Genomic DNA, 57,671 nt, shown 5'->3' with positions numbered 1-57,671 from the left:
GCCTTTGCCCAGTCTTACAACAACACGTTAAAAGAGCAACTTGAGCTTGAAGGCGATTTACAACAGGAAGCTGCCCAGACAGAAGACTTCATTGAAGGTGTAAATGCCTTTTTACAGAAAAGAAAACCTGATTATAAAGGGAAATAGATTCGTATTAATGTATTCATGTAAAAAGTATTCATGATTTTAATGCAAATCTATATTTAAAGAGAATTGTATTTTATTCTGTTGCTTTTACATGAATACTTTTTACATAATACATTGTACAAATAAAAATGAATATAGGAATTATTGGAGCAGGAACCATGGGTGTAGGAATTGCTCAGGTAGCTGCAACAGCGGGATGCAAAGTCATTTTATTCGATGCCAATGCTCCGCAGATTGATAAGGCATTATCAGGCTTAGAGAAAACACTTCAGAAATTAGTGGATAAAACTAAAATTTCTCAGGAAAAAGCCACAGAAATCAGAAATAATATCGTTAAAGGTGAAGCTTTACAGGATCTGAAAGATTCCGATCTGGTAATTGAAGCCATCATCGAAAACAAAGACATAAAGACCAAAGTATTTACCGAGCTGGAAACTTATGTTTCCGAAGACTGTATTATCGGTTCCAACACATCATCCATTTCCATCACCTCTCTCGGTGCAGAATTAAAGAAACCTGAGCGTTTCATCGGAATTCACTTTTTCAACCCGGCGCCATTGATGCCTTTGGTTGAGGTGATTCCTTCTTTATTAACAGAAAAATCATTACCGGAAAAAATCTATAACCTCATGAAAGAATGGGGGAAAACTCCTGTGATTGCTAAAGATATTCCCGGATTTATCGTCAACAGAATCGCCCGCCCTTACTATGGCGAAGGATTAAGGATTGTTGAAGAAAACATAGCAACACCGGAACAGGTAGACGAAGCCATGAGAACACTTGGAAACTTTAAAATGGGACCTTTCGAACTGATGGATTTAATCGGTGTTGATGTGAATTTTGCAGTAACAACAACTGTTTACAAAGATTATTTCTACGACCCGAAGTACAAACCTTCTCTGCTTCAGCAAAGAATGGCCGAGGCCAAGCTTCACGGCAGAAAAACAGGAAAAGGGTTCTATGACTATGCAGAAGGTGCAGAAAAACTGGTTGCTCAAAAAGATGATGCATTGTATCAGCAAATATTTTTAAGAATTATTTCAATGCTGATCAATGAAGCGATAGAAGCCAAAAGATTAGGAATTGCCAACGATGAAGATATCGAGCTGGCGATGCAGAAAGGAGTCAATTATCCAAAAGGATTATTGGCATGGGGAAAAGAAATCGGCTATTCAAAAATATCCGAAACCCTGCAAAATCTTTATGAAGAATATCAGGAAGAAAGATACAGACAGAGCCCTTTATTGAGGAAAATGTAACAATATATAAATCTAACAATGTAACAATCCTTGAACATTCTGGGATTACTGAAAAATTTCTATTGGTAAACTGTTACATTGATACACTGTTAAATTAAAAGAAATGACGCCGAGACAAGTTGCAGATTATATGTTTGATCAGGATTGTTTTTCCCAGTGGATGAATATCAGAATGATCGAAGTCAAAGAAAACTATTGCTTAATAGAAATGCCCATCAAAAAAGAGATGATCAATGGGTTGAAAACCGTTCATGGAGGCGTTACGTTTGCTTTTGCAGATTCTGCACTGGCATTTTCATCGAACAGCACAGGAGATGCGGCCGTCGCCCTGAATTGCATCATCAATTTTACCAAAGCCGGAAAAGAAGGTGATGTTTTCAGAGCAGAAAGCATTCTGGTGAATGATACCAGAAAAACAGCTGTTTACGATATAAAGATCACGAATCAAAACAATGAACTGATCGCAAAATTTGTCGGAACCGTTTACAAAATTGGAAAAAAAGTAACTGAGCTGTAGGCTCAATGTAACAATGTATCAGTATAGCAATTTAACAATGATGAAATAAAATATTTTTAAACACAAATGATAAATTTCGAGAATAATCCATTGATTCAGAAAACGGTTCAGTTTTCCTTAGATATTATTGAATATTGTGAATTGTTAGAAGAAAAAAGGAAATTTGTTATTGCTAAACAATTATTACGTTGTGGAACAAGCATTGGAGCCAATGCATTTGAAGCGCAAAACCCTCACAGTAAAAATGATTTTATCAATAAGATAAAAATTTCAGCCAAAGAATTGGAAGAAACCAAAATTAGGAAAAATTATTTATAAAATATTAAGTACAAGTTTAAATAAAAACAAACCTTGATTAATCTGACAATATACCAGTTTACCAATAATTGTTACACTGCTACATTATTAGATTGTTAAATTAAAACATTATGAACAACGTATACATCATAGATTACGTAAGAACCCCAATCTCAAAACTACAGGGCGGACTATCAGAAGTAAGAGCTGATGATCTGGCGGCAGTGGTTATTAAAGAAGTTATTGCAAGAAACCCTGAAGTTCCCGTAGAAGAAATTGAAGACGTTATTTTCGGATGTGCTAACCAGGCCGGAGAAGATAATCGTAACGTAGCCAGAATGGCCCTTTTATTGGCTGGGCTGCCTTATAAAATCGGAGGTGAAACGGTAAACAGGCTCTGTGCTTCGGGAATGTCGGCGGTAGCTAATGCTTTCCGTTCCATTGCTGCAGGTGAAGGTGAAATTTATATTGCAGGTGGGGTAGAGCACATGACGCGTTCACCTTATGTAATGTCTAAGCCAGGGACTGCTTTCGGAAGAGACAGCCAGATGTTTGATACCACTTTCGGATGGCGCTTTGTCAACCCAAAAATGAAAGAACTGTACGGGGTAGACGGAATGGGAGAAACAGCTGAAAACTTGGCGGATATGCACAATATCAGCAGAGAAGATCAGGATAAATTTGCCCTATGGTCTCAGCAGAAAGCGACAAAAGCTCAGGAAAACGGAAGACTGGCAGAAGAAATTGTAAAAGTTGAAATTCAACAGAAAAAAGGAGAGCCTAAAATTTTTGATCAGGATGAATTCATCAAACCGACATCTTCTATGGAAGGGTTAGGAAAACTTCGTCCGGCTTTCAGAAAAGAAGGAACCGTAACTGCAGGAAATGCCTCAGGAATGAATGACGGAGCAGCAGCTCTTATACTGGCAAGCGAAGAAGCCGTAAAAAAATATGGTTTAAAACCAAAAGCTAAGATCTTGGGATCTGCCGTAGCAGGTGTAGAGCCTAGGATTATGGGGATAGGACCTGTAGAAGCCACTCAGAAATTATTAAAAAGATTAAACCTTTCTCTGGACGATATGGACATCATTGAACTGAACGAAGCATTTGCAGCACAGGCTTTAGCCGTGACCAGAAGCTTAGGTTTAAAAGATGATGATTCCAGAGTGAATCCAAACGGAGGAGCCATTGCCATTGGTCATCCGCTTGGAGTTTCTGGGGCGAGAATCATTGGTTCTGCTGCCATGGAACTTCAGAAGCAAGATAAAAAATATGCTTTGTGTACTCTTTGTATCGGTGTCGGACAGGGCTATGCAATGGTCATTGAAAAAGTATAACTTTTTTCAATGTAACAATATAGTAATGTATCAGTGTAACAATTCCTCCTTCTGAGTCTGTCGAAGCATTTCAATTGGTAAACTGTTAGATTGATACATTGTTAAATTAAAATAATTAAACATTATGAACATCTACTCATACCACGGTATCCGTCCCATCATAAAACCCTCTGCCTATATCCATCCGCAGGCGGTGATTATCGGAAATGTGGAAATCGGTGAAGAAGTATATATCGGACCCAATGCCGTGATCCGCGGCGACTGGGGAAAAATTATCATTAAAGACGGAGCCAATGTTCAGGAAAACTGTACACTTCACGTTTTCCCAAATATTGAAACCATTCTTGAGGAATCTGCTCATATCGGACATGGAGCGATTATCCATTCCGGACATATCGGTAAAAACTGTCTTGTAGGCATGAATTCCGTTGTAATGGATAAAGCGGTTATCGGTGATGAATGCATCATTGGGGCTTTGGCTTTTGTTCCGGCTAATTTCAGGTGCGAGCCTAGGAAATTAATCGTAGGAAGTCCCGCCAAGATCATTCGTGATGTTTCCGATGAAATGATCCATTGGAAAACGGAAGGAACCAAGCTTTACCAACAATTGGCAAGAGAAGGAAAAGAAGCTATTCTTCCATGTGAACCGTTCTCAGAATATGTGGATCAAACCGCTACCAAAACTGTTGATTACAGCATTTGGGCGGATTTAAAATAAAACCATCAAAGCTTATAAGGTTTGATGATACAAACGAAAACGAATATGATCAAAAGAATTCTCATTGTCTGTACTATGCTGTTTGCTTTTCAATTCATGGTTTTAGCCCAGAATGAGAAAGTAAAACCCTTGACTATTGGAGAGGTCAGAACATTTAAATCTAATATCTTAAATGAAGACAGAACCTTAAACATTTATCTGCCAAACAGCTTTGATAAAACAAAATCATATCCGGTTATCTATCTTCTGGATGGTTCTATAAATGAAGACTTTATCCACGTTTCTGGACTAGTACAGTTCTTTAATCAAATGTATGCAATGCCTGAAACTATTGTAGTAGGAATCGCCAACATCGACAGAAAAAGGGACTTTACTTTTCATACAGATCTGAAAGATTTACAGCAGGATTATCCTACAACAGGGCATTCAGATAAGTTCATTGATTTTCTGGATAAAGAACTATTCCCTTACATAGGAAGCCAGTATAAAACAACAGAAAAATATGTATTCGGACAGTCACTGGGTGGGCTTCTTGCTACAGAAATCCTTTTCAAAAAGCCGGAAATGTTTAATAATTATTTTATCATCAGTCCGAGTTTGTGGTGGGATGACCAGAGCTTATTGAAACAGGCTCCGCAATTGCTTTCCAAAAGTCCGGATACTAAGAAATTTGTTTACGTTTCTGTAGGAAAAGACGAACATCCGGTGATGGTAAAAGACGCAGGGTCTCTTTATGATGTATTGAAGCAGGCAGGTAAAAAGAACTGGACAGTGGAATATAAAATGATGGAAACAGACAATCATGCAACGATTCTTCACAGAAGTTTGTATGAAGGGCTGGTAAAATTATTCCCGTATAAAGAGCCCAAAAAGTAAATCATCAAAACACTAACCATGAGATATTTATTTTTAGTTATTTTCTTTTCAGTTCTGATGAATGCTCAGAAAAATCAGGATAAAAAAATTAATGTAAAGCTTAAAAATGAATTGGCCACGATTCAAAAAGATGATCAAGTCTATCGTGAACTGATGCAGCCGGATGCTTCACAGGGGCAAAAGGAAAAGGTCATGAAAGAAAAAAATCTTACTAAGGAAGATATTACGGCTAGATTATGGTCATTAATGGATGAGCAGGATAAGATCAATATTGAAAAAGTTGAAAAAATTATTGCAGAATACGGGTATCCCGGGAAATCTCTGGTAGGAGAACCGGAAAATGAAACCGCATGGTATGTTATTCAGCATTCTCCAAAAATCAATCAATATATGCCGGTAATTAAAACGGCAGCTGATCATAAAGAAATTCCGTTCAGATTGTATGCCATGATGCTGGACAGACAATTAATGAATGATCAGAAAGAGCAGATCTATGGAACTCAGGGGTTTTCCGCTTATGACGGAGAGAAAGAGAGTGAGCCCATTATCTGGCCGATTAAAGATGTTGAAAATGTAAATAAACGTAGAAAAGAAGCCGGTTTTGATAATACGGTGGAAAATTATGCCAAACGTCTTTACGGAAAGAATTTTGTTTTTAAAAATTATACTTTGGATGAAGTTTTGAAATTTGGAACAGGTCAGAAAACTGAAGAAAAATCACTCAATATCGAACTCAAAAAAGAGCTTGCACAGATCTATAATGACGACCAAATTTACAGGGAGTTGATGCAGCCCAATATTAAGCCCGAAAGAAAGGCGGAAATCATAAAAGAGAAAAATCTGTCCCAGGAAGATGTTGGCAGCGGACTTATCAAATTGATGAACGATCAGGATCAGAAAAACCTTGCTAAAGTTGAGAAGATCATTGAAAAATACGGGTATCCCGGAAAATCTATGGTGGGCGAGCCTGAGAATAATGCCGTATGGTATGTCATCCAGCATTCCCCTAAAATTGAAAAATATCTCCCTCTGGTCAAAAAAGCATCCGATAAAAAAGAAATTCCGTACAGACTCTATGCTATGATGCTGGACAGAAAGCTGATGTACGAAAACAAAGAACAGATTTATGGAACGCAGATCCGTTCTATTTTTACAACAAAAGACGGAAAAACGGAAACCCTGTCATTTGTATGGCCGATAAAAGATCCGGATCAGGTCAATGAACTGAGAAAGAATTCCGGATTTGGAAAAACTATCGAGGATTACGCTAAAGATATGACAGGTATTGAATATAAAAAATATACATTGAAAGAAGCGCTTGAGCTTCAAAAAAAGAAATAATGGATCTTCTGAAGAAATATTGGATTTTCCTTTTAATTGCTCTTATTGGAGCCAATTATGTGGGGTTCTATCTATTATGGGAATCAGTAGGCATTTCTGATGCATTGGAACATGTAGAATCAGAGGCTGTGATCAGAGAATTAAAGCAGAAAGACTTTCTCTACACTCTGTTTGTAGATGCAGTCATGATTCTGGATTTTTCCCTTATTCTGTTCTTGCTGTTTATGGGAGGAAGTAAAATAGTGCAACTCGTTATTAAAAAATAAAAGTCAGGTAAAAAGTTATAAATAATATGGAAAAACTGAAAAATTACATCTACGGAGAATGGGTAGAAGGTACCGGAAACGGAGTGCCTTTATACAATGCCGTTACAGGCGAGCAGGTCGCTGTTTCAGATACGGAAGGGCTTAATTTTGAGCAGGCTCTTGACTACGGAAGAACAGTAGGCTACAAAAACCTTTCTTCCATGACATTCTATGACAGAGGGGAGATGCTGAAAAAAGTGGCTCTTTACCTTTTGGAAAGAAAGAAAAAATATTACGAATTATCATATAAAACCGGAGCTACCCACGCAGATTCATGGGTAGATATAGAAGGAGGTTTCGGGACTTTCTTTACCTATTCCGGATTAGCAAAAAGAATGCTTCCGAACACTCCGTTCTGGGTAGATGGTGAAACTCAGAAAATTTCAGCTAACGGAACCTTTCTGGGAACCCACATTTTGACACCAAGTGAAGGGATTTCTATACAGATCAATGCTTATAACTTTCCGGTTTGGGGAATGTTGGAGAAATTGTCAACATCATTATTGGCCGGTGTTCCTTCCATTGTAAAGCCATCCCCTTACGGTTCCTATCTGACAAACGCGGTTTTCCAGGATATGATAGAAAGTGGTGTCCTCCCTGAAGGTGCACTTCAGTTGGTTTGCGGTGAGCCGGGAAATATCCTGGATTATGTTCAGGATGGAGACTCTGTACTGTTCACTGGTTCTGCCCATACAGGAAGAAAACTGAAATCTATGCCTTCCATCGCTGGAAATGCAGTACGTTTCAATATGGAAGCAGATTCTCTGAACTGTTCAATTTTAGGTCTGGATGCAAAACCGGGAACTCCGGAATTTGATCTTTTCATCAAGGAAGTACGCAATGAAATGACTACCAAAGCCGGTCAGAAATGTACTGCAATCAGAAGAATCATTGTACCTGAGCACCTCATCGGAGATGTGCAGAATGCTTTATCTAAAGCTTTAGACCAAACCAAGATCGGAAACCCGTTAAGCAGAGAAACCAGAATGGGATCACTGGTAGGAAAACAGCAGTACGATGAGGTGGTGAGAAAAGTAAATATTTTAAAATCGGAAACAGAACTGGTTTACGATGGAAGACATGAACTTGTAGATGCAAATTATGATAACGGAGCATTTATGAGTCCGAAACTGTTCTTAAACGATAAACCTTTCGAGAAAAACATCTCTCACGATGTAGAAGCGTTCGGACCGGTTTCTACGTTAATGCCTTACAAAGATGCGGAAGAAGCAGCTGCTCTTGCTAAAAGAGGAAAAGGAAGCCTAGTAGGATCTATTATTTCCCACGACGAAACCTTTATTGCAGAAACTTCATGGAAAATGGCTTCCCAGCACGGTAGAATTTTTGTTCTGAACAGAGATAATGCCAAAGAAAGTACAGGTCACGGTTCACCGTTGCCTACACTGATGCACGGTGGTCCCGGTAGAGCAGGAGGAGGTGAGGAAATGGGCGGACTGAACGGCCTTCATTTCTTCCTTCAGAAAACAGCGATCCAGGGTTCTCCTGATGTATTGAAGGCGATTACAAAAGTATATCAGCAGGGTGCAGAGAAAAAATTCTCAGATAAGCATCCATTCCAGAAATATTTCGAAGAAGTTGAAGTAGGAGATTCATTGGAAACGGCAGGAAGAACGGTTACTGATGCAGATATCGTTAATTTTTCCAATGTTTCGTGGGATCATTTCTATGCACATACCGATGCCACAAGCTTAACCGGAACTATTTTTGATAAAACAGTGGCCCACGGATATTTCATCCTTTCTGCGGCGGCAGGATTATTCGTTTCAGGGAAAAAAGGACCTGTTATCGCAAACTACGGTTTGGAAAACTGCTCATTCTTTAAACCTGTTTACGCAGGAGATACCATCACGGTTTATTTAACAGCAAAAGAAAAAATAAACAGAGGCGTAAAAGGAAGAAATATTCCTTCCGGCGTTGTAAAATGGTTGGTAGAAGTGGTTAACCAGAGAGATGAGATCGTTTGTGTAGCGACTATCTTAACATTGGTGGCAAAGCAGTCTCCTTTCATTGATTTAAATGTGAAAAATGTTCAGAAGATATTAGGTGGATTAACAGAGACTACACCGATAAACTGGGGCAAAATGTCTCCTCAGCAAATGATCGAACATCTGGAACACGGAATTCTTGTAAGCTTAGGCGAACCGGAAGCCGACAAATGTTTCACACCGGAAGAACAGTTGGAAAAATGGCAGGATTCCCTTTATAACCACAGAAAAATGCCGAAAGATTTCCCTGCACCATTCCTGGCTGAAGATGAGACCTTACTGGAATTAAAGCATAAAAATCTGGATGCCGCGAAACAGTCATTCCTGGACAACTTACAGAGATTTATAGTTTATTACAGAGAAAATCCGCACGCAGAACATATGAACTATGTATTCGGAAAACTAAATAAAGAAATGTGGGAGCTGATACACAAAAAGCATTTTACGCACCACTTTGAACAGTTTGGATTGGTTTAATGTAATTAATATAACAGGTAGCAATTTAACAATAAATTGCTACTTTTTTTACTGCTTGAGGGAATTTCTCAAGACTTAATTAAGATATAATAGTCTGGAAAATTGAATAGTTATATAAAAGTTTATATTAAAATTAGTAACTTTAATAGGCGAAATCCGAAAAGCATATAGAGTAGGAAAAAAGATTAAAAACTAATGACTATGGAAAATTTAAAAAAACTTTCAAGAAATGAATTGAGATCTGTTAAAGGTGCCGGTCCAAATTGGGCTTGTTTGCCTAATTCTTGCCCCCCGGGAAGTTGTTGTCTCCCTGGAAGGTGGCCGGATATTGCAAGAGCATGTTATATATGTGCTGATTCTTAAAATAAAATATAAATTGATAGTCCCTTTTGGTTTTTACTGAAAGGGATTTTTTTATATGGCTTGTCTGGGTTTTAAATCTGGATAAAGATGAAAAATCTTAGCCGAAGAAACTTTTTTGTTAAAAATGATAATTACTTTTACAGTACAATCAAAATCTTACTTATTTAAAACAAAATATGGAACTACAATTTTTCAAAGACTTTGACTTTACGAATTTCTGGAACGAAAGCAGCTATTCCGTAAGAGATTATATAGAGCCTTTTCCGGATGATGAGCTTATTGCTTCCGTAGAAGAAGAGTTAGGCTATAAACTTCCTGCTTCTTATATTGAACTGATGAGACTGCAAAACGGTGGATTAGTTGAGAAATCCTGTTTTCCTGCATCAGAAGAGAATTCCTGGGCGGATGATCATATCGCTATTACTGGAATTATGGGAATCGGAAGAGAGAAAACCTATTCCATCTGTGGAGAACTTGGAAGTCAGTTTATGATTGAAGAATGGGGGTATCCCGCTATAGGTGTTTATATCTGCGACTGTCCGTCGGCAGGCCATGATATGGTTATGCTGGATTATTCCAATTGCGGAAAAGATGGAGAGCCTGAAGTGGTTCACATTGATCAGGAAGATGATTATAAAAAGATATTTCTGGCCAAAGACTTTGAAACTTTCATAAAAGGGTTGAAAAGCGAAGATGAATTTGACGGTGAATAAATAAACAGGTACTTTTAAACTTTAAATCAGATCACAAAAAATAAAAACAATGAACGAAAGCTGGATACAAAAATGGGAAGAGGTGAAAGATATACTTACATGCCCCGTAGATTTGGAAACCTATTTTACTTCGGATGAAATTCTGCAGCAGAAAATGGAGGTAATGGAGATTGGGAATGTTTCCCTGCCGTCCGGAAAAGTAATCGTAAGAGATCCTTTGGTCTTTTTAAATGCAGGTGAGAAACCCTATTTCGTACAGGCTCCAAAAGGAGATTTTCCAGTGAAAATTGCTGTTGTAAAGTCAGAAGAATGGGGTAACCGTTACGCTGCGGTAAAAGTGGAATTCACTAAAGAAAAACCTGTTCTGTACAGAGAAGCGCTGATCGGAATTGAAAATCTTGAAGATTTAACTGAAGGAGACTATTTCGGATTTATGGTAGATGCAGGACTGGCATGTATTACTGATGCAGAAGTGATTCCTCATTTTGATAAATTCCTTACCGCTTTGAATGTAGAAAATATTTACGACGATTATTTTGCAGAACAATTTGCACAGAGTTACAAAGAACATCCGCAAAACCAAAGAAAGCTGGGAGACTGGATCAACTGGAAAATTCCTAATACAGAATATCATATTCCAATGTTTGCAAGCGGTTTCGGGGATGGAGGTTATCCTGTCTATTTCGCGTACGATGAAAAAGGAGAAATTTGCGGATTGTATATCCAGTTTATTGACATAGAACTGGCATTATCTGATGATGAAAACGAAGAGGATGAATAAAACTTTCGCAGATAAAGTCATAGAATTCAATAAAAATCTTCAGTTCTCAGGAAACCTTCCTGAAGGTTTTGAAGCTATGAATCCGTATCTGGACAACCCGGAAACGATGACGGTCATGCAGAAGTTTTATCAAAAATACTACAATGACAGAAACCCCAGGAAATTTATGATCGGGATCAACCCCAGCCGGCATGGAGCAGGGGTGACGGGAGTTCCGTTCACTGATACCAAAAGGCTGGAAGCTGTTTGCGGAATTAAAATGAAATCAGCCCGTACCCACGAAGTTTCTTCCGTTTTTATGTACGATATGATCGCTGAATATGGTGGGGCGGAAGAATTTTATCAGAATGTTTATATCAATTCACCCTTTCCGCTGGCTATTGTAAGAAAAACAAAAACCGGTTGGCTGAATGCAAATTATTATGATGATAAAAAACTGTTTCAAACAGTAAAAGATTTTATGATCGATTCTCTGAAGAAACATATCAGCCTGGGTGTAGATACTTCCGAAGTCTTTGTTCTCGGTAAAAAGAATTCAGAATTTATTGCTGCATTGAATAAAGAGGCTCTGTTATTCGGGAAAATGACTGTTCTTGAGCATCCTAGATATATCCAACAATATAAAACAAAAGAAAAGCAGATATATATTGACAAATATATTTTAGCCTTGAAAAAATAAAAGTTCCCTGATTATTCAGGGAACTTTTTCATTTATGCATTAGAATCTTTCCGAGATACAAACAACTTGAATTTTATTTTTTGATAACCTTCGAAGATCCTGATGAAGTTTTAAGAATATAAACACCATTCGGAAGTTCTGAGATATCTGCCTGATTAGTTCCTTTCTTCATCTCAAAATTTTTAAGCAGTTTACCGTCCTGACTGTAAATTTCAGCCTGTGTATTGTCTTCCGTTTTAATAGAAAGCGGTCCGCTGGTAGGATTAGGATAAATGCTCATACTTCCTTTTTGCGAAGAAACAGTTTCATTTGTTGCTAATACGATATTCGTGTCTTTTACCCAGCTGAAAGCATCGAGTCCTGCATATCTGTAGTTTCCGCCTAACGTAATTCTTAGCTCATCAATAATGATATTTGAGTAATTCTGGCCGTTTAAATTGGTAAGATCAATAAGGGTATATCCGTTTGTAGGGTTCATGGAAGTAGCAAAACCTGTAGTTTTTGTCTGGGTAAATTTGGTTACTCCACTTAGTTTTCCTGTAACGGTCAACGTTCCTTGTACCGTCAAATCCAAATTAAGAGCAGACAGATACATCCAAAATCGGTTTACCTTGAACAGATTCGATGTGGTTTTAATGCTGAAAGACGGTGGTGATGCAGGATCGTTGGAATTGTCAATATACCTGTTGTCAATAGATGTTCCATTCCATCCTGTACCCGGATAGTTAGCCTGAATATCAAAAGTTCCTACATGAGAGATAACATTAAATATGACCCCATTGTCGGTAAAGCTCGGACTTCCGTGAGATTCCGTTTCAAATTGCTCTGTACTGGTCTGTCCAAAAGAAAATAGTGAGATGAACAGGCTACAGATGGTTAAAAAAATAGATCTTTTCATGATTTAGGTTTTAAATAGGTTGATTTTTTAATCACGTGGAGGATAAATTCCCTCTACACAAATAATGTAATTAAGCCCTAAATAAGGCGGCATATTATTCACCGGAAGATTCTGACCGATGTAAGAGATAGATCTTGCATTAAGAGCAGTATCAGGATCAGCCTGTACAAAACTAGGAATTGCGGTAAAATCCCTTCCTATCTGGTTTCCTGTTATTGCAATTGATGTATTAACAGATGGTGCAGGAACTGTTGCATTTGCATTAGCTACCTTTAATTGAAATCCTGCTCCTATACTCGGCAGGTTTTGCTGAAGCAATGTATTTTGCTCTGTTCCGGCAACTATTCCCAAAGGATAAGACTTACTGGAGCCCATATTTCCAGCTCCTAAAGCCATACGCCCAATCAGGTTAGGAAGTGCGAAAGTAGTTACTCCGTCACCTCCATACGTTGTTCCCAATAAAGAAAATAATGCGGAGTTTTGAGCAATACTTAATATTCTCCCGTCACAGAACATCCAGCCTCTAGGGGCAAAATTTCCAGCAAATAGTTTTACAATTCCCATGTACTCTTCCATGATAATAGTTTTTTCAGTTGTTAAGTTTTCCTACTCTCTTTTGGCTTTTCGGATTCCGCCTGCGGTCGTTAGTTTTTAATAAGCCAAAGGAACAATATATAGGAAGGCAGTACTAGAGTAGAAAACACCAAATTTCAGAGTCCGTATTTATACGTAATAGAGATCTGCAGTTACTCATCTATAGAGAACTATGAGACAAAAGAAATAAATATTCTATGGGGACTCTTTAATCTGTAATTTATGTCCCATAATTTGCTCAGGAAGATCGGTATTTAGTATTTTTGTACTAATCCAATTAAAATAAAAAATGAACGAATTCGTAGTATCAGAAATTAAAAGCAATATTGCCGAAATTACCTTCGGAACTCCAAAAAGCAACTCGCTTCCAGGTGCCATTTTGGAAAAATTGGCTCAGACCATTCTGGATGAAGGAGCTAAAGAAGAAGTAAAAGCTATTTTAATAAAAAGTGAAGGTGAAAAAGCGTTCTGCGCAGGAGCAAGTTTCGATGAGCTTTTAGCGATTGAAGAACTGGAAGCATCTTCAAAATTTTTCGGTGGGTTTGCAAAAGTTCTGAATGCGATGAGAAACTGCGGAAAAATAGTCGTGGTAAGAGTTCAGGGAAAAACAACCGGTGGAGGAGTGGGAATTGCTTGTGGGGCAGATTACTGCTTTGCTACCAAAGATGCAGCTTTAGCGCTTACAGAAATTAATCTGGGAATCGGACCTTTCGTGATTGGGCCTTATGTAGAAAGAAAAATCGGGAAATCACAATTCTCTGCAATGGCTATTGATGCAGATTTCAGATCTGCAGAATGGGCAGAACAGCACAATATTTATCATTCTGTATCCGGAAATATTCAAGAAATGGATTCCAAGTTAGAGAAGTTCATGCAGACATTGGCTTCCAGAAGCAGTGATGCATTAGCTTTGATCAAAAAAGTTTCCTGGGAAGGGACAGATCATTTCAATGAATTGATGCCGGCAAGAATCCACATGAGCGCCAGTTTAATTCTTGAAGATTCTGCTAAGAAAAACATCGAATCCATAAAAGAAAGACTGAGAGCAAAATAGATTTTTGTTTATCATAATATTAAACCGCTGATCATCTTAGCGGTTTTTTTGTGATGGTCCGTTCAAAGTTCATGAATGGAAATAACCATTTTTCTATACTTTAAATACTCTACTGCTACTTTTGTACCTATTCGATAACGGGAATAAACGTTCAGCTCTACCTCAAGTCTTATCCTGTCATTTTTAGATCTAAGCTAAGGATTGTATTAATGTGATGAGAAAATGTTTTCATTAAAATGTAAAAAAATAATTGGCAGATTCAAAATAAATTATAACTTTGTAATTCAAAGTTCTTTTTATGGATTCGAAAAATTATCACGAAGACTTGTCCCATATCCGTTCCATGATGGAGCGGTCTTCCAGATTTATTTCATTAAGCGGACTGTCCGGTGTTTTTGCCGGCTTAGCTGCGCTGATCGGTGCAGGATACGTTTATTTTATTTTCCAGCGGGAAGGAATTGATTACTTTGATGGTGACAGGAATTTTTTTGGTCCCGCATTGGTCAGAGAGCTGGTAATTGTAGGAACTGTGATTTTACTGATAGCCATACTCAGCGGATATATTTTCACTGCCAATAAAAGTAAAAAGAAAGGGCTGAAGATCTGGGACAGTACAACCAAACGTTTACTATTAACTTTTGCCGTTCCTTTAGTAACTGGCGGCGTATTTTGCCTAGCCCTTCTTTTCCATCATCTATTTGTATGGATAGCCCCGGCGACATTAATATTTTATGGAATTGCCCTGGTCAGTGCAGAACGATATACCTTAACGGATATTAAATATTTAGGCTATTGCCAGATTGTTTTGGGATTGATCTCTCTTTTCTTCTTAGGATGGGGGCTTGTATTTTGGGCCATCGGTTTTGGAATTTTACACATCGTGTATGGCTTGATCATGCATAAAAAATATAAATAAAGATTAAATTTGCAGCTTTTGTGGAAATAGCTTCTCTAAAACTGCAGTTAGCGACTTATTATGATAAAGATAAATCAACTCAATAAAGAATTCGAAAGCCGTGTGAGATTGGGTATAATGTCCGTTCTTATGGTAAACGACTGGGTTGACTTTTCTGAAATGAAAGGGCTTTTAGATATCACAGACGGCAATTTGGCGAGCCACAGCAATGCTTTGGAAAAAGCTGGATATATCGAAGTGAAAAAAGAATTCGTAGGCAAAAAGCCAAAAACGTCTTATCGTGTCACACAGAACGGGAGGCAGGCTTTCAACGAACATTTGGACGGTCTTGAAAAATTATTGGGAAGATAAAGCTATATTTTTTTGAAAATTAACTTTGAAATACAAAGTACTTTATATATTTAAAATTAAAAAAATGATGACACAGAAACAAAAAACAATCCTTATTTACGCTATACCAGCGGTTTTATTAGGCATTCCACTATTGGGGAATATATTCTCTGAGGAATTTGACTGGTCACCGGGAGATTTTATAATCGGTGCTGTTTTACTTTTTGGAACGGCTTTAATCATTGATTTGATTCAGCGGATCATCAAGAACAAAACTTACAAAATCCTGTTAAGTGGAGCCCTTCTGATAGTGCTGTTGCTTGTCTGGGCAGAATTGGCAGTAGGCATTTTCGGAACTCCTTTCGCCGGAAATTAATTGTAACTGAATCTAAAAGTAATGACTAGAAAGCATTTTCTCAAACGGCTTTTTCAGCTTTCAGCAGTGGGAGCATTTCCTTTTCTGTATTCGTGGCAGGTAGAACCTTTCTGGGTAGAATTTGTCCAAAGAAAGTTACCTGTAAAGAACCTGCCCAAATCCCTGGAAGGAAAAATCCTGATGCAGATATCAGATCTGCATGTCGGAGACCGTTTCGACTGGAATTTCCTGATCGAATCTTTTCAAAAAGCCCAAAAATTTAATCCGGATTTTGTCGTCTACACCGGAGATTTCGTAAACCATGGAACTGCAGAAGAACAGGAAGACCTAAAAAAAGTGATGAAGCAGGCGGTCTACGGAAAGCAGGCAACCTTCGGAATACTGGGAAACCATGACTACGGAAAGAATTGGGATGATATTATTTGCTCAGAAAATATCTGTCAAATTCTCCGGGATTTTGGAATCAATATGCTTAAAAACAGCAGCGAAGAAAGCCACGGACTGAATTTTATAGGATTTGAAGATCTGTGGTCTCCTAATTTCCATCCGGAGGAAGTAATGAATGATTATGATCCCTCAAAAGCCAATCTTATACTCTGTCATAACCCCGATGCCTGCGACAGAGATATATGGAACGGATATCAGGGCTGGATTCTAAGCGGACATACTCATGGAGGACAATGCAGGATTCCAGGTGTTATCACACCGGTACTTCCTGTTGAAAATAAGAAATATGTATCAGGAGAGATAGATCTTCAGGATGGAAGGATGTTGTACATCAACCGGGCCATTGGCCATTCTTTTCAGATAAGATTTATGGTGCGTCCGGAAATTACTGTTTTTACTTTAGCTCAAGCCTAAATACAATATCGATGAAAGATCATGAAATAATAAACATTGGAAAATACATTTTCGGATTATGCTTTCTGCTCGGAAATATTTGCCTTTTCGGTTACTTAATAACAAAACATGTGGACTTTGCTATAGGAGGTTATCTTCTCCTTATTTTCGGAACTGCTTTAAATCTTCTTGTCGCTCTGGGACTATTAGTTTATGGAATTATTTATACATCAAAGTCTGACACTTGTCATCAATCTATCGGTATAATGATGATCAATATCCCCATAGCCATACTCTATGCTGTAATAGGACTTAATATAATCTAATAATAAAATCTTATGAAAAAAGTACGTGTTCAATTTCTGCTTTTTGTCTATGATAAAACCCAGAAACTTTACAGAAAATATTTTAAAAAGAAAAAAAGACAATGGCAGTTCAATGAAGAACAGCTGCTGAAATTTCAGGAAGATTCTCTCGGAAGAAAACTGGGCGAATTCTATAAAAAGCATGGATTCTCTATGATTCCCAAAATGGAAAACCATGACGTACATCACCTGATCACCGGATGCGGAACCCAATTTGAAGACGAGATCGCCATGCAGTACCTTCTCCTTGGAAACGGTAAGCTCAATGCGCATCTCCTTGCAGCGGTTGTATTGGGAACATTTATTCTTCCGGAATACATGAAACTATATATGAAAGCATACAGAAAAGGGCAGAGCATGAGACCATTTTATCACTGGGATTTTGAAAGCCTGCTGTGGCAGGACTTCGACCATCTGAAGGATTATATCCAGCAGAAAGAAACACCCGTATTATATTAATGAACGGCTATGAAAAATAAATTCTCTAAGCCAGCCAGAAATATTTCCTAACCCTCGTTCATCTTAATATCCTGAAATCTTATTCTTTCTCATTGGCTTAAATTTTTAAACCATTCAATTCTTAAATATCAAATCTTTTCATCATGAAAACACATCATCATATATTTCTTACAGCCGCTTTGTTTGTCATTGTCTTTTACGATCAGGACATGGGGCTCAATCTCGGTATTCTGGGTATCGTTTACGCATTGCTGACCCTGTTCAAAACTCCGGAGAGAAACAGGACCAGAACTTTTCTGATACTTTTCGTTACAAGTATTCTGTCAAGTTTCGCTTTTGCATGGTTCAGAGACTTTCCGTCCCTGCTGGCGGTTGTAAGTTCCCTTCTGTTACTAGGCTATCGCTCAAAAAACAGGAAACTGAAAATACTTTTCCTCGTTCCTGTATTTATCATCAACAGCTTTACCTCACTTTTCCGGTTTTTCAGCTTTGACTCGTGGCTACCGAAAAAGAATATTTCCGGTGTATGGCAGAAAACCTTGGCGTTTATCCTTATTCCTCTATTGTTTATCTCTATATTTTTCGGGATATATTCTGTGGGAAGTGATCACTTTGCGGCTGTTTTCAGAGATTATGAACTGGATATAAATATATGGCAGGTACTGGCTCTTTCAGTTTTAGGCTTTTTTATTGCTTTCAATTACTGGAACTATACAGTAGAAAGATTGATATACAAAAAGAATTCCCTGCTGGATGATAACTTTCCGGATAATGATAAGGTGCAGAAATCAACATATTCCTTTCTCGATCTGGATGCAGAGAGAACCAGCGGTGTTATTTCCTTCTTTTGCCTGAATATTTTACTCATATTTTTTATTATCACATATAATTATGAGCAGTTTTATGAAATTTCAAAAACCCCGGTTCAGCTTTCAGAAGAAACCCATGAAAGGGTCAATGCTGTAATTATGTCGATCATTATGGCCGTATTGGTGATCATGTTCTATTTTAAATCTGGCTTTAATTTTGACCCTAAAGCTAAGCTGATGAAGCTTCTGGCCAGGATCTGGATCATTCTGAATGCCATTCTTGTGTTTTCCGCTGCTTTGAAAAACTATGAATATATTATCAGTTATGGATTGACTTACAAAAGATTGGGCGTATTTGCTTTTCTCCTGTTGGCACTCATCGGGCTAATCCTTACTTTCATTAAAATTCAGAAGAAAAAAAGAAATGCATTCCTCTTCAATACAATGATATGGTATTTTTATGGAACAATTTTAGCATGCAGTTATGTGAACTGGGGCGGAATTATTACTTCCCAGAATATGAAACGTAAAGATTTTGCAGTAAACTATCACTTTGAACAAATCAACTTCAGTGAAAGAGGGCTGTTAAAGTATGCGGAAGAAAAAAATGACCTGCAGCTTAAAAAGAAAATACTGGAAAAAGCTAAACAAGAAAAATCCAAACCTTTCCTTTCAAAGATCATTTACTTTGAAACATTAAAAGAGTAATTATTATGAAAAAATCCTTATTGTTAATTCCATTGATTATCATTTCATGTAAAAAAGAACCTGCTGTAACAGAAACCCCGGACAGGGACTCTGCTATAGTTACAGAAATGCCGGATTCTACGGATAAAGAAGATTCTGCTGCCCTTAGAAAGAAAGATTCAATCATTAACAATGCTCCTGTCACCAAAGAAGTACTGCGAAAAGGTGTAATGAGGAGCGAAAAAGAGGGGCAGATCATAAGAACGGCAGATGCATCTCAGCTCCCTTTCACATTGGGAGAAGAATTCACAAAAGACGGTCAGGAACTGGTTTTAAAACTGACCCATTATGACAAACCCAATATTAAAGCAAAAATTTCGACCCATGAAAAAGACTTTAATATCAGATTCAACCAGATCAGACTTCCAAACGGAGATTATGACGGGCCTTTCGGAAGAGAAATCACCTATGAAACCAAAGGCAAAGGTGAAGTATGGCTGATCATAGGCAAAAGTAATATGGCTTCCGGAAACACAAAAGGAGGTTTTAATGTAAGTGTTGAGTAAGATTGACCATTTTGGTATAATTTCTGCAAACTCAATATCAATACTAAAAAAGTTTAAAATTATGAAAAATATATTTTTAATGACAGCAGCAGTTTCAGCAGTAGTAGTAAGCTGTGGAACTGTACAGTCACTGGTTCAGAACACATTCCCTTATACAGCCAATGTTTTGGTTTCTACGGGAGTGCCTGCCGATAAAGAAGTCTCATCTACGGCTACAGCCACCAATGTGCAGACATGGTTTGGAGGAAATAATAATGCGAAGATTAAAGACGTAAGAATTTCTGATGCAAAAATTTCTGTGGTTTCTCCTTCAGGCGGAAACCTAAGCGCACTTAAAACTGTGAAAGTATATGTTTCTTCCAACGGAACAGGTGAAAAGCTTGTAGCATCACGTTCCAATATAACTACAGATTCTTCCAGCCTAAATCTGGATCTTAATGATACAGGATATCTGGATGAGGTGGTAAAAAGTACTGGCCTTACGGTAAGAACAGTATATGAGCTGAAAAACCAGACAAGCTCAGATATGACGCTTAAAATAGCACTTAATTTTAATAGCGTTCCTGCACAGTAGTTTTTTTGTACAAACAGATTAAAATAAAAGGCTTCTGAAAAGATAGCCTTTTATTTTTTTAATAGTTTTGCTGTATTTATTCTTAAAGCAAGAGTTATTCTGGTAGTTTTGTTAGCACTTCCATGATCTTTTCGGTGCCTTTTTGATTGATGAAGATATGCTCATGATAATAAGCGGAGATCATGATAAAATATTTGAGATGCAATTTGTATGAACATTTCAATATCCATTAAGTCAAATTCTTTACATTTTTAATATATCACAATATTTAGCTGATAGTATAATTGAGTGAATTTCTCAACCACTCTTCTTGGTCCTTCAGTGATATTTATGATGTAATCTGCTGTTTAGTTTTTCGTGATCGAATCCATGACAATTGTTACAGGTCCATCATTGATCAGGGAAACTTTCATATCTGCTCCGAAAATTCCGCTTTCTGTCTTCAATCCGGAATTGGCTATTTCTTCTTTGAAATAATCAAAAAGAGGAATTGCTTTATCCGGCTTTGCAGCTTTAATGAAAGAAGGGCGGTTGCCTTTTTTGTAATCTGCAATCAATGTAAACTGGCTGATACACAGGATTTCTCCCGAAATGTCCTTCACGGAAAGATTAAGTTTGTCATTTTCATCACCAAAAATCCTTAGATTTAAGATCTTCTGGACAAGCCAATCTGCATCCGCTTTTTCATCATTTTCGTCAATTCCAACCAAAAGCAATAAACCTTTGCCAATTGCTCCAACGATTTTCCCATCTATCTTTACATGCGCCTCAGAAACCCTTTGTATAACGATCTTCATTCCTAGTAATAAATGTTTAAAGTTTTGGTGGAAGGATCATAGTTGTAAGGATATGTTTTAGGAGGCAGGGAAGTTGCGGCTCCCGACTCCGGCTGGCCTGTTCTCAGTATCCAGCGGGTATTGTCTTTAGGACACAGGATGCTGATATCATCTTTAACTTCAAGGGTGGTATTCGCATCCGGACAAATATGAGGGGCATTCCGATCGTATGCTTTGAAAGTATCTCCTACCCGGACCAAGATCAGCCCTCTTGTTCCGGCCTGCTGTTCGTTCACATAAATCCAGCCACCATCATAGTTAAGATTGTTATAAGCGGGCAGATTCAGATTTAAGGTTACGTTAACAGGATTGTTCGGGAAACAGCTGATGGTATCTTCTCTGCTTCCACATGAGTTTATGGTTAAATTACTGAAAATCAGTAGTATTAAAATAGATAGGATTGAAAAAGTTTTTTTCATTTCAATTTAAATTTTTATATATTTGTAAAGTTAAACGATTATAACATGTAAAACATTGTCCGGCAAATGTCGGATTATTTTTTTATACCAAACCTAAATTTTGAAAATTATGGCAAGCTATGTAACAAAGGAGGGACAAGAGAAAATGAAAGCTGAGCTGGAACAGTTAGAAACTGTAGAAAGACCAAAAATTACCCAGCAAATCGCAGAAGCAAGAGATAAAGGGGATTTATCTGAAAATGCTGAATACGATGCAGCTAAAGAGGCTCAAGGAATGCTTGAAATGAGAATTTCCAAGCTGAAAGATATTATTGCAACTTCCAAGATCATAGATGAAAGTCAATTAGATACTTCAAAGGTTTCAATCCTTACTACAGTAAAGCTGAAAAACAATGCAACGAATCAGGAGCAGGTGTTTACATTGGTACCGGATAATGAAAGCGACCTTAAGACAGGAAGAATTTCTGTGAATACACCTATTGCAAAAGGGTTACTTGGAAAAGTGATAGGCGAAACGGCAGATATTACATTACCGAACGGAAACAAACTGTCTTTTGAAGTATTAGACATCACTCTATAATCTGAACAATACCCAGAATAAAATTCTAATTTCTAACATTTAACTTCTAAAAAATATGAGCAGTATATTCACAAAGATCATCAACGGTGAAATTCCCTCATACAAAATTGCTGAGGATGACAATTTTATAGCCTTCCTTGATGCAATGCCTTTGGTGAAAGGACATACACTGGTAATTCCTAAAAAAGAAGTTGACCTGATCTTTGATCTGGAAAGTGAAGAGTATAAAAATCTTTGGGGATTTGCCCAGCAGGTCGCCAAAAAAATCAAAAATGCAGTTCCCTGCGTAAGAGTGGGAGTAGCTGTAGTGGGACTTGAAGTTCCCCACGCACACATTCATCTTATTCCGTTAAACAAGATGGAAGATATGAACTTCAGAAATGAAAGATTGAAATTAACAGACGAAGAATACATAGAGATCCAACACTCTATTATTAATTCTTAAAAGCATAAAAATCGTAAAAAAGAAATTTTTTACGATTTTCTTTAACATATATTATATAGTATGAATTCAAACCAATGTTCATTCTGCGGCAGAAAAAGAAATGAAGTACAGATGCTTATTTCCGGGCAGAGTGGCTTTATCTGCGAAAACTGTATCGAACAGGCGCATGTTATTGTAAAAGACAGCGTTTCTAAGACAGGATCTTCTCCTGCAGCAAATATAGACGAACTCAAGAAACCGAAAGAGATCAAAGAATTCCTTAACCAATATGTAATTGGACAGGATCAGGCCAAAAAGCAGCTTTCGATCGCGGTATACAACCATTATAAAAGACTGCTTCACGCGCAGGACGAAAACAGAGAAGTAGAACTGGAGAAATCAAATATCATCATGATAGGCGAAACCGGTACAGGAAAAACACTTCTTGCAAAAACCATTGCAAGAGAGCTTAACGTTCCTTTCTGTATTGTAGATGCTACTATTCTTACAGAAGCCGGTTATGTAGGAGAGGATGTCGAAAGTATCCTTTCAAGACTTCTGATGGTTGCTGACTACGACGTGGAAAAAGCAGAAAGAGGAATTGTATTTATTGACGAAATTGATAAAATTGCAAGAAAATCAGACAATCCAAGCATTACGAGAGATGTTTCCGGAGAAGGGGTACAGCAGGGTCTACTGAAACTTCTGGAAGGAAGTATTGTTAACGTTCCGCCTCAGGGAGGAAGAAAACATCCAGACCAGAAATATATCCAGGTCAATACTCAGAACATTCTTTTTATTGCAGGAGGAGCTTTTGACGGAATAAAGGACATCATCGAAAGAAGAATGAACAAACAGGCTATAGGGTTCAGTTCTGAAAAAATAAATAAAACAGATGAAGAGGAATATGTATTAACAAATATTAATGCAGTTGATCTTCGTTCTTTCGGATTAATTCCCGAACTTCTAGGCAGATTTCCAATCATCACTTACCTGGATAAACTGAATAAAGAGACGATGGTAAGAATCATGAAAGAGCCAAAAAACTCTATCATTAATCAATTTGTAGAGCTCTTCAAAATGGATGGCACGAATTTAGTGTTTACAGACGGTGCTGTCGAAAGAATAGTAGAAGAGACTATCGAAAAAGGATTGGGAGCCAGAGGCTTAAGAGGAACAACTGAAAAGGTACTGGAAGACTATATGTTTTCAATAGGGGAAGAGAAAGAAATTATATTAACGGAGGATAATATTTTTGTTAATAAATAAAATATTTTTTTTTCTTTAAAAAAAAATCTTACCTTTGCGGGTGAAGATTGTATTAACACACAAATAATTTATACAATGAGAAAAAGTTTATTTGCTATAGGTCTTTTAGCAATTAGTTACTCTGTTCAGGCGCAGATACTATGTCATGTTGACACTAATGCTAATATGTATGTAAGCGAAGGTACCCTGGTTTATAGCGGTGGAGGTGTGCAGACAAGAGGTAATGGCCTTTTGGATGTACATGGAAACGTTATGGTCGTAGGTGTATCTGGAGATGCTTTTAAAACAATTAATGCTGCCGGTACAGATAAAACCGATGGCGGAAATATTATTTTAAGACTTAATACTCCCACCGCTACTGACGACGTGTCTACTTATGGACAGTTATATGTTGATGGTTTAAGCCAAACTGACATTACTGGAATCGTAAGTAAGGAATTCAGAACCAAAAAGAATGGTACTGGAAATTATTACCAACAAGTTGGTTTACCTTTCTTTGGTAAAACCATGAGTACTTTATCCACTGAATTGGGTAAAACATTTGGCACTGTAAGAAGAAGCCAAAATGAAATTTTAAAATGGAACAACACTGCAGCTATAGCTGATCACTATCCAAACTTATCCCTTACTACCAGTAACGGTTCTGCATACTACATGCTTGGATCTAACAATAACAATTTAGATGTAAGTAGTGCTATGCATACCCTTAACGGTAGACCTTATGCAACATTTGCCTCTGCTGCAACTCTTCAGAATGCAGGGAATGTTAATTTTGGCCCAGGTGGTACTGCTATCAATGGATATAATGAAAGGTACAATACTTACCTGCAGGATCAGTTTGAAACTTCAATAGCCCCTTGGACACTTACATATGGTAAAAATATTTACCAGTTTGGAAATCCTTTCTTAACTAACCTTGATTTATCAAGAATAGGATATTTAGAAAATAGTGGAACCTCAGACGGAAATAACATTTCCAATATTTGGGGAGTACGATATGATCCGGGAACTGTAGTTGTAGGCTCGCAAGGGAATGCTTATAGTACAGGAGCATTGATTCAAACTTATACTAATCCAGGTGGAGTTCCTGTTGGAGATGTTGGTATGATTATCAAACCAATGCAGACTTTTGTTCTGAAACTGAGAGATAATTCTTCCCAAACACTGGATTTTAATACTCTTAGAAGATTTAATTCAACTGTAAGAGCAGCTGCTACTGATTACAGTGTTACTGCTGCTAAAAACGGTGCAAAAAACATCGATGGTACGGTAAAACAGCTTGGAGTAATTGGTTTAGATGCTACAGGAAAAGAAGTTGCAAGAACTTATTATGTAGTTTCACCTAATTCTGTTACAGGTCACCAGACCTCTGTAGCAACTACAGTTCAGGCAACGGCAGGAAGTAACATTATTGGTACATTTGAAGAAGCTTTGACAGGTGGTTATGATACAAACTATACTGCACAATATTGGTTATACATTAATGAAGCCAATGAAAGCAACTTCCAAGGTAAGAATGTTAAACTTGTAAATTATGATACAGGGAAAGTAAAGTCTTACAAATTTGAAATAAGAGAAAACGGAGAGTTGGTTCCAGCCGGAACTCACGTGTTATCTGCAGGTATCGGCTTCTACTATAAAGCATCAAACGGTACTCTACAGCCTGCAAAACAAGACGGTATCGCACCTAATGCTGTTGCATCTTATGATTTATATTATGGTGAGCCAAGCAATGTGGTATTAGCCGCAAAAGAAACAGCTGCACCTTCAAGAACGATGGTGGTATACAATCCAGAAATTACCAACTACATTGTGAGATTTGATCCAAACTGGAAAAAAGCAGATATTGAAGTTTATGATATGAGCGGTAAACTGGTTATCTCTAAAAAAGCAGTTAATACATCTACGGATTTTGTAATTGAACTTAATGGAGCAATTAAAAATTCTTATGTTGTAAAAATTGTTTCTGATAAAGGAGAAACTGTTAACACTAAAATCTTAAAATAAATATTATGAAAACTATTAATAAACTAGTACTAGCTCTTTTCTTTTTTGGAACCCTATTGGTCAAGGCAGAAGATGAAATACCACCCCCACCAGGAGGAGGAGGTACCGGAGGTGTAGGACCTGGGGGAGCAGCATCCCCTATCGATATGTATGTTTATCTGCTGTCTATTGTTGCAGTTACATTTATTATATATTATACAAAAAAATTGAAGAGCCAAAAAGCCTAAAATTTTATTAAAATACCATTAAACTCTCTGATTAGTCAGAGAGTTTTTTTATTTTTACTTTATGAAAAAGATTTATATATTATCTGCAGTATTATCTGCATTTTCTCTGCAGGCCCAGTTTACTGTTACAGTTCAGACTCCTTCAGAATTTAAAGATCAAGATGCCATTCTATATACGCTAAACGGCTCAAAAGATATAATCGTTACCAAAGAACAGAACAAGAATAATATATGGACCTTCAAATATCCCAACCATTATATGGGAATGATGAAGGTGTATTTTCCGGCTTCAAATAATGCAGTAAATTTTATTTCGGAAAATAAAAATGTAAGTATTAAAATGGATGTTCAGAATAATAAGCTCAAAGATGTTATTTATCTTGATGAAGCTAATGATCTGATGAGTAAGCAACAGGAAAGTTCGCAGAAAAAAGAACTTATCCTTCCCGCATTGGCACAGATCAAAGAATATTATAAGGATAATACTGAGTTCGGAAAAGCATTAAAAAGTGAGATAGAAAAACTTGGTGGAATGAGTAACAGTATTGATCCAACGCAGCATCCATTTATTTCTTATTATAATACCAACTATAATAAATTTCTGTCTAACTCTACAGATCCGGCCAAAAAAATCAATCAGGACGATATTGTTAACTTCCTGGATAAATCCAATGATATGCTTGAATCCTCTTCGCTTTTAAGGCCTGTTTTGGTTTCATATCTTAATTCAGGAGGCAATACGAATGTTACTGGATCCGTAGATACGCTTTTAGAGCGTTTAAAAGTGGAAACTCCAAGGGGACAGACTGTTTTGTCGGAGCTGATTGATATTTTTGATGCATATGATATGGCAGAGTTCAAAACCAAATATCTTACGCTGGCAAAAAACCTTAAATGCACCATCACAGACAGGTTGGCAACAACTTTAAAATCCAATGCTAATGTTGAGATGGGGGCAGCATTTCCCAATATTAAATTCCAATCACCGGCCAATACATCTGCAAAATCACTGTATGATGTAAAGGCTGATAAGAAAATAATTGTTTTTTGGTCATCTACATGCTCTCATTGCGAAAGCGAGTTACCCCAGCTTCTTGCAAAATACAATGATTTAAAAGCAAAAAATATACAGATTATTGGGCTGTCTTTAGATACGGATAAAAATTCCTATACCCAGAAAATTGCTGCATTTCCTTGGATTAATGATTCTGAATTAAGAGGATGGAACAGCAGTTATGTGGATACCTATAATGTGCATGCAACTCCTACCTATTTTATTTTAGATGCTAACAATAAGATAATCAATAAACCAGACCATGTAGGTAATGTTTTGGAATATTTTAAGCTAAAATAATTTTGGTGGTAAACAAATATTTTCTATATTTGCACCACCAAAACGGCGAGGTAGCTCAGTTGGTTAGAGCGCAGGATTCATAACCCTGAGGTCACGGGTTCAATTCCCGTCTTCGCTACAATAAAAGGGAAAGTAATACACATTACTTTCCCTTTTTTATTTTGAATGAATTCACCATTATACTTTTTAAGATGAATTAAAATCTTTGTACTATAAGTTTTTAGTGATTTATTCTCCCAAATCAGTTCATATTAAGTTTTCCATTATTTAAATTTTATGTAGCTGTTAAGAGCTTAATCTGGAATAGACATAATTTATATAATGTCCTAAAAAAAGAAAACCGCAGCTATAAGCTGTGGTTTTCTTTATACTTAATAAGGTATTTAACTTTGATACCCCAATAGTTTTCTGATTTGATAGAAAAATCTTTCAATAAGCCTCAAATCTTGGGTTACAATCTCTGCATTACCTCTGAGTTCTTTATCAAATGTAAGGTTTCTATTATAACTTGTTTTTAATCCTTTAGGAAGAGTGATATCTACATAATAGTTTCCTTTATCATCAGGAATAAGCGAAATATTCTGTACCTTTCCTTCTACAATACCATATTCCTGGAAACGATAATTATCAAGTTTAATCAATACTTTTTGGCCTGTGATAACCTTGCCTGAGTTAACAGTAGGGACGGACATTCTTCCTACCAGCTTTTCTTTATTTGTAGGAAGTATGGAAAGGATGGGTTCTGCCACTTTTACGAATTGATTTTCCCCGAAAAACTGTTGAAAGCTGGCCATACCATCTGTGGAAGAGATAACAAGATAATTTTGTTCCCATTGCTTTAAAGATTTACGAAGCTGTTCAAAAAGCTGTAAAGTTTGTGAAGAGTATGTAATTTTGTCTTTTTCCGTATTAATGGCTGTACCACTTTTTGTTTTATTCAGATTGGAAATTCCCTCATCCATTTGCGAGATGGAAATATTAAGATTTTCAAGATTCTGCTGGGCCTGAAGATATTTAATTTTTTCATTTTCAAGTTCTACGGAAGCGATCACTCCCTGATTGAAAAGTTCCTGAGATCTCTGATAGCTTTTCTTTGATAATTCATATTTAGCTAATTCCAGGCTTTTCTGTTGTTTTAAAGTTGCAATTCTTCCTCTGTATTCTGAGATACTTTGGTTGGCTGCAATGTTTTCCGGTGCATAAGGCTGAAGCCTGGTGAAAAGTTCCTCGTCCTGAAAGGCCTTTGCAAAACTATTGTAATCACCCTGCAATTCGCCGAGTTTGAACCTGGATGTCTGCGCAATCGGAAAAGAGTTGAGCTCACTGGGAGCAATAGAATCCACAAGCTTTTTCAGTTCCAGAACATCTTTATAATTTGCTGTGGACTGCATCACCATTAATACATCATTTTTCTTAACTTCCTGATGATCCTTGATGAAGATCTTTTCAATTTTTGAGCTGGTTCTGGCTTCTATTTTTTCAGGCGGATTTTGTGATGTAACAATAACGGGGGCAGAAACAAATTCAGGATACTTGATGATATAGCTCATCACAAGGATAAGCAGGAGGATAATTAATATGATGCTGTTTCCCCAGCGTATCATCCAATGAGGGGGCTGGGTGAGAATGTCCTGAACACTTTCCGAACGAAGTTCAATATTGTCTAAGATGTCTTCTTTCATATTTCTAAGATAGAATTTTCCCTGTGATTTCAGAGAGAGTATTTTTAATTTCCTAATTCCAGCTGATTCTTCACCAGCCTGTAGTATTCGCCTTTTAAGGAGACCAACTCAGCATGATTGCCTTCCTCTACCACTTTACCTTTATCCAAAACTATAATTTTGTCGGCATGTTTTACTGTTGATAACCTATGGGCAATTACAATTGCTGTCTTACCTTTAAAGAACTGTTCCAGATTCTCCATGATCACTTTTTCATTATTGGCATCCAAAGCAGAGGTAGCTTCATCGAAAAAGATAAACTCCGGGGATTTATAAACGGCTCTGGCAATGAAAAGTCTTTGCTTCTGGCCACCGCTCACTCCTACACCTTCATTTCCAATCTTTGTATTATAGCTTAACGGAAGGCTTTCAATAAAATCTTTAATATTGGCAATTTCCACGGCACGTCTCAGTTTCTGTTTGTCAACATAATCTTCTCCCACCGCAATATTATTAGCGATAGTATCATTGAACACATATCCTTCCTGCATTACCACCCCGCAATGATCTCGCCAGAATCTTGGAGAGATATTTCTTAACTGAGTGTTTCCAAGTTTGATTTCGCCCGAATTAGGTTCGTAAAATTTCATCAAAAGCTTCAGAAGAGTGGTCTTTCCGCTTCCGCTGGCGCCTACAATAGCTGTGGTTTTTTGGTAGGGAATGGTAAGGCTGAGATCTTCAAATACAGGAACATCAGATCCAATGTACCTGAATGATATATTGCTGACATCAATGTCTTTCTGTGGAATCTCACCTGCATACTGTTCATTTTTGTCTTCTTCATCTTCTTTATCATGAATCTCACCTAATCTTTCCAAGGAGATCTTGGCATCCTGAGTCTGCTTGATAAAATCAATAAGCTGCAGCAAAGGACTGTTCAGCTGTCCAATAATATACTGTACCGAAAGCATCATCCCCAGGGTAAGATTACCACTCAGAACCAATTTGGCAGAAAGGAAACTTACCAGAATATCTTTCATCTGGTTGATAAAATTTCCTCCTACAGACTGCCATTGTTCCAGGGATAGAGATTTTATTCTGATTTTAAATAATTTTACCTGTAAGAATTCCCAGTCCCAACGCTTTTGCTTTTCTGCATTATGCATTTTAATTTCCTGCATACCGTTGATCAGCTCAATTACCTTACTCTGCTCCTGTGAAACCTGAGAGAATCTTTTGTAATCCAGCTCTTTTCTCTTATTAAGGAAGAAACTGATCCATCCAATATATAAAGCTGCTCCTACAAGATAAACAATAAAAAGTCTGTAATCATAGAACAACAGGACAATACTGAAGATAATCAGATTGACAAGTGAAAAGAGAGTATTCAACGAGGAGCTTGTCAAAAGTTGTTCTATTCTATGGTGATCGTTGATCCTCTGCATGATATCTCCCGTCATTCTCGTATCGAAAAAGCTTATCGGAAGCCTCATCAGCTTGATGAAGAAATCTGAAATAATCGAAATATTAATCCTTGCAGAAAGATGGAGGAGGATCCAGCTTCGGATTACCTCAATACCCATTCTTCCTAAGAACAACATAATCTGAGCAAGAAGAACAACATAAATGAAGTTAAGATCCTGGTTCTGTATCCCGACATCTACAATACTTTGGGTGAGAAACGGGAAAATAAGTGAAAGTAAACTTCCGGCTAAAAGACCTACAGCAAGCTGTATAACAAGCGACTTGTATTTAAGCAGATATTTCGAAAGGAAAGAAAAACTGGCTTTACTTTCCGCAGTGTCAAACTCTGTTTGAAAAAATGCGGGTGTTGTTTCAAGAATAAGGGCAATTCCTTCTTCTGTATTTTCGTTGGCATTTTCCCCGATCCATAATTTAATAAATTCTTCACGGGTATAGGTAATCAGTCCGTAACTCGGATCTGAAATATATACTTTATTATTTTTATCAATTTTATAGACAACAACGAAGTGGTTCTTATTCCAGTGGACAATACATGGGAACGGAACTTCTTCTGCCAAGGTATTAAAATCGATCTGGACTCCAAGGGAACGGAATCCTAAGTTTTCTGATGCATCGCTAAGCCCTAAAAGGCTGCTTCCTTCACGGGTGGTTTCAGAAAGTGTGCGGATCTGCTGCAAAGAGATACTTCTGCCGTAATATTTACTTACTATTCTAAGGCAGGTTGGTCCGCAGTCTTTAGCATCCGGCTGTTTATAAAAGGGAAATTTCTTCAAAATTTATACTCATTATAAAATGTCGCCACGTATGACGACATTTTTACTTTATTCATTGTTGTACTAATTAATCACTTGGCTAATAATAGCACCACTTATTGCATGCATCGATACAGATGAACATTTCCTGATCAGCTGCTGAGCACTGCCCCTGCGTTTTAAAAACACAGTAGCTGGCAGAGGATTGAATACGGGCACATTCCTCTGTGATACCTCCTCTAAGTATTCTCAAGTTTTCTCTTGAAAGTTTCTTTAGATTTTTCATAGTGTTATTAAGTTTTGTTTTTCTTACTCTTTAAAGCTTTTCAGAATCCGCTTTTATTTTTTCCTAAGATAGTGAATTTTTCAATTCCGGAGGATTTCTTATTGAAAGTCCTCGTCCTCCATTAATTCATCAACGAAAAACCAAATATCTTCACGGTCATATTTATCCGGAAACTGGTGCCCGTTAAGAATGAAAATAGGAGTAAAGTTCAGCCCGTTGCTGTTATTATCTTTAGTCATTTCAATAAATGGTGTCAGATCCTCCGTTGCAGAAGATCCGGACAAAGAAACGATTTTGTTTTCGTCCTTTGTTTCGAACCATTCTTCAACAGCTTTTAAAAATTCTTTCTGAGGTTTATTATGGTAAATATGTTTAAAAGATGAAAGTAATTTGGTGTATTTTTCATCAGCTCTTTCCGGAGAATAGTTGAAGCGAATCTGTACAGAAATGTCATCCGGGTATTTTTCAAGAAGTCCTTCCATGATCTTATGGCCATCTTTACAGAAGCCACAGTAGGGATTGGATACAATGGAAAGACGAAGTTTAGAGTCTTTATTTCCTAATACGAAAGTCTCAGTATCCTGGAATTCTATTTTTTCATTTTCTAAAAGCTGGCTTTTGAAAAGTTCATAGTTTCTTTTAAATCTAAGATTTTTAGCATTTGATTTCTGAAGACTTTCTTTTTGGGAAAGAATGTTGCTGAAATATAAAACAGCAGAGAAAACAAGAATCCACAGAACAACTGTTAATAAAAGGGCTCCTACACTCAATGGTATACTCTGGAAAAACAGAATGCTAAGGACTAATTGCCCGACAAGAATTGAAATAATAAGAAGGCAGACCCTGCAGAAAGCCTTTTCCACAAAAGCCTGGATGTATAATGAATAGGCAATGGCCAGTACAGAAACAAGTGTAAACCCTTTCACAATGTAAGCTGTTGCAGGTAAGAAAAGTCCCAATACAGCAAGTCCTGTAAAATAAATCAGGGAAAAATCAGAGAATTTTAAACCGAAAATACTTGTTTTATCCTGCTTAATGATCTTGTCACATGAGTTTGTAGCCTCTTTGGCAGAAGTATCTCCACAAATACTTCCGATTACTGTAGAAGTATTTCCAAATTTCTGGTTGAAAATCTCCAGCGAAATATAGACACCTGCGAGAGAAAGAACATTAAAAATAGCCTCGAATATTGTTTGGGTAAAAAAAGAGTAGCCCAGAATGATAGCAAAAACAGCATACAAAAGAGGTTTAAAATCAAACGCCGCCTTACTTTCTGCATTTTCAGTTTTTTCAAAAAGCAGGACGAAATCTGTTGATTTCTTATGAAGTTCTTCTTTATTAAGCGTTTTGGCTTTTTCAGAATAAACCGAATAACTAGCCCCTGATTTCTTTACCAAAGAAAAGGAGTTATCTACGATCGCGATAAACTCTTCCGGCAGCTCGTCCCAATATTCCTTATCAAGCTCATAAGCATCATTTTTTACGCCCATAAAGTTAAGTGTATCGCTAAAAGCCAATGCAGAAGGATAGTTTGGATGGGAATTAAACTGGAAAGAAAACTCCTGTTTATCAAGTTTTAGATAGTTAATTAGCTTGTCGAAAATCATAGTAATATTTTTAACTAAAATACGTAGATGTTTTAAAAAAACAAGTTTTTTTTCTTTTGTTAGTGATATACCATTGTTAAATACTTGATTTTGTGTAATTATTGTTATATTTTTTCTTTTATTTAAGGATAATTGAAAGAGATTTCGTAATTCAATCTAAGAATATTACAGCCACAGAGTCTTTCTTGGTATTTTGGTAAGCTTCTGAAAATTGGGAATAGTTTCTTCCCACACTAATCTATGATCTTCATTTTCGCATATTCAGATTTTACTTCTTTATTAGAGCATGATGAAATCCATAAGAGATTTACGAAGCTGCTTGATGTTTTATGATTTAAAGTCATCTTGTAATTTTGGCTTTGCAAAATACCAAAACTCAAAACAGGCAGAAAAAAAATCATTGATTAAAGTAAAATATTTTAACCTGAAGAAAGAAGAGGAAGAATAAATATTTTGATTAATTTTTAAACGGATTGCTATGAAATGGTAATTTTTATGGTATAAATTTTAAAGTAATAAAAATTACGGGATTCTTACGGTGAAGAATATTTTTTAGGGCTAGAATTACATGCCTTTTTTATTTGTTTTTGATCTGCTATTTGAAAATAACTCTAATTTTTTGATATTGAAAATTCGGGAATAATCCAATATTTTATTCTCAAACAATTGTTTAAATTAATGGATTTTTATTAGGCTAATTATTCTTTTTATATCAATTGCCTGCCTAAATGTAAGTTTTGTTAAAGTTCTAATTTTCAATGTTAAACTCAAAAAAACTTAAAAAATCATAAAGTTTTCTTAAAGTTTTAAAAAACAATATAAATGTTTTTGTATTTATAAAATATGTTGTACTTTTACATCGCCTTGAATGAGGGAACAAGTCAAGGTAATAAATTTTTTTTCATCATTTGTGTTTTTAGAATCGTATCGCCTGATACGATTCTTTTTTTTGTTTACTACTTTTCGTAGTTCAAAAGGAGATCGATAAAGTAAGAATAAGTAACCGCACCTTCCTGCTGGTTGCTTTTCAAGAACAGGTTATTCGTAAACCCAAAGAAATCATCCAACCAGCCCTGATGCCTGAAAATAAAACTTCTTTCATACCTCCGGTCTCTTTTCATGGCTGGGGAATATTGATTAAGGACTGATTTTACAAATTCAGGATCTTCTTCAACAATAAATCTTAAAAGACTTTTTAACGTAAAATATTCAGTGCTGTATCTCAGATCAGTATTTTCAGAATTTATCCCAATCAGATATCCTATAAAATTGGCTTCCTGCTCTCTGGCAAAACCAAGCTGGTGAGAACTTTCATGCGCAGATGTGAACGGGATAGATGTGTGGGGAAGCTCTGCATTATACTGGGCCTCTGCCGTAAAAGGATTGTAATAACCCAGTATGCCGGTGAAATTCATTACGCTTTTAAAAAGACTGGGCTTAAAAGCATTAATCTTTGGAACACTTTTATCTGAAATATATTTCGGTAGCTGTGTCTGCTGATGTAAAATTTCTGTTTGAATGGAGGTGAGATCTGTAATAATGAATACTCCGTTTTTATCTTCCTGCACAGATTGGCGGGTAGCTTTGCATTTTTCCAGATAGTATAAGGCCAATGTCTTTGCTTTGCTGATTTCAGGCTCTTTCTGACTGGAAAGTTTCTTGATAACAGGAGTCTGAAAATACAGCATTCCCCAAAAGATCTGGTAGATGAAATAAAAGATATTAATCATGGCCAGAAGCTTCAAAATAGACCTGTTTCTGCTTTTCTTTTTAAAACACAAAATAAAACAGTACAAAAAGAAAACTCCCCCAATAATATAGATAAGATCCCCGAGAGAAAAGGGAATCCAGCTAAAAAGTATTTGATGTGCCTTTTTCTGAAATTCAAAAAAACGTTCAAAGAAATAGATCATTGTTCCGGACTTTGAGAAGCCATAGAACAAAAGAAATTGGGCAAGTAAAACACCTGCCCAAAATCTCTTTTTATATATTATTTTTGTTGTATTAGTGACCACTGCCTTTAGAGATTTTATCCAGATCAATACCCTGGGATTTTAAGATCCCCGTTACCCGGATTGCATAGAATGCAAGATAAGCAAAACATGCAACACCTACGATATAGCTGAACTGGATATCGGTTTTATCTGCAATATATCCCTGAATAAAGCTTACAATACCGCCACCCATGATCATCATGATCAGGTAGCCGGAACCTTGGTTGGTGTGCTTTCCAAGGCCATTGATCGCAAGAGCAAAAATACAAGGCCATAGGGTAGAGCAGAATAATCCTACACTGGTAAAAGCATATACGGACACCATTCCTGTTGTAAACATCCCTATCAGTAAGGCGGCTATACCTGCTACAGAGAAGATCAAAAGCATTCTTGCCGGATTTCCTTTGCTTATAATGTCACAGATGATCATTACAATGATAACAGCACCATACACGTAAAATGGAGAAAGGTCATGCTTTGCAATTGCATTCACTAATAAGAATACACCAAATGCAAGATAAGGGGCAAGGAATCTTAGGATCTTTTTGAAGCCGGCGCTCAGGTCAAATGCCTCTACAGCACCTGTCCAACGTCCAATCATTAATGAAGCCCAGTATAATGAAATATAGGGTGCTACATCTTTGGTTTCGAAACCTAAACTTTTTTCCATATAGGCAGGAAGATTACTTGCTGTAGAAACTTCTACTCCTACATATACAAAGATTGCGATCATACCCATCACCAGCTGAGGGTATTGGAAGGCTGATGTTTTGTGATCTCCCGGAATAACATCGTCAGTATCCTCTATAATGGTAGGAGTGATTGCCGGAAGAGAGGAGAATTTAAGCATGATTGCCACCAGCACGAATGCAACTCCCAGCAGAAGATAAGGAATTTTTACACTTTCAATACTTGCTTCCGTGTTGGCCGCAGAAGCTGCACCAAAAATAGCAAATGATACAATAAGCGGTCCGATGGTTGTTCCCAGGTTATTAATTCCTCCTGCCATTGTCAGTCTCTGTGATCCTGTTTCGGTGGGGCCCACTTCAATAGCGAGAGGATTGGCAACAATCTGCTGTAATGAGAAACCTAATCCCACAATGAACAGACCGGAGATCATTAACGGAAACGATGCCAGATTAGCGGCCGGATAAAATAGTAAAGTTCCTGAGGCAGAAATAAGAAGCCCCAAGATCAGGCCATTTTTGTAACCTATTTTATTAATAAGATCCTGTTTCAAACCTTTTGAAACAGCCATATAAATTAAAGAACCCACGGTGTAAGCCACATAAAAGCAGATCTGTACGAGCATACTTTCAGTTTGGGTCAATTTAAAGGCTTTTTGGAAAACTGGTATGAGAATGTCATTACTTGCTGCAACAAATCCCCAGAAAAAAAACACAGTAACCAAGGGAATAAACTGTCCCCAATTGGTTTGTTTAGAATAATTTGACATGTTTGTTAAAAATTTCGCAAACAAATATAACTATTTCTTTTAAATAGAATGTTCCAGCAATGTTTTTTTTATCTCATTATAAGCTTCTGCTTTCAGATCTCTCGGAGAATCTGATGGTTCCATGATTCCGTTGAAATATATTTTTACCTTTCCCGGATAGCCTTTTGCGCTGTCGAAAGGGAAAATTTCCTTCAATCCTACAAAAGTATACACTGCAATGGGGGAGTGATGTTTGGAAGATAAAGTGAATGCTCCATCTTTAAATTCATCAAGAATAATAGAAGTATCGTCCGGAACACCGCCTTCCGGGAATATGGCAATGCTGTTTCCTTCTTCCATCTTTTCTGCACATCTTCTGTATACATCTGCACGGCTTCTTGGGCTGCCTCTGTCAACCATCACGCATATCCTTTTATATATGGTACCGAAGATCGGGATCTTTACCAGTTCTTTTTTGCCCACAAAACAGATTGGATGATGAGGCATCAGGATGCAGGTAAGCATAATGTCCATAATGGATGTATGGTTCGAAATAAAAACGTACTGTTTACTTTTGTCTTTTTTCTGATCAGAAAGATTGGTAAGATCATATCTCAAACCCATGCCGTAGAACATTCCGAAACACCAGATACGGATGAATTTGTAAGCATATTTGTAATGCTTTTTATTAAAGGATAGAATATAGACAGGGATTCCCAATGTGACTGTTAAAACAAACGCCAGTAGCAGCAGCCAGAATCTCCATAGATAATTTAAAATTTTTGTCACTGCTTAACCGTTAAAAATTACTTTCTTTTTCACCGAATAATTAAGAATAGAAACCAGGAGGATCGCTGCAATCTTACTGATCATTTCAGGACTTAAGGTATAAAAAATTAAATTGATATTATCCTTAAATATAAAGCTGTAAAAGATCTGGAAAAAGCCTAAGCTCAATAAAGTTGAAATGAAGGAGACGCCCATAAAGTATGCAAACTCTTTTCTTTTAGAATGCTTTCCCCTTTCAAAGACAAACCAGATACTTAGGAAATAGTTGCTGATGATCCCACAGCTTGTAGAGAAAATATTACTTAAAGGATAATGAATGCCATGAAAATTGGTTTCTCTGGCGAAAACATGCGGAAGGTAAGTGCTGAATGCTTTGAAGCTTCCAATCTCTACAATGGCACTGAGCCCCCCAGCAATAATGAAGAACAAAACCTGTTTCTGGCGTATTAGTAAGTCTCTCATTCAATAGATATGAGGTGCAAATTTATAACTATATGTCAATAATGTAAGAATAAAAGATTATTTTAAAATAAAATAATTATTTAATTAATTGAATTTCAATGACATGTGTGGTTTTCTAGACAATGTTGTACTAGATAATTGTAAAAACTAAATTTCCGGCTTTCATTAGTTGTAATTATTAATAATGAATGGGAAAATTATTTTTTAATGTAAAAACAATAACAACATTGATAGCTAAAGGAATTTGAAAGTTTGAGCCGGATAATATTGTGATAAGCATATGTTAAACAATGAAAAAAGTTGTTAAATTATTTTTTTGAACCAAAATAATTTCTAAATTTAGTATTCAGAATGATGCAATTATAACCTGATAATAAATTCATTTTCAACTCCTTGTGTTGATGGTTTTTTCTATCTTGTAATGTGTGCTATAACACATACTACCATAATTTTTACGACCCAAATTATAATAATATTTGTATGAAAAGTCAAAACAAATACAGAAAATTCCAGCTTCAGCAAAAAAATATTGAAGCTCTTGAGAGAGAAAATTCCCGCTTCAAAAGAGTGTATTCAGAATATGAAAATATGGCAGACGAATTGTGGAACCTTGAAAACTCTACCAATGAACCCGTGCCTGATGATTTCATTAATGCCATCATGCTTCAGAGTTCCTATCTGGAAGATGAAATTGAAGATTGGCTCATCAAGTTCAATAACCAAAAAGCTGATATAAAACATTAGAAGCTTCCAGTCTGTTTTTAAACGCTATTTGAAGATAAATTCATAATTTAGCATCCTTAAACTAAAATGTAAAATATGGTTGCTATTGTTGATAGTGGGTCTACCAAGTCAGATTGGGTCATACTGGATGATTTCAAAAAAGTGTTTTTAAAAACAGAAACCATCGGCTTTAATCCCAATTTTATCAATAGAGAACTTATTGTTCCTGAAATAGAAAAGAACAGCAGCCTTATATTAGTAAAAAATTCCATAACGAAAATTTTCTTCTATGGCTCAGGTTGCGGTGTGAAAAAAAACTGCGAAACTATTGAAGAAGAGCTTAAAAAGATATTCACCAAAGCCGAAATCGTTGTAAAAGAAGATCTTATGGCTGCAGCTTATGCCGCATACAGCGGAAAGCCGGCTGTGGTATGTATTTTAGGTACAGGGTCAAATTCCTGCTATTTCGATGGTCAAAATCTTAAAATAGAACTCCCTTCACTGGGTTTTCTTATGGGAGACGAAGGAAGCGGAAGTGCTATCGGAAAACAGCTTGTACGCAGATACTTTATGAAAAAACTGCCTGCAGATCTTCATACAGAATTCGAGCAGAATTACGGACTGAAGATAGAAGATGCTCTGAAAAATATGTATCACAGCCCGAGACCTAATGCCTGGCTGGCAGATTTCAACAAATTTGTAATCGATAGAAAGGATCATCCTTACTTTAAAAATATGGTGTACGAAGAAATGAAAAATTTCTTTGAATACCAGGTAATTCCATACCAGGAATCAAAAGAAGCCGAGATCAATTTCATCGGCTCTATTGCTTATTATTACGAAACTATTCTCCGCTCTGTTGCGGCAGAACTTCATTTAAATGTGGGGCACGTTGTCCAGAAACCTATCGAAAGTTTAGTAGACTACCATATTAAGTATATACTTTAATAAAAAACAAAATTCTATGTCAAGTAAAAACAACCGCGACGAAAAGAACTTTAATCAGGCCGCGTTAGATTATCATAAAGCCGAACCTAAAGGAAAGATCGAAGTTATTCCTTCGAAGCCTCACTCTTCTCAGAGAGATTTATCATTGGCATATTCACCGGGAGTGGCAGTTCCTTGTATGGAGATCCATGACAAACCGGAAACTGTGTACGACTACACAGGTAAAGGAAACCTGGTAGCTGTAATTTCCAACGGAACGGCTGTATTAGGACTTGGAGATATTGGAGCAGAAGCTTCAAAACCGGTAATGGAAGGAAAAGGACTTTTGTTCAAGATCTTTGCAGATATCAACGTTTTTGATATTGAAATTGATGAAAAGGATCCGGAAAAATTCATTCAGATTGTCAAAGGAATTGCTCCTACATTCGGAGGAATCAACCTTGAAGATATTAAAGCTCCTGAAGCATTCTATATCGAGCAAAAATTGAAAGAAGAGCTGGATATTCCTTTAATGCACGATGATCAGCATGGTACAGCAATTATTTCAGCTGCTGCATTGATCAATTCTCTTCAGATCGCTAACAAAAATATCGGAGAAGTGAGAATGGTGGTAAACGGAGCCGGAGCGGCAGCCATTGCATGTACCAACTTATATATTTCTCTAGGTCTTAAAAGAGAAAATGTTTTAATGTGCGACAGCAAAGGGGTTATCAATCATAAAAGAGAGAACCTTACGCCTGAAAAAATTGACTTTGTTGCTCACACAGATATCGAAACCCTTGAAGATGCTGTAAAAGGTTCAGATGTTTTCATCGGTCTTTCAAAAGGAAATGTAATGACTCCTGAAATGCTTTCCAGCATGAATGAGAATCCTATCGTTTTTGCGTTGGCAAACCCGGATCCGGAAATTGCTTACGATCTTGCGCTTGAAACCCGTAAAGATGTGATCATGGCGACAGGTAGAAGTGATTATCCTAACCAGGTGAACAATGTATTGGGATTCCCGTATATTTTCCGTGGTGCTTTGGACGTTCAGGCGAAAGGAATTAATGAGGAAATGAAGCTGGCAGCCGTACACGCTATCGCAGATCTTGCAAAAGAACCTGTACCTGAAGCTGTAATATTAGCCTATAATGTTCAGAATCTGCAGTTTGGAAGAGAATACTTTATTCCAAAACCATTTGATAACAGATTAATTACCAAAGTATCCAGTGCGGTAGCAAAAGCAGCTATTGAAAGCGGAATTGCCCGAAAAACCATCGAAGACTTCGAAGAATACGAAAACCAGCTGCTGGACAGAATGGGAAGAGACGAGAAGCTGGTAAGAATGATGCAGAGCCGTGCAAAATCCAATCCGAAAAGAATCACTTTAGGAAATGCTGAAGAATATAATGTATTGAAAGCTGCGCAGATTCTTTATGAAGAAGGAATTGCTTTCCCGAGTCTGTTAGGAGATAAAAAATACATCAAAGAGCAAATGGAACGTTTCGGAATCACACTGGATATCCCGATTATAGATCCAAGCGATGATGATCAGAAAGAAAACAGGAAAAAATACAGAGAAACCCTTTGGAAACTTCGTCAGAGAAAAGGAATGAACGAGTACAAAGCAAAGAGATATGTACGTCAGAGAGATTATTTTGGTCCGTTAATGCTGAGACACGGAGATACAGACGGTCTTATCATAGGCTTCTCTAAAAACTATACTTCAGTGCTTCGCCCTGTTTTAGAAGTTATAGAAAAAGATAAAGGAGTGGATAAAATAGCGGCAATGATGATGATCCTTTCAGAAAAGAAACCTATTTTCTTCGCTGATACCTCCATCAATCAGAATCCTACTGCAGAGGATCTGGTAAATATTGCTAAAATGGCAGAAATCACAGTTAAATCTTTTGCGATAGAGCCTAGAATTGCAATGCTTGGTTTCGAAAACTTTGCAGCAATTTCTGATACTTCCAAAAAAGTAGCGAAAGCAGTAAGCATTCTTCATGAGAAATACCCTAAAATGGTTGTTGATGGTGAGATCCAGCCGGATTTTGCAATGAACGCGGATCATTTAAGCGATTATCCCTTCTCAAAATTAGAAACAACACCTGCCAATACCTTTGTTTTCCCGAATCTTGAAAGTGCTAATCTTTCTTACAAGATCATAAGAGGAATGAAAGTAGCCCAGGTGATCGGGCCAATCTTGATGGGACTGAAGCAACCGGTACATGTTTTACAGATGCGTTCCAGTGTGGATGAGATTGTAAACTTAGCTACTGTGGCGGTTCTTGATGCGCAGAGAAGAGAGAAGAAATAAACAGTCATCTGTTATATAATAGAAAAGGCCGTTTTTACAACTGTAAAAACGGCCTTTTCTATACTTGTTCTTTGAGCTTCTTTCCGGTGGTAGTTTTTTTAATGATAAATTGGTTTGGTTATCTTACTTCAGACTGAGGCTGAGATTAACTTGCTTCAGAATTTTTCAATTTATTATTCTCCTCTATGAGATCTCTGTTTTCCTGCTCTAATTTTTCGATATATTTTTTTTGGGTCTCCAGAATGAAAGTGGGAATATTAGCGTAGTCCATATGATCTGAAGAAGAATTTCCGGATTGAAAGGATGGTTTCACTTCATGATCTCTGAGATCTCCAGATGAAACTCCAAGTGCCTTGGCTAGCTTTTCCCATTCATCAATATAAATTTTCACTTCTCCTCTTTCTTTGCGTGAATAATTTGAAGCATCTGTGCCTAATATTTTTCCCATCTGCGCCTGAGAGAAACCCAGTTGTTTTCTCAGTTTTTTTAATCTTTCGTGTGTCTTCATTCTTAATGTTTTATACAAATTTGCAGATTTTATGAATTATTTACAAGGAATTTGCATGAAAAATGCATATTATTTCTTTATTGAGTGATTTGTTTGTTTGTATATTGTACCTGTCAATAGTGACAAAAAATAAACTAAATTTTAACTTATGAAAAAATTAGAAAACCTAAGAGGAAAAAAATTGGGTAACATGAAAAGCATTCTTGCCGGGCAAAAAGGATTAGAATCAGGTATTGGTCTTACAGGTCCATGTGGTGGAACTGGTACAGACAGTGATCCACACGTATTGGAAACGCTTACACTGATCAAAGGTGGAGGTGGTACTAATGACGGATGTGACTAGTCACCTGATTTTTAAGGAAAAATTTAAAGACTCTTTATACTATAAAGAGTCTTCCTTTATCTATTAATCTAAAAAAAATATGATTCTGATTTTATCAACCCCAAATGATGATGATACTAATATCGTAATGGAGCATCTGACGATGCTTGGGGAAAAATTTATAAGAATAAATGATCTGGATTTATTCAATGGAAATACAAAAATGTACTATGAACTGTCACCGGAACCCAAACTCTTTGTAGAAAATATTTTTTTTGGAAGGATAAATTTGTCAGATATACAATGTGTGTGGTACAGGAAATTTGGTTTTTTTGATAAATTTAAAAAAAAATTCAGAGGCGAAACGAATGTGGAGATGCTGGAGTATCTGAAATTGGAATATACCACAACATTAGATCTTTTTTTTGATTTTCTGAAAGACAAAAAATGGCTTAATAATTATTTAAAAGTTAAAAATTTAAGTAAAATAAGCACCCTTATCGCTTCTCAAAAAATAGGATTAAAAATTCCCCAAACCCATATCACTAACCATACGGATTCACTAAACCCGAATGAATCCTATATCACCAAATCCATAAAAGACGGGACCGTAATTGACGTAGGAGAAAAGACTTTCTTTTTTCTGACCAAAGAAGTTAATCCTAAGACCATGGCTCGCTATGATCATTTCTTCCCAAGCTTATTTCAGGAGAAAATTAACAAAGAATATGAGCTCCGGATTTTTCATTTAAATGGAAAAAACTATCCAATGGCCATTTTTTCCCAAAGAGACAGACAGACGGGAGTTGATTACAGGCATTACAATTACAGTAAGCCGAACAGGATGATTCCTTATACTTTGCCGGAAGAAATTGATGAAAAAATATGCCGCCTGATGAAAGATCTTGGCCTGGATACAGGATCACTGGATATCATAAAAGGAACAGACGGAGAATATTATTTTTTGGAAGTAAACCCCTCAGGCCAGTTCAGAATGACCGCGCTGCCATGTAATTATAACCTTCATTATGAAGTGGCATGTACTTTAAAAAAAATGAATACATGAAAAAAACATTAATACAAGAAATTGGATACGAGAAAAAGAAAGAGTTGCTTCCTGTAATTTTTTCTCATACAGAACCTATGGATATCAAAAAAATAAAAAGAGACCGTCCGTACAGAATGGTTGACACTACTATTCATCAGTCAGAAATTTATTGTTTAAGAATATATAAAGATGGAATTAACATATCTACAGAATAATAAAGAAAAATATATCCATGTATTTTCATGTTGTGTCCCTGTTAAAGGCCATGAAAGAGGTGCTATCTATGACCTTCAGAGAGAGGAAATTGAACTGGTTCCCAATACAATGATCGATTTTTTAGATTATATAAAGAATAAAAAATTAAGCGTTGTCCTGGAAGAGTTTGAATCCGATAAGATAGCTAAACAATATCTGATTTTTTTGGAAAAGAACGAATTTGTCTTTTATTCAAACACTGTTTTCTTTCCGGAACTTGAGGAAAAAAGCATTAATGAAGATACTTCAACGATACAGTTTATGACCATTATGCTGTCCGATTTCATCAGTGAACACCTGGATACGATCATCAGAAACATCACTGCGCTGGGAGTGAAAAGACTGCATTTTCATATCAATGATCAGAATTGCATGGAAAAAATACATCATATTCTGGATATTCTGGAACTTTCAAGAGTAACGAATGTTTCGTTTTCAATTCCCCATCAGAAAATTAATAAAAAACTATACAGCAACAATCGGTTAAAGACCTTATATTTATTCAATGCTCCTAAAGAAAAAATAGAAAGCAATAATGAAGTGACTACAATTTCTATAAAAATAGATGATGCCGGAATGTTTCTGCCTAAATTTAGTATCAACACGGTAGCTATAAATTCTTCAGCATACAATATTGCAAGAAATTATAACCTGTCATTATACAAAACAGTATTTGTTGATGAACTTGGGAGAATTAAATTTAATATAAACGATCTGCTGAACCACGGAAATATTACAGATTCACTTGAAGAAATAAAAAACAAAACGGTCCAGGAGCTTTCCGGAATCTGGAATATTAAAAAAGAGGAGATTGCCCCGTGCAATATTTGTGAATTCAGATTGTGCTGTACAGCAGTTTATATTCCTTTTAAAACAGATCACGGGTATGCTGTAAACTGTAATTATAATCCTTTTCAGGCAGAATTAAACTAGATAGAAAATGAATAAAAAAACATTGTTAGGATTGATTTTTTTAAGCTTTATGATGCTGAGCTGTAAGAACTATTATTTTCTGAAACATACGCCGGCAGTTAATAATGAAGAAAGGAATCCTGTCTATGATCTGAAATTCGCCAAAGAAAATATGCAGTTTACGGCTTTTGCCGATTATCAGGTGAATATTATTAATAAAAAGTATGTTTTCTTTACAACAAAAGATGTTAACCAGACTCTTAAAGCGAATTTCAGTAAACCTTACACTGAGCAGTTCATGTTTATGTATACTAAAATGAGCATCTATAACAATTTGCTTGGTTTCTACTACGAAGGGGCATCATTGGAAGAGGTGAAGCAGGCCTATGGTAGAAATCCGGATGCTGATATGGGAAATGGAGTTTTATATGCCTATGATTTGGGAAAATTTCATGTTGTGGATATTTACAGAAAAACTGGCAATGGTGTGATAAGGTTTATTAATCTCAACAATCCCGATGAAAAAGATCCCCCAAATAAAAAATTCCACCTTGAAGTTCGAAATCTCTTTTTTGGATTGAACAGTCAGTTATGGGAGAAAAACGCGGACAGCTTTTAAGAATCTGTAAAAGAAATCTATATGGTTGAAAGCATAGCCAACATTCTGAAATATCTTCAGAGGAAAAATATTCACCTGGACAGAAAAGAATTTTCATTCCAGATCAATTCCCATCCTGCATTTCCGAGTCTGCTTTCCATAGTGAGCACACTTAACATTAACTATGTCTGTAACTTCGCAGTAGAAATAGATAACTCCGAAATAGATGAACTTCCGGATGATTTCATGACCTTCATAACAGTTGAGGGCAACAAACAGGAACTTGCTTTTGTTGAGAAAACGAATAAAGATTTTTTGATCAATGGCAAATATAAAGTGAGTGAAAAAGAGTTTCTTTCAAGCTGGAATAATATTGTTGTTTTGATTGATGAACACCAGTCAGTACTTAAAAAAAAGGCAGGTGGGAGATATAAATTTTTGCTAGCCGGGATTTTTGTGCTGGCTGTACTGATTTATACTTATTTTCAAATCAGTTTACATTCATTTATTTTCCTATTTTTATCCTTGTGCGGTTTTTTACTGGCGGTTGTGTCATTAAGAAAAGTATTTGGCATCGAAAGTCCGGTGGTAGATAAAGTCTGCTCCGGAACGTATACAGACTGCTCACTTTCGGAAGATAACACAACAGGTTTTGTATCACACTTCGGAAACTTTAGTCTGGTTTATTTTTTATCGAACATCGTAAGTCTTCTGTTCCTTTGTAATAGTGGGAGCGAAGATGTTTTTTTTACCATCCAGAAAACATTGCTCATCATTATTCTTCCTGTCATAGGATATTCTCTTTTTTATCAGCTGTTCAAAATCAGAAAAGTATGCCCTTTATGCATTGGAATCATCATTATTTTGCTTTTACAAACCTCTATTTTACTGATGTGATATGAATTTGGACCCTTTTATTCCTCTCGTTTTATATGGTAGTTTCTACCTGGTTATTTTAATTTTATGGTGGCAGATCAGGAATTATTTAAAGCAAAAGGAAAAACTTAAAACCCAGCTTATAAGAAAAAATAGAACGGCCCGGAACCACGAGGTCTTTATTAATACCTTAAACGCACAAGGGAAAATAGAATTGCCAGAGCCGGTAATAACCCTGGGAAACAGGGAAAGTGATTTGGAACTGACCATTTTCACCAGCCTTTACTGTGAAATGTGTCAGGACATCTGTGAAACGGTGAACAAAATTATTTTTGCTTATGAAGAAGAAATAAAAATAAATATCTTTTTCAAAAAACAGCCCGTGGAAGATAAAAACCGTTTTTTGTATATATTGCACAGGGTTTTTCTGCTCCACGGAACAAAAGAGTTTTTAAAAGCGCTGAATTTTTGGTTTGAAAATAAAAACCTTGAACCGTGGGCAATTACTGGAGAATATAATATGGACGAACACCATACGGCATTCACATCCTCTAATGAATGGTTTATCCAAAACAATATTATAGCTACCCCTTCAGTTTTTATAAAAGGGCATATCTTTCCCCATGAATTTGAGAAAGAAGATTTATATTACCACATAGAAGGGATTATTGAAAATAAAGAATAAAATGATGCGCTGTAAAATATTGATAACAACTGTACTTTTCCTTGTCATTCAAAATATATATTCTCAGGATATGAGAATAAATTATGACATGATTTATAAAGAAGATTCCCTGAGTACAGAAGTTGCTACCAAGAAAATGGTTCTGCTTGTTCAAAACGGAGAATCAAAGTTTTATCCCGAAAAACAATATGAGGTGGATTCTCTCAGAGCTTCTGGGTTTAAGGGATTTGCCGTAGGAGATCATGACTTTTATGTCATAAAAAACAAACAGAATACCGGCTCAAAATACTACTTTCTGCTTCGGGACGTTTACAGAATCACTGAGCCTGTAAAACTGAACTGGAAAATAGAAAAAGAAACTGCTGAACAATATGGCTACACTTGCCAGAAAGCCACTGTAGACTACAAAGGTAGAAAATGGGAGGCATGGTTCACTCAGGAGATACCCATTCAGGAAGGTCCATATATTTTTAAAGGCCTGCCAGGTTTGATCGTATATATGAAAGATGCTACAGGTTCCTATGAATTTTCTTTTACAGCCCTTAAAAAAAGTTTTTATAAAATGGAACTGGAGAATATCACTCCAAAGCCTCTTGACATTTCTGTAGCTAACCTCAAAAAGATTTTTATAGACTACTATAATGATCCGTACAGAGAAATGAAATCAGGAAATGTAAAAGCAAAATTTAAGGATGAGAAAGGGAATGATGTTCAGCCGGATTTTAGAGAAATGACTAAAAAGCTGCAATCTTCACTTAAAAAAAATAATAATCCTATAGAATTATCAGATAAGATTACATATCCTTAACGATTCAAAGGCATTCGTATATGAAATAAAAATATTAATTAGTTTAAATTGCTATATTTGGGAGTTTTAAAAATTAATAATGATATTTTCCTTACAAGGCAGTGTTCAAGAACTTACGCCCACTTACGCAGTGATCAACGTACAAGGAGTTGGTTACTATGTAGGTATCAGTTTGATGACCTCCCAGGCTCTGGCCCTGAATAAGCCGGCATTCTTATTTATTCAGCAGATCATACGGGAAGATGCTCATCTTCTCTTTGGATTTAACACTCGTTCAGAAAAAGAAATGTTCAATCTGTTAATAAGTGTTAACGGAGTAGGTGCTGTTTCTGCCCTTATACTTCTTTCTACTTTAAGCCTTGAAGAGATCGCTTCAGCCATTCTCTCCAAGAACAGCGTGCTGATTCAAAAAGCAAAAGGAATAGGTACTAAAACTGCAGAAAGAATTATCGTAGATTTAAAGGATAAAGTCCAAAAATTCAGCATTGCAGACGAAAATATTTCTTCTTTTGTGGATAATAAAGTTAAGGAAGAATCGTTATCTGCATTAGAAGTTTTAGGGATTCCGAAACGAATGAGCGAGAAGATCGCGGACAGGATGATGAAGCAGAATCCGGAGATCTCGGTAGAAGAACTGATAAAACATATTTTAAAAAACATTTAACATTTGGTGGCGAATAATAAGCATCTGAAAATATTTTTGTTCCTGTCGTTCCTGTGTATGTCAGTAAGTGCCTTGGCACAACAGGTACGTGATACTGCGATCATAAAGAAAGATTATCAACTGGCCGATCCTACAAGGTATGAGGCCTTTTATGACATAAAAACAGGTATGTATTATGTATATCCTAAAATTGGAAATACATTTACAGGCCCTCCTACAGCGATGTCTCCCGAAGAGTATAAAGAATTTATGCTCGCAACTCAGTCAAAAGCATACTACAAGGAAAAATCCGATAAGTACAGCCTCCTTTACAGAAGAGATAGAACTGATGCCCGTAAGAAAGGGCTCATTCCATCTTTGATGATCAACAACAGGCTGTTTGAAACTATTTTTGGGAGTAATAAGATAGAGATCATTCCTTCAGGATACGCCTCTTTGGACTTTGCTGGGCTATACCAAAAAATAGATAATCCACTGATCCTGCCACAGAACAGGACCAGTTTTACCTTTGATATAGACCAGAGGATACAGCTGGGCTTATTGGGTAAAGTAGGCGAAAATCTCCAGTTGAAAGCCAATTATGATACCCAGAGTGGTTTTGCATTCGAAAACAGGATGAATCTTGTATGGCAGGCAAAAGGAAACTGGAAAGATCTTCAGACCAAAGGTCTTGGTGAAGTAGATAAACCCAGTGCAGGAGGAGAAGATAAAATCATTAAGAGAGTAGAATTCGGTAATGTTAATATGCCGCTTTCTACCAGTCTTATCCGTGGTTCACAGTCATTATTCGGGGTAAAAACAGAATTCCAGTTAGGAAAAACCTATGGAACAGTAGTTCTTTCCCAACAACAGGGGGAAGCCCGGAATATTGTAGTACAGGGTGGTGGCGTTATGAATAACTTTAAAGTTAATGCTATTGACTACGAAGAGAATCAACACTTCTTTCTGGGACATTATTTCCTGGATCGTTATGATAATGCACTGGCCAATTATCCGCAGATCAATTCCACAGTAAACATTACCAGATTGGAAGTCTGGGTACTTGACCAGGGGAACAGTAACCTGGCATATCAGAAAAGTATTATCGGGATCAGAGATTTGGGAGAAGGTGTTTCAGGACTGCCGGACAACTCTCAGAATGGATTATACCCATCTATTAATGCGGCAATAGGACCAAGAGAAGCCGGTAAAAATTATGCGACCACCTTTCAAGGACAGATGTTCCCGGGAAGTGCACAGCCTTATGATAATGGAGAACAATTTATTTTTAATACAAAAGCAAGAAGGCTGAATGCCAATGAATATACATTGCAGCCTCAATTAGGATATATTTCACTGAACCAGAAGCTGAATGATAATCAGCTTTTGGCCGTTTCCTATTCCTTTACAGATGGTACTAATAAAGTCTATAAAGTAGGGGAATTCTCAGAAGAAAGTCCGGTATTGGTAACCAAAGTTCTTAGGGTAAATAACAAAGTGAATACAGAATCTCCGATGTGGGACCTGATGATGAAAAACATCTACTCTTTAGATGCAGGACAGGTAGCACAGGATGGTTTTATTCTTAATGTTTTCTACAGAGATCAAAAAACGGGTGGTAAAGTAAACTATCTTCCGGGTACATCTGTTCAGGATAAAAATTTATTGCAATTATTTAATTGGGATCGTTTGAATATGAACGGAGATATTCAAGCCAGCAATGGTGTGCTAGGAGATGGTATTTTTGACTACGTAAATGGGATTACGATTAGGTCAGAGACAGGAAAAATAATTTTCACTAAAGTTCAGCCATTTGGAGACTATATGCAAAGTTTAGTTGGGAATGACCCTCAATATGTACTTCATGATCTTTATGATAAGCAAAAAATAACCCCTTCAAATGTACCACAGAGATATACCATAGAAGGACGATACAAAGGAACACAGGGGCAGGGGATTTCTCTTGGCGCTGTAAACGTTCCGCAGGGATCCGTAAAAGTTTCTGCAAATGGTGTTCAGCTGACAGAAGGGGTGGACTACACTGTGGATTATATGCTCGGAACAGTAACGATCATCAATGAAAATGTTAAACAGTCCGGACAGGCTATCAATATCTCATTAGAAAACCAGCTTACCTTTAATACCCAAAGAAAAAGGTTCTTGGGATTAAACCTTGAAAGAAGATTCAATGAGAACTTTATAATAGGGGGAACAGTTGTCAATTATTCCGAATCTCCGCTTACCCAAAAAGTAAACTACGGACAGGAGGCTGTTAATAATACCATGGCCGGGATCAATATGATGTACAACAATCAGGTTCCTTTCCTTACAAGGCTTACAGATAAGATCCCATTTGTAAATACAGAAGCTCCGTCAAACCTGAACTTTAAAATGGAAGGGGCTTACCTTCTTCCTGGATTAAATAAAGGAACGAATGACCAATCTTATGTAGACGATTTCGAACAGACAACTTCTAAAATATCCTTAAAAGAACCGGCGGCCTGGAGCTTAGCTTCAAGACCAGAGAAAAACCTGGCGGCACCATTTAACGGAGCCCCTAGTGATGATGCCGTTACAAGCGGTTACGGAAGAGGACTTTTATCATGGTATAATATTGACCCGAGATTCTGGGGAGTAGGAGGAAGAGCACCGGCAGGAATTACAGCACAGTCTGTTTCCAACCATGCATCCAGAAGAGTTCAGTATTCCGAAATTTATAACAACAGAGATTTTGTTGCGGGTGAACAGACGTTCACCAATACTTTAGATATTTCTTACTATCCTCAGGAAAAAGGTCCGTACAATGTCAATCCAGGCTCCGAAACAGCGGCTTCCAGATGGGCAGGGATCATGAGACCCATTAGTGTTTCCAATTTCGTTAATTCAAATATAGAATATGTTGAATTCTGGATGATGGACCCTTATGCGGATGGAACTGTCTTAGGCGATAGGGCGAGACTTTTACTTCAGTTAGGAAACGTTTCCGAAGATATCCTGAAAGACGGTAAAATGCAGTATGAAAATGGTCTGCCAACTCCGGGAGCACCTTCTACTACCACAACTTCCAATTGGGGAGTACAGCCGAAGCAGCCACCAATTCTTTATGCATTTTCAAGCGAAGGTGATGATAGAAGAGCTCAGGATTTAGGATATGATGGGTTAAACTCAGACCAGGAATCTATGAGGTTTGGAAATACATTTGTTAACCCGGTTACCAACTTAGTTGACCCTGCTGTGGATGATTTCGTATTCTTCATGTCGGATAAATTTACAGGCAATCAGGCAGCATCTCTTGTTCAGAGATATAAATATTTCAGGAATCCTGAAGGAAACTCCCAGGCTAATTCATTGGAAGTGGCTTCACAGACTCCGGATGCAGAAGATATCAACAAAGATTATAACCTTGACCAGACGGAAAGCTATAATGAATATGTTGTAAAACTGGATAAACCAAGTCTTGCCTTAGGACAGAACAATATCGTAGATGTAAAAACGGTGAAGGCTACCTTCCAGAACGGACAGTCTTCTGATGTGAAATGGTACCTGTTCAGAATTCCTGTTTCGAAATATGCGGAAACTGAAGCAGAAGGAGAGCGAAGCGCATCAGTACTGAACAATGTAAGATTTGCGAGATTAATGCTTGCCGGTTTCGAACAGACTTCCACTTTAAGATTCGGAACAATGGATCTTGTAAGATCGGACTGGAGAAGATATCCGAATCAAATTGCCAGTCCTACAGTATCTTCACAACAGGAAGGTGTAGGTATAGCACAAAATAATAACTTCGAAGTTGGAAGTGTAAATATTGAAGAGAATGCCCTGAACCAACCTCCTTATGTATTGCCTCCGGGAATTGACAGACAGGTGTTGAGCGGGAATGCAGGAGCACAGAGACAGAATGAAGCTTCACTTTACATGAAGATAGACGGTCTTGCCGGAGAAGCAAGAGGAGTTTTCAAAAACACCACTCTGGATATGAGAAGATATAAAAAGCTAAAACTTTTTGTACATGCTCAGGACCCGACAGACAGATATCAGGGTATTGATTCTGAATCCAAATTCTTTATCCGTTTCGGAAGCGATGCTACTGATAACTATTATGAATATGAATCTCAAATGTTGCTTACACCTAGGACAGCAACTACCCCTTTTGAAATCTGGCCTGTTGAAAACAATGTTGATTTGGAGATCCAGAATTTTGTAGATGCCAAAATCCGAAGAGATAAGAATTCATCCAATATTGTAGACAGAATCATGGACCCTAACTTTGGAGATGAATCAAAAAGAATTTATATCAAGGGACGCCCGAGTTTAGGAAATATAACCACCATTATGATTGGGGTAAGAAATACAAGTCGTTCAAACTCTATTACCAGAATTCTTTGGGTAAATGAGATTCGTCTTTCCGAAATTGAAAATGATGGAGGATATGCAGGTAACGCAAGTCTGAACTTTAACCTTGGAGATTTTGCTACTGTAAATACGAGTGCATCTTATACATCTGTAGGTTTCGGTAATATAGATTCAAAGCCGGCAGAAAGAAATCAGTCTACACAGTCTGCATTCAGTATTAATACTGCTGTAAACGTAGATAAATTCCTTCCTGAAAAAAGCGGGATGAAAATTCCTTTAAACTATTCCTACTCACAGACTATCGAGGATCCGAAGTATAACCCTCTTGATACCGATGTGGAATTCAGCAAGGCTGCCAACAAGGAGCAGCTTAAAAAAGTAGCAAGAACTTACACACAGCAAAGAAGTATTGGTGTTGTCAATATGCATAAGGAAAGGATGAATCCAAACAAGAAGCCTAAATTCTACGATATTGAAAACATTTCCGTAACTGCAGTTTATAATGACGATTATTACAGAGATATTTATACTTCAAGAAACTACAGACAGTATCTGAGAGGTTACGTTGATTACAACTATACCTTCAAACCGTGGGTAATTAAGCCTTTCAACAAAATGATCAGCGATACGGCAAAATCCACAAAATATCTGAGATGGATCAAAGAATTCAATTTCAATCCAATTCCTACAAGATTATCTTTCAGAACGGAAGTAGACAGAAATTATAATGAACTTGAATTTAGAAATGTAGAGGCGATCTTAAGCGGGAATACAGGTGACAGTTTTGCCGCGATTAAAAACAGAAACTTCTTCTTCGGGTGGCAGTACGGTTTAGGATTCAACTTTACAAAATCATTAAAACTAGAGATCAATTCTGCAACAAGAACCCTTAATGATAATGTAGATGTGAATGGAATGAGTGATAAATCCATCTTTGGAAATGTATTCAGAGCAGGTAGGCCGGTATTGTACAATCACAGAGTACAGGTTAATTACAAACTGCCGTTCCAGTATCTCCCGTATTTGGATTTTATTGATGCAGAACTTGGGTATGGGCTTACCTACAACTGGAATGCAAGATCTACCGCTCTCCTTTCAAGCCCGGAAGGAAGTTTAGGTTCCGTAGGTCAGAATACAAATGTGATCCAGGCTACGGCTACTGCAGATATTCCTAAGTTCTTTGGGCAGTTTAAGTATTTTAAGAATATCTCTGCAAAACTGCAGAAGCGTAAACAAGAAATTGACTCATTGAATAATGTGTATACACAGCAATGGGACAAGAAAAGATACAGATATAAGAGCTATAAATTCAAAAATAAACTGACAATACTGCAGAGCGCAGCTTTTGCACTTACATCGTTCAAACAGTTAGATATTAATTACTCTGAAAATAACGGAACGGTACTTCCAGGTTTACTTTCTGCACCAAACATGTATGGATATGGCCAAACATTGGGAGGTCCTACGATTGGATTCCTTTTCGGATCACAGGCTGATATCAGAAGAACTGTGCTGGAAAACGGGTGGATAAGTGATTCACCTTATATGACCGATCCTTATGTGAAGATGTCAACAAAAGAATTAAGGGCCAATTTACAGATCGTTCCGATTAACGAGTTCAGGATTGATCTTAGTGCACTGCATAACTACAACAGAAACTTCTCTCAGTCTGGATTTAATAACCGGAATAACCTTGGAACAGCAAACCATGATTATGCATTTGCCAATGATCAGGTAACCTATTCCAACTCTGTGGTACTTCTGAAAACATCATTCAAAGAAACCCAGGCCGTTTACCAGGCGATCAGGGAAAATGCGATGATACTTTCCCAGCAGATGGGGTTAGGAGAAGTACTGAATAGTGATGGCTTTGCAGATCATTATAGCATTGCCAATGCCTATGTATTGATTCCTGCATTCAGGGCGGCAGTCGAAGGAAAATCCGTTAAGCAGATGGGAAATGCTAAAAAAGCCGGGCTTCCGATTCCAAACTGGAAGATCACCTATTCTGGTTTAAGAAACATTCCGATCATTAATGGTCAGTTCTCTAAATTTGACATCCTGCACGGATATACAGCAACGTATACAGCAACTGGTATCCAGTCAAGTATTGATTACTTTAACAGGCTTTCCGGTGGAAATGCATTCGATGTCAATAATGATTACATCAATCCGTTTACATTCTCGCAGGTTGGCTATGTGGAATCTTTCTCTCCGCTTATCGGTATAGATGTTACTATGAGAAACAATATGCAGTTTGGACTTCAGTATAACAGAAACCGGATGATGCTATTAGGATTGGTAAACCATACCCTTACCGAAGATTCCAATACGGAATATGTAGTAAGACTTGGGTATATCGTTAAAAATTTCAGACTTGGTATGGCCAATACAAGAGGATCCAGAGGAAAAGGAAGTGACCTGAACATCAGAGGAGATATTTCACTGAGAGACAGCAAAACTTCCATCATGAATATCCTATTGAATGATTCACAGATCACCGGAGGACAGAAACTCATGAATATAAAACTTTCAGCAGATTATAACGTTTCTGAAAATCTGAACCTGAGAGTATTCTATGAGCAGATGACTTCCAAATACAAAATATCAACGGCATTCCCGCTGTCTACCATTAGAGCTGGTCTGTCTGCAACATTTACATTTGGAGACTCAGGTGGCGGGTTCTAAGAAAAAAATCAACACATAATTACTAAAATAAAAATCCCTTTCTGTAAAAGAAGGGGATTTTAGTTTTAATTCACGTTTTTTGGAATAGCTTGGTTTTTATGGTATATTTACAATCAAATAGTTTTGTATGAAAAAAATAATATTGTTTTTTGGTTTTTTTGTATTTGGAGAAATGTTTTCACAAGATATTGCATTTAACAAACTCTACGGTAATGGTGATCCTAATAATTATTACCTAAGTCATTATCCGGTGGCAGGTTCTGACGGTTTAGCTATATATTGGCATGGTGGGATAAGACTTAGTACATCTTTAGCGGTAGGGTTACAGATATTAAATAATGGAAATGTGGGTATAGGAACGGTAGATCCTCAAGCTAAGTTTGACGTGAATTTTGGTGGGGAACCAAAAACTATTAAGTTTTTAGAAACTACAAATAATGTAAATACAATGAATTCTATGCTTCGTTTTACTTGGTATAATGATACTGCTGATGTAGGCATTGTTAGAAGTGGTAGCTATCCTATAGAAGCACTGGCAATAAGATTTAACCAAAATGAAGTAGCCAGATTTACTCCGAATGGTAATGCTCTTCTGCAAGGAAAATTTGAAGCAAAAGAAGTAAAAGTAACCCTAACGCCAACAGCTGATTTTGTTTTTGATGAAGATTATAAGCTGCCAGAATTAGATGAGGTAGAAAAGCATATTAAAGAAAAAAAACACCTTCCTGAAATTGCATCAGCAGCACAGATGGAAAAAGAAGGAGTGAATATTGGTGAGTTTCAGATTAAACTTCTTCAGAAAATCGAAGAGCTTACCCTCTATACCATTGAACAAAATAAACAGCTTAAAAAACTTCAGGATAATAACGATAAGCTCATGAAAGAAATGGACGAGCTAAAAGGAATAAAAAAATAATAATTATACCATACTCAATCGCTGCTTCGGTAGCGATTTTTTATTTTGACTCCAAAATTTGATCAAGATATTCATTACCCCTTTGAAGCTTTTATTATTTTGAATACATTTGTACAAAATAAAAATTAAAATGAATACACCATCAGAATTAAAGTACACTAAAGATCACGAATGGATCAAGATTGAAGGCAATGTTGCTACAATTGGTATTACAGACTTCGCACAGGGAGAGTTGGGCGATATTGTATACGTAGATGTAGATACTGTAGATGATGATCTTGAAGGAACAGCTGTTTTCGGAAGTGTAGAAGCAGTAAAAACTGTTTCAGATTTATTCCTGCCTATTGCCGGAAAAGTTATTGAATTTAATTCAGAGTTGGAAGATCAGCCTGAGCTGTTAAATACAGACCCTTATGGAAACGGATGGATCATTAAATTAGAAATTGCTGATGGTGCAGATCATTCAGAACTGCTTACTGCAGAAGAATACCAGGCAATCATTGGATAAGGTTTCAAAAATATTTAGTAAGATTTTGCCCATTTATTGGGCATTTCTTACTTATATGCTCCTCAAACCGGGTGAAGAGAATAACGAATACTGGTTTATGTTCAACGGTATCGATAAAGCTTTACATGTGAGCATATTTGCAATGCTGGGCTTCTGCTTCATTGCTGCATTTCCCAAAATTAAATTCTCCTATTTCTTTCAGATCATCCTTATATATGCCTTCCTTACTGAAATCCTTCAGGAAGAAATGGGTTTGGGCAGATCCATGGAATCTCTGGATATTGTTGCAGATACTGTAGGATGCCTGATTGGATACTCTATATATAAGATATTAATCAAACGTTTTTTCTAAATTATTCTTTAATACCCTTCTCGAACGACCATTGTTGATAACTATGCTATAGGCATAATGTATTAACAATCAAAACAGTATATTGATATTTATCCCCACTGTAAACGGATTATGAATTTTATGTTAAATAGGTTTGTTTTTAGGGATAATAAGTTGTTATCTTTGCCCCACTGAAAACGAGAGTATAACAGTAGCGCAGAAGAGCTTTTGGATAAGCATAACTATTTAAAATGAGCTTACCGGATATAGAAGAAAATGCTTAACAATATTTTAGAAATAAAAGTTGCGGGGTTTGATTTTTTTTGTATCTTTGCAGTCCGGTTAAACGGAGCGCAGGAGTAAGTAAAGATTGAGT

At 36.8% G+C, this 57,671-nt stretch carries 59 protein-coding genes and 1 tRNA gene (1 of these 60 running past the window's edge); 47 read left to right on the top strand and 13 right to left on the bottom strand.

The window, feature by feature from the left end; translation table 11 throughout:
- The 14 genes from J2T03_RS10450 to J2T03_RS10390 all read left to right on the top strand — a co-directional run.
- Positions 1-147: the 3' end of an enoyl-CoA hydratase/isomerase family protein gene (locus J2T03_RS10450; protein ID WP_306840329.1), read on the top strand. Its footprint begins 654 nt before the window's first position; 147 of the gene's 801 nt are visible here — the last part of the coding sequence; the start codon falls outside the window, past its left edge; it ends in the stop codon at positions 145-147.
- A 128-nt stretch (positions 148-275) separates the two neighbouring features.
- A complete protein-coding gene (locus J2T03_RS10445; RefSeq protein WP_307211143.1) occupies positions 276-1,406 on the top strand; it encodes a 3-hydroxyacyl-CoA dehydrogenase NAD-binding domain-containing protein in 1,131 nt (376 codons plus the stop codon).
- 103 nt (positions 1,407-1,509) lie between these two features.
- Positions 1,510-1,923, top strand: coding sequence for a PaaI family thioesterase (locus J2T03_RS10440; protein ID WP_307211142.1), 414 nt, complete (start codon positions 1,510-1,512; stop codon positions 1,921-1,923).
- A gap of 90 nt (positions 1,924-2,013) precedes the next feature.
- On the top strand, positions 2,014-2,241 hold the full coding sequence (locus tag J2T03_RS10435) for a four helix bundle protein (protein ID WP_307211140.1): 228 nt from the start codon (positions 2,014-2,016) through the stop codon (positions 2,239-2,241).
- 110 nt (positions 2,242-2,351) lie between these two features.
- A complete protein-coding gene (pcaF, locus tag J2T03_RS10430) occupies positions 2,352-3,557 on the top strand; it encodes a 3-oxoadipyl-CoA thiolase (RefSeq protein ID WP_307211138.1) in 1,206 nt (401 codons plus the stop codon).
- Positions 3,558-3,681: 124 nt separating this feature from the next.
- Entirely contained in the window at positions 3,682-4,275 is a 594-nt protein-coding gene (locus J2T03_RS10425) for an acyltransferase (RefSeq protein ID WP_307211136.1), read from the top strand.
- A gap of 45 nt (positions 4,276-4,320) precedes the next feature.
- Positions 4,321-5,151 (top strand): alpha/beta hydrolase, encoded by an 831-nt coding sequence (locus J2T03_RS10420; protein WP_307211135.1) that lies wholly within the window; start codon positions 4,321-4,323, stop codon positions 5,149-5,151.
- A gap of 18 nt (positions 5,152-5,169) precedes the next feature.
- Entirely contained in the window at positions 5,170-6,492 is a 1,323-nt protein-coding gene (locus J2T03_RS10415) for a DUF6624 domain-containing protein (protein WP_307211133.1), read from the top strand.
- Positions 6,492-6,758, top strand: a complete 267-nt coding sequence (locus J2T03_RS10410; protein ID WP_307211131.1) for a hypothetical protein — start codon at positions 6,492-6,494, stop codon at positions 6,756-6,758. The genes J2T03_RS10415 and J2T03_RS10410 overlap by 1 nt, the downstream gene beginning before the upstream one ends.
- Before the next feature lie 26 nt (positions 6,759-6,784).
- Positions 6,785-9,280, top strand: a complete 2,496-nt coding sequence (gene paaZ / locus J2T03_RS10405; protein ID WP_307211129.1) for a phenylacetic acid degradation bifunctional protein PaaZ — start codon at positions 6,785-6,787, stop codon at positions 9,278-9,280.
- Between the two features lie 195 nt (positions 9,281-9,475).
- On the top strand, positions 9,476-9,643 hold the full coding sequence (locus J2T03_RS20560; protein ID WP_444861419.1) for a bacteriocin-like protein: 168 nt from the start codon (positions 9,476-9,478) through the stop codon (positions 9,641-9,643).
- A gap of 176 nt (positions 9,644-9,819) precedes the next feature.
- Positions 9,820-10,356 (top strand): SMI1/KNR4 family protein, encoded by a 537-nt coding sequence (locus tag J2T03_RS10400; protein WP_306840319.1) that lies wholly within the window; start codon positions 9,820-9,822, stop codon positions 10,354-10,356.
- Between the two features lie 49 nt (positions 10,357-10,405).
- The gene (locus tag J2T03_RS10395) at positions 10,406-11,137 is read left to right on the top strand and encodes a DUF4241 domain-containing protein (RefSeq protein ID WP_307211128.1); all 732 of its coding nucleotides are present in this window, start codon (positions 10,406-10,408) and stop codon (positions 11,135-11,137) included.
- Complete coding sequence (locus J2T03_RS10390) at positions 11,130-11,816, top strand: SMUG2 DNA glycosylase family protein (protein WP_307211127.1); 687 nt, start codon at positions 11,130-11,132, stop codon at positions 11,814-11,816. The genes J2T03_RS10395 and J2T03_RS10390 overlap by 8 nt, the downstream gene beginning before the upstream one ends.
- A gap of 73 nt (positions 11,817-11,889) precedes the next feature.
- Here the strand turns inward: J2T03_RS10390 and J2T03_RS10385 are convergent, their stop codons facing one another.
- Positions 11,890-12,714: a T9SS type A sorting domain-containing protein gene (locus J2T03_RS10385; protein WP_307211126.1), complete on the bottom strand. Its 825-nt coding sequence runs from the start codon at positions 12,712-12,714 to the stop codon at positions 11,890-11,892.
- Positions 12,715-12,741: 27 nt separating this feature from the next.
- Entirely contained in the window at positions 12,742-13,290 is a 549-nt protein-coding gene (locus tag J2T03_RS10380; RefSeq protein ID WP_306840315.1) for a phage tail protein, read from the bottom strand.
- 307 nt (positions 13,291-13,597) lie between these two features.
- On the opposite strand from J2T03_RS10380, the gene J2T03_RS10375 reads away from it, so the two are divergent.
- The 10 genes from J2T03_RS10375 (at position 13,598) to J2T03_RS10330 (ending at position 20,284) form a co-directional block, all read left to right on the top strand.
- Positions 13,598-14,362 carry an enoyl-CoA hydratase/isomerase family protein gene (locus J2T03_RS10375; protein ID WP_307211124.1) on the top strand — a complete coding sequence of 255 codons (765 nt, stop codon included), beginning with the start codon at positions 13,598-13,600 and terminating at the stop codon, positions 14,360-14,362.
- A gap of 298 nt (positions 14,363-14,660) precedes the next feature.
- Positions 14,661-15,278 carry a hypothetical protein gene (locus J2T03_RS10370; RefSeq protein WP_306840313.1) on the top strand — a complete coding sequence of 206 codons (618 nt, stop codon included), beginning with the start codon at positions 14,661-14,663 and terminating at the stop codon, positions 15,276-15,278.
- A gap of 60 nt (positions 15,279-15,338) precedes the next feature.
- Positions 15,339-15,629 (top strand): winged helix-turn-helix domain-containing protein, encoded by a 291-nt coding sequence (locus tag J2T03_RS10365; RefSeq protein ID WP_116011929.1) that lies wholly within the window; start codon positions 15,339-15,341, stop codon positions 15,627-15,629.
- A gap of 64 nt (positions 15,630-15,693) precedes the next feature.
- A complete protein-coding gene (locus J2T03_RS10360; protein ID WP_307211123.1) occupies positions 15,694-15,984 on the top strand; it encodes a hypothetical protein in 291 nt (96 codons plus the stop codon).
- 21 nt (positions 15,985-16,005) lie between these two features.
- Positions 16,006-16,845: a metallophosphoesterase gene (locus J2T03_RS10355; protein WP_307211121.1), complete on the top strand. Its 840-nt coding sequence runs from the start codon at positions 16,006-16,008 to the stop codon at positions 16,843-16,845.
- A gap of 110 nt (positions 16,846-16,955) precedes the next feature.
- Positions 16,956-17,150 carry a hypothetical protein gene (locus J2T03_RS10350; protein ID WP_307211120.1) on the top strand — a complete coding sequence of 65 codons (195 nt, stop codon included), beginning with the start codon at positions 16,956-16,958 and terminating at the stop codon, positions 17,148-17,150.
- A gap of 12 nt (positions 17,151-17,162) precedes the next feature.
- The gene (locus tag J2T03_RS10345; protein WP_306840309.1) at positions 17,163-17,648 is read left to right on the top strand and encodes a Coq4 family protein; all 486 of its coding nucleotides are present in this window, start codon (positions 17,163-17,165) and stop codon (positions 17,646-17,648) included.
- A 143-nt stretch (positions 17,649-17,791) separates the two neighbouring features.
- Positions 17,792-19,165, top strand: coding sequence for a DUF4153 domain-containing protein (locus J2T03_RS10340; protein ID WP_307211118.1), 1,374 nt, complete (start codon positions 17,792-17,794; stop codon positions 19,163-19,165).
- A 5-nt stretch (positions 19,166-19,170) separates the two neighbouring features.
- Positions 19,171-19,710 (top strand): hypothetical protein, encoded by a 540-nt coding sequence (locus tag J2T03_RS10335; protein ID WP_306840307.1) that lies wholly within the window; start codon positions 19,171-19,173, stop codon positions 19,708-19,710.
- Between the two features lie 61 nt (positions 19,711-19,771).
- Positions 19,772-20,284, top strand: a complete 513-nt coding sequence (locus J2T03_RS10330; RefSeq protein WP_306840306.1) for a hypothetical protein — start codon at positions 19,772-19,774, stop codon at positions 20,282-20,284.
- Positions 20,285-20,631: 347 nt separating this feature from the next.
- Here J2T03_RS10330 and dtd read toward each other — a convergent pair whose 3' ends face one another.
- Positions 20,632-21,081: a D-aminoacyl-tRNA deacylase gene (gene dtd, locus J2T03_RS10325; protein ID WP_307211116.1), complete on the bottom strand. Its 450-nt coding sequence runs from the start codon at positions 21,079-21,081 to the stop codon at positions 20,632-20,634.
- Between the two features lie 2 nt (positions 21,082-21,083).
- On the bottom strand, positions 21,084-21,539 hold the full coding sequence (locus tag J2T03_RS10320; RefSeq protein WP_306840304.1) for a hypothetical protein: 456 nt from the start codon (positions 21,537-21,539) through the stop codon (positions 21,084-21,086).
- A 109-nt stretch (positions 21,540-21,648) separates the two neighbouring features.
- On the opposite strand from J2T03_RS10320, the gene greA reads away from it, so the two are divergent.
- The 7 genes from greA (at position 21,649) to J2T03_RS10285 (ending at position 27,518) form a co-directional block, all read left to right on the top strand.
- Positions 21,649-22,119, top strand: coding sequence for a transcription elongation factor GreA (gene greA / locus J2T03_RS10315; RefSeq protein ID WP_116011920.1), 471 nt, complete (start codon positions 21,649-21,651; stop codon positions 22,117-22,119).
- 55 nt (positions 22,120-22,174) lie between these two features.
- Positions 22,175-22,564 carry an HIT family protein gene (locus J2T03_RS10310; RefSeq protein ID WP_307211114.1) on the top strand — a complete coding sequence of 130 codons (390 nt, stop codon included), beginning with the start codon at positions 22,175-22,177 and terminating at the stop codon, positions 22,562-22,564.
- A gap of 60 nt (positions 22,565-22,624) precedes the next feature.
- A complete protein-coding gene (gene clpX / locus J2T03_RS10305; RefSeq protein WP_306840302.1) occupies positions 22,625-23,812 on the top strand; it encodes an ATP-dependent Clp protease ATP-binding subunit ClpX in 1,188 nt (395 codons plus the stop codon).
- Positions 23,813-23,887: 75 nt separating this feature from the next.
- Positions 23,888-25,819, top strand: a complete 1,932-nt coding sequence (locus J2T03_RS10300; RefSeq protein WP_306840301.1) for a T9SS type A sorting domain-containing protein — start codon at positions 23,888-23,890, stop codon at positions 25,817-25,819.
- 5 nt (positions 25,820-25,824) lie between these two features.
- A complete protein-coding gene (locus J2T03_RS10295) occupies positions 25,825-26,046 on the top strand; it encodes a signal peptidase (RefSeq protein ID WP_306840300.1) in 222 nt (73 codons plus the stop codon).
- 61 nt (positions 26,047-26,107) lie between these two features.
- A complete protein-coding gene (locus J2T03_RS10290; protein ID WP_306840299.1) occupies positions 26,108-27,400 on the top strand; it encodes a peroxiredoxin family protein in 1,293 nt (430 codons plus the stop codon).
- A 44-nt stretch (positions 27,401-27,444) separates the two neighbouring features.
- Positions 27,445-27,518 (top strand) — tRNA-Met (locus tag J2T03_RS10285).
- Positions 27,519-27,783: 265 nt separating this feature from the next.
- Here the strand turns inward: J2T03_RS10285 and J2T03_RS10280 are convergent.
- From J2T03_RS10280 to J2T03_RS10245, 8 genes are all read right to left on the bottom strand, one after another.
- Positions 27,784-29,082, bottom strand: coding sequence for an HlyD family secretion protein (locus J2T03_RS10280; protein ID WP_307211113.1), 1,299 nt, complete (start codon positions 29,080-29,082; stop codon positions 27,784-27,786).
- Positions 29,083-29,126: 44 nt separating this feature from the next.
- On the bottom strand, positions 29,127-31,319 hold the full coding sequence (locus J2T03_RS10275) for a peptidase domain-containing ABC transporter (protein ID WP_307211112.1): 2,193 nt from the start codon (positions 31,317-31,319) through the stop codon (positions 29,127-29,129).
- Between the two features lie 79 nt (positions 31,320-31,398).
- Complete coding sequence (locus tag J2T03_RS10270) at positions 31,399-31,584, bottom strand: bacteriocin-like protein (RefSeq protein ID WP_306840296.1); 186 nt, start codon at positions 31,582-31,584, stop codon at positions 31,399-31,401.
- Between the two features lie 98 nt (positions 31,585-31,682).
- Positions 31,683-33,191 (bottom strand): vitamin K epoxide reductase family protein, encoded by a 1,509-nt coding sequence (locus J2T03_RS10265; protein WP_307211110.1) that lies wholly within the window; start codon positions 33,189-33,191, stop codon positions 31,683-31,685.
- 956 nt (positions 33,192-34,147) lie between these two features.
- Complete coding sequence (locus J2T03_RS10260; RefSeq protein ID WP_307212329.1) at positions 34,148-35,104, bottom strand: DUF3810 domain-containing protein; 957 nt, start codon at positions 35,102-35,104, stop codon at positions 34,148-34,150.
- A gap of 91 nt (positions 35,105-35,195) precedes the next feature.
- The gene (locus tag J2T03_RS10255; protein ID WP_306840293.1) at positions 35,196-36,641 is read right to left on the bottom strand and encodes an MFS transporter; all 1,446 of its coding nucleotides are present in this window, start codon (positions 36,639-36,641) and stop codon (positions 35,196-35,198) included.
- Between the two features lie 39 nt (positions 36,642-36,680).
- Positions 36,681-37,409, bottom strand: a complete 729-nt coding sequence (locus J2T03_RS10250) for a lysophospholipid acyltransferase family protein (protein WP_306840292.1) — start codon at positions 37,407-37,409, stop codon at positions 36,681-36,683.
- Positions 37,410-37,412: 3 nt separating this feature from the next.
- A complete protein-coding gene (locus tag J2T03_RS10245) occupies positions 37,413-37,871 on the bottom strand; it encodes a GtrA family protein (RefSeq protein ID WP_306840291.1) in 459 nt (152 codons plus the stop codon).
- A gap of 480 nt (positions 37,872-38,351) precedes the next feature.
- Between J2T03_RS10245 and J2T03_RS10240 the strand changes: the two genes are divergently transcribed.
- The 3 genes from J2T03_RS10240 (at position 38,352) to J2T03_RS10230 (ending at position 41,844) form a co-directional block, all read left to right on the top strand.
- On the top strand, positions 38,352-38,615 hold the full coding sequence (locus tag J2T03_RS10240) for a hypothetical protein (RefSeq protein ID WP_306840290.1): 264 nt from the start codon (positions 38,352-38,354) through the stop codon (positions 38,613-38,615).
- Positions 38,616-38,690: 75 nt separating this feature from the next.
- Positions 38,691-39,542, top strand: coding sequence for a BadF/BadG/BcrA/BcrD ATPase family protein (locus tag J2T03_RS10235; RefSeq protein WP_306840289.1), 852 nt, complete (start codon positions 38,691-38,693; stop codon positions 39,540-39,542).
- Between the two features lie 16 nt (positions 39,543-39,558).
- Positions 39,559-41,844, top strand: coding sequence for an NADP-dependent malic enzyme (locus J2T03_RS10230; RefSeq protein WP_306840288.1), 2,286 nt, complete (start codon positions 39,559-39,561; stop codon positions 41,842-41,844).
- 145 nt (positions 41,845-41,989) lie between these two features.
- Here J2T03_RS10230 and J2T03_RS10225 read toward each other — a convergent pair whose 3' ends face one another.
- Positions 41,990-42,352, bottom strand: coding sequence for a helix-turn-helix domain-containing protein (locus tag J2T03_RS10225; RefSeq protein WP_306840287.1), 363 nt, complete (start codon positions 42,350-42,352; stop codon positions 41,990-41,992).
- A gap of 148 nt (positions 42,353-42,500) precedes the next feature.
- Here J2T03_RS10225 and J2T03_RS10220 point away from each other — a divergent pair, with 148 nt between their 5' ends.
- From J2T03_RS10220 to J2T03_RS10160, 13 genes are all read left to right on the top strand, one after another.
- Positions 42,501-42,695, top strand: a complete 195-nt coding sequence (locus J2T03_RS10220) for a hypothetical protein (protein WP_306840286.1) — start codon at positions 42,501-42,503, stop codon at positions 42,693-42,695.
- A 79-nt stretch (positions 42,696-42,774) separates the two neighbouring features.
- Entirely contained in the window at positions 42,775-43,740 is a 966-nt protein-coding gene (gene gwsG / locus J2T03_RS10215) for a grasp-with-spasm system ATP-grasp peptide maturase (protein ID WP_307211108.1), read from the top strand.
- Positions 43,737-43,937 carry a hypothetical protein gene (locus tag J2T03_RS10210; protein ID WP_306840284.1) on the top strand — a complete coding sequence of 67 codons (201 nt, stop codon included), beginning with the start codon at positions 43,737-43,739 and terminating at the stop codon, positions 43,935-43,937. Before gwsG ends, J2T03_RS10210 begins: the two co-directional genes overlap by 4 nt.
- Positions 43,912-44,910: a hypothetical protein gene (locus tag J2T03_RS10205; protein ID WP_307211107.1), complete on the top strand. Its 999-nt coding sequence runs from the start codon at positions 43,912-43,914 to the stop codon at positions 44,908-44,910. The genes J2T03_RS10210 and J2T03_RS10205 overlap by 26 nt, the downstream gene beginning before the upstream one ends.
- A gap of 7 nt (positions 44,911-44,917) precedes the next feature.
- The gene (locus tag J2T03_RS10200) at positions 44,918-45,508 is read left to right on the top strand and encodes a hypothetical protein (protein WP_307211105.1); all 591 of its coding nucleotides are present in this window, start codon (positions 44,918-44,920) and stop codon (positions 45,506-45,508) included.
- Positions 45,509-45,529: 21 nt separating this feature from the next.
- On the top strand, positions 45,530-46,384 hold the full coding sequence (locus tag J2T03_RS10195; RefSeq protein WP_307211104.1) for a vitamin K epoxide reductase family protein: 855 nt from the start codon (positions 45,530-45,532) through the stop codon (positions 46,382-46,384).
- A gap of 1 nt (position 46,385) precedes the next feature.
- Positions 46,386-47,048 (top strand): hypothetical protein, encoded by a 663-nt coding sequence (locus J2T03_RS10190; RefSeq protein WP_307211102.1) that lies wholly within the window; start codon positions 46,386-46,388, stop codon positions 47,046-47,048.
- 1 nt (position 47,049) lies between these two features.
- The gene (locus J2T03_RS10185) at positions 47,050-47,856 is read left to right on the top strand and encodes a GLPGLI family protein (RefSeq protein WP_307211100.1); all 807 of its coding nucleotides are present in this window, start codon (positions 47,050-47,052) and stop codon (positions 47,854-47,856) included.
- A gap of 79 nt (positions 47,857-47,935) precedes the next feature.
- On the top strand, positions 47,936-48,520 hold the full coding sequence (ruvA, locus tag J2T03_RS10180) for a Holliday junction branch migration protein RuvA (protein WP_306840278.1): 585 nt from the start codon (positions 47,936-47,938) through the stop codon (positions 48,518-48,520).
- Positions 48,521-48,577: 57 nt separating this feature from the next.
- Positions 48,578-55,540, top strand: coding sequence for a T9SS outer membrane translocon Sov/SprA (gene sov, locus J2T03_RS10175; RefSeq protein ID WP_307212326.1), 6,963 nt, complete (start codon positions 48,578-48,580; stop codon positions 55,538-55,540).
- Positions 55,541-55,667: 127 nt separating this feature from the next.
- Entirely contained in the window at positions 55,668-56,456 is a 789-nt protein-coding gene (locus J2T03_RS10170) for a hypothetical protein (RefSeq protein ID WP_307211098.1), read from the top strand.
- A 130-nt stretch (positions 56,457-56,586) separates the two neighbouring features.
- A complete protein-coding gene (gene gcvH, locus J2T03_RS10165) occupies positions 56,587-56,964 on the top strand; it encodes a glycine cleavage system protein GcvH (RefSeq protein ID WP_306840277.1) in 378 nt (125 codons plus the stop codon).
- Positions 56,906-57,316, top strand: coding sequence for a VanZ family protein (locus J2T03_RS10160; RefSeq protein WP_373426910.1), 411 nt, complete (start codon positions 56,906-56,908; stop codon positions 57,314-57,316). The genes gcvH and J2T03_RS10160 overlap by 59 nt, the downstream gene beginning before the upstream one ends.
- Positions 57,317-57,671: the final 355 nt, after the last annotated feature.

This window comes from Chryseobacterium lathyri (assembly GCF_030812195.1).
GTDB classification, from domain to species: domain Bacteria; phylum Bacteroidota; class Bacteroidia; order Flavobacteriales; family Weeksellaceae; genus Chryseobacterium; species Chryseobacterium lathyri_A.
The sequence above is the reverse complement of the archived record's forward strand: the minus strand, read 5'-3'. Positions and strand labels throughout refer to the sequence as shown.

Bases quoted from the DNA above. Each gene is read 5' to 3' on its own strand.
- J2T03_RS10365 (WP_116011929.1), top strand. From the start codon at position 15,339: ATGATAAAGATAAATCAACTCAATAAAGAATTCGAAAGCCGTGTGAGA.
- J2T03_RS10230 (WP_306840288.1), top strand. From the start codon at position 39,559: ATGTCAAGTAAAAACAACCGCGACGAAAAGAACTTTAATCAGGCCGCG.
- J2T03_RS10340 (WP_307211118.1), top strand. From the start codon at position 17,792: ATGAAAACACATCATCATATATTTCTTACAGCCGCTTTGTTTGTCATT.
- J2T03_RS10375 (WP_307211124.1), top strand. From the start codon at position 13,598: ATGAACGAATTCGTAGTATCAGAAATTAAAAGCAATATTGCCGAAATT.
- J2T03_RS10360 (WP_307211123.1), top strand. From the start codon at position 15,694: ATGATGACACAGAAACAAAAAACAATCCTTATTTACGCTATACCAGCG.
- J2T03_RS10335 (WP_306840307.1), top strand. From the start codon at position 19,171: ATGAAAAAATCCTTATTGTTAATTCCATTGATTATCATTTCATGTAAA.
- gwsG (WP_307211108.1), top strand. From the start codon at position 42,775: ATGATTCTGATTTTATCAACCCCAAATGATGATGATACTAATATCGTA.
- dtd (WP_307211116.1), bottom strand. From the start codon at position 21,081: ATGAAGATCGTTATACAAAGGGTTTCTGAGGCGCATGTAAAGATAGAT.
- J2T03_RS10440 (WP_307211142.1), top strand. From the start codon at position 1,510: ATGACGCCGAGACAAGTTGCAGATTATATGTTTGATCAGGATTGTTTT.
- J2T03_RS10245 (WP_306840291.1), bottom strand. From the start codon at position 37,871: ATGAGAGACTTACTAATACGCCAGAAACAGGTTTTGTTCTTCATTATT.
- J2T03_RS10300 (WP_306840301.1), top strand. From the start codon at position 23,888: ATGAGAAAAAGTTTATTTGCTATAGGTCTTTTAGCAATTAGTTACTCT.
- J2T03_RS20560 (WP_444861419.1), top strand. From the start codon at position 9,476: ATGACTATGGAAAATTTAAAAAAACTTTCAAGAAATGAATTGAGATCT.
- J2T03_RS10240 (WP_306840290.1), top strand. From the start codon at position 38,352: ATGAAAAGTCAAAACAAATACAGAAAATTCCAGCTTCAGCAAAAAAAT.
- greA (WP_116011920.1), top strand. From the start codon at position 21,649: ATGGCAAGCTATGTAACAAAGGAGGGACAAGAGAAAATGAAAGCTGAG.
- J2T03_RS10445 (WP_307211143.1), top strand. From the start codon at position 276: ATGAATATAGGAATTATTGGAGCAGGAACCATGGGTGTAGGAATTGCT.
- J2T03_RS10160 (WP_373426910.1), top strand. From the start codon at position 56,906: ATGGTGCAGATCATTCAGAACTGCTTACTGCAGAAGAATACCAGGCAA.
- clpX (WP_306840302.1), top strand. From the start codon at position 22,625: ATGAATTCAAACCAATGTTCATTCTGCGGCAGAAAAAGAAATGAAGTA.
- J2T03_RS10385 (WP_307211126.1), bottom strand. From the start codon at position 12,714: ATGAAAAGATCTATTTTTTTAACCATCTGTAGCCTGTTCATCTCACTA.
- J2T03_RS10290 (WP_306840299.1), top strand. From the start codon at position 26,108: ATGAAAAAGATTTATATATTATCTGCAGTATTATCTGCATTTTCTCTG.
- J2T03_RS10170 (WP_307211098.1), top strand. From the start codon at position 55,668: ATGAAAAAAATAATATTGTTTTTTGGTTTTTTTGTATTTGGAGAAATG.
- J2T03_RS10220 (WP_306840286.1), top strand. From the start codon at position 42,501: ATGAAAAAATTAGAAAACCTAAGAGGAAAAAAATTGGGTAACATGAAA.
- J2T03_RS10320 (WP_306840304.1), bottom strand. From the start codon at position 21,539: ATGAAAAAAACTTTTTCAATCCTATCTATTTTAATACTACTGATTTTC.
- J2T03_RS10425 (WP_307211136.1), top strand. From the start codon at position 3,682: ATGAACATCTACTCATACCACGGTATCCGTCCCATCATAAAACCCTCT.
- ruvA (WP_306840278.1), top strand. From the start codon at position 47,936: ATGATATTTTCCTTACAAGGCAGTGTTCAAGAACTTACGCCCACTTAC.
- gcvH (WP_306840277.1), top strand. From the start codon at position 56,587: ATGAATACACCATCAGAATTAAAGTACACTAAAGATCACGAATGGATC.
- J2T03_RS10420 (WP_307211135.1), top strand. From the start codon at position 4,321: ATGATCAAAAGAATTCTCATTGTCTGTACTATGCTGTTTGCTTTTCAA.
- J2T03_RS10370 (WP_306840313.1), top strand. From the start codon at position 14,661: ATGGATTCGAAAAATTATCACGAAGACTTGTCCCATATCCGTTCCATG.
- J2T03_RS10295 (WP_306840300.1), top strand. From the start codon at position 25,825: ATGAAAACTATTAATAAACTAGTACTAGCTCTTTTCTTTTTTGGAACC.
- J2T03_RS10330 (WP_306840306.1), top strand. From the start codon at position 19,772: ATGAAAAATATATTTTTAATGACAGCAGCAGTTTCAGCAGTAGTAGTA.
- J2T03_RS10190 (WP_307211102.1), top strand. From the start codon at position 46,386: ATGAATTTGGACCCTTTTATTCCTCTCGTTTTATATGGTAGTTTCTAC.
- J2T03_RS10270 (WP_306840296.1), bottom strand. From the start codon at position 31,584: ATGAAAAATCTAAAGAAACTTTCAAGAGAAAACTTGAGAATACTTAGA.
- J2T03_RS10355 (WP_307211121.1), top strand. From the start codon at position 16,006: ATGACTAGAAAGCATTTTCTCAAACGGCTTTTTCAGCTTTCAGCAGTG.
- paaZ (WP_307211129.1), top strand. From the start codon at position 6,785: ATGGAAAAACTGAAAAATTACATCTACGGAGAATGGGTAGAAGGTACC.
- J2T03_RS10195 (WP_307211104.1), top strand. From the start codon at position 45,530: ATGGTTGAAAGCATAGCCAACATTCTGAAATATCTTCAGAGGAAAAAT.
- J2T03_RS10400 (WP_306840319.1), top strand. From the start codon at position 9,820: ATGGAACTACAATTTTTCAAAGACTTTGACTTTACGAATTTCTGGAAC.
- J2T03_RS10205 (WP_307211107.1), top strand. From the start codon at position 43,912: ATGGAATTAACATATCTACAGAATAATAAAGAAAAATATATCCATGTA.
- J2T03_RS10210 (WP_306840284.1), top strand. From the start codon at position 43,737: ATGAAAAAAACATTAATACAAGAAATTGGATACGAGAAAAAGAAAGAG.
- J2T03_RS10280 (WP_307211113.1), bottom strand. From the start codon at position 29,082: ATGAAAGAAGACATCTTAGACAATATTGAACTTCGTTCGGAAAGTGTT.
- J2T03_RS10390 (WP_307211127.1), top strand. From the start codon at position 11,130: ATGAATAAAACTTTCGCAGATAAAGTCATAGAATTCAATAAAAATCTT.
- sov (WP_307212326.1), top strand. From the start codon at position 48,578: ATGTCAGTAAGTGCCTTGGCACAACAGGTACGTGATACTGCGATCATA.
- J2T03_RS10225 (WP_306840287.1), bottom strand. From the start codon at position 42,352: ATGAAGACACACGAAAGATTAAAAAAACTGAGAAAACAACTGGGTTTC.
- J2T03_RS10410 (WP_307211131.1), top strand. From the start codon at position 6,492: ATGGATCTTCTGAAGAAATATTGGATTTTCCTTTTAATTGCTCTTATT.
- J2T03_RS10310 (WP_307211114.1), top strand. From the start codon at position 22,175: ATGAGCAGTATATTCACAAAGATCATCAACGGTGAAATTCCCTCATAC.
- J2T03_RS10200 (WP_307211105.1), top strand. From the start codon at position 44,918: ATGAATAAAAAAACATTGTTAGGATTGATTTTTTTAAGCTTTATGATG.
- J2T03_RS10265 (WP_307211110.1), bottom strand. From the start codon at position 33,191: ATGATTTTCGACAAGCTAATTAACTATCTAAAACTTGATAAACAGGAG.
- J2T03_RS10255 (WP_306840293.1), bottom strand. From the start codon at position 36,641: ATGTCAAATTATTCTAAACAAACCAATTGGGGACAGTTTATTCCCTTG.
- J2T03_RS10185 (WP_307211100.1), top strand. From the start codon at position 47,050: ATGATGCGCTGTAAAATATTGATAACAACTGTACTTTTCCTTGTCATT.
- pcaF (WP_307211138.1), top strand. From the start codon at position 2,352: ATGAACAACGTATACATCATAGATTACGTAAGAACCCCAATCTCAAAA.
- J2T03_RS10235 (WP_306840289.1), top strand. From the start codon at position 38,691: ATGGTTGCTATTGTTGATAGTGGGTCTACCAAGTCAGATTGGGTCATA.
- J2T03_RS10380 (WP_306840315.1), bottom strand. From the start codon at position 13,290: ATGGAAGAGTACATGGGAATTGTAAAACTATTTGCTGGAAATTTTGCC.
- J2T03_RS10415 (WP_307211133.1), top strand. From the start codon at position 5,170: ATGAGATATTTATTTTTAGTTATTTTCTTTTCAGTTCTGATGAATGCT.
- J2T03_RS10260 (WP_307212329.1), bottom strand. From the start codon at position 35,104: ATGATCTATTTCTTTGAACGTTTTTTTGAATTTCAGAAAAAGGCACAT.
- J2T03_RS10345 (WP_306840309.1), top strand. From the start codon at position 17,163: ATGAAAAAAGTACGTGTTCAATTTCTGCTTTTTGTCTATGATAAAACC.
- J2T03_RS10395 (WP_307211128.1), top strand. From the start codon at position 10,406: ATGAACGAAAGCTGGATACAAAAATGGGAAGAGGTGAAAGATATACTT.